Origin of the sequence: Polynucleobacter cosmopolitanus, from assembly GCF_002224225.1 — a bacterium.
GTDB classification, from domain to species: Bacteria; Pseudomonadota; Gammaproteobacteria; order Burkholderiales; family Burkholderiaceae; genus Polynucleobacter; species Polynucleobacter cosmopolitanus.
Map to the genome: position 1 here is coordinate 57,672 of NZ_NJGG01000002.1, position 55,787 is coordinate 113,458.

At 44.6% G+C, this 55,787-nt stretch carries 60 protein-coding genes, 3 tRNA genes and 1 riboswitch (2 of these 64 cut by a window edge); of the genes, 29 read left to right on the plus strand and 34 right to left on the minus strand.

The window, feature by feature from the left end:
- On the minus strand, positions 1-134 hold the beginning of the coding sequence (gene meaB, locus AOC33_RS05730) for a methylmalonyl Co-A mutase-associated GTPase MeaB (protein WP_089516432.1). It extends 808 nt beyond the left edge of the window; the window shows 134 of its 942 coding nt (coding positions 1-134); its start codon is at positions 132-134; the stop codon falls past the left edge of the window.
- A 120-nt stretch (positions 135-254) separates the two neighbouring features.
- Positions 255-2,423 (minus strand): methylmalonyl-CoA mutase, encoded by a 2,169-nt coding sequence (scpA, locus tag AOC33_RS05735; RefSeq protein ID WP_089515707.1) that lies wholly within the window; start codon positions 2,421-2,423, stop codon positions 255-257.
- 93 nt (positions 2,424-2,516) lie between these two features.
- On the opposite strand from scpA, the gene AOC33_RS05740 reads away from it, so the two are divergent.
- A complete protein-coding gene (locus tag AOC33_RS05740; RefSeq protein WP_089515709.1) occupies positions 2,517-3,161 on the plus strand; it encodes a GntR family transcriptional regulator in 645 nt (214 codons plus the stop codon).
- A gap of 115 nt (positions 3,162-3,276) precedes the next feature.
- Here AOC33_RS05740 and AOC33_RS05745 read toward each other — a convergent pair whose 3' ends face one another.
- Positions 3,277-3,627 carry a c-type cytochrome gene (locus AOC33_RS05745; RefSeq protein ID WP_089515711.1) on the minus strand — a complete coding sequence of 117 codons (351 nt, stop codon included), beginning with the start codon at positions 3,625-3,627 and terminating at the stop codon, positions 3,277-3,279.
- 15 nt (positions 3,628-3,642) lie between these two features.
- Complete coding sequence (locus tag AOC33_RS05750; RefSeq protein WP_089515713.1) at positions 3,643-3,993, minus strand: c-type cytochrome; 351 nt, start codon at positions 3,991-3,993, stop codon at positions 3,643-3,645.
- 224 nt (positions 3,994-4,217) lie between these two features.
- Between AOC33_RS05750 and AOC33_RS05755 the strand changes: the two genes are divergently transcribed.
- Entirely contained in the window at positions 4,218-4,676 is a 459-nt protein-coding gene (locus AOC33_RS05755; protein WP_089515715.1) for a RidA family protein, read from the plus strand.
- Positions 4,677-4,694: 18 nt separating this feature from the next.
- Here the strand turns inward: AOC33_RS05755 and AOC33_RS05760 are convergent, their stop codons facing one another.
- On the minus strand, positions 4,695-5,657 hold the full coding sequence (locus tag AOC33_RS05760; protein ID WP_089516433.1) for a sodium-dependent bicarbonate transport family permease: 963 nt from the start codon (positions 5,655-5,657) through the stop codon (positions 4,695-4,697).
- Between the two features lie 109 nt (positions 5,658-5,766).
- On the opposite strand from AOC33_RS05760, the gene AOC33_RS05765 reads away from it, so the two are divergent.
- A complete protein-coding gene (locus AOC33_RS05765) occupies positions 5,767-6,663 on the plus strand; it encodes a LysR family transcriptional regulator (protein WP_089515717.1) in 897 nt (298 codons plus the stop codon).
- Between the two features lie 73 nt (positions 6,664-6,736).
- On the opposite strand, the gene parC is transcribed toward AOC33_RS05765, so the two are convergent.
- Entirely contained in the window at positions 6,737-9,085 is a 2,349-nt protein-coding gene (gene parC / locus AOC33_RS05770; RefSeq protein WP_089516434.1) for a DNA topoisomerase IV subunit A, read from the minus strand.
- Positions 9,086-9,162: 77 nt separating this feature from the next.
- Positions 9,163-11,154, minus strand: coding sequence for a DNA topoisomerase IV subunit B (locus AOC33_RS05775; RefSeq protein ID WP_089516435.1), 1,992 nt, complete (start codon positions 11,152-11,154; stop codon positions 9,163-9,165).
- Between the two features lie 36 nt (positions 11,155-11,190).
- On the opposite strand from AOC33_RS05775, the gene AOC33_RS05780 reads away from it, so the two are divergent.
- From AOC33_RS05780 to AOC33_RS05790, 4 genes are all read left to right on the plus strand, one after another.
- Entirely contained in the window at positions 11,191-12,411 is a 1,221-nt protein-coding gene (locus AOC33_RS05780; protein WP_089516436.1) for a CaiB/BaiF CoA transferase family protein, read from the plus strand.
- Positions 12,408-13,658, plus strand: a complete 1,251-nt coding sequence (locus tag AOC33_RS05785; RefSeq protein ID WP_089515719.1) for an MFS transporter — start codon at positions 12,408-12,410, stop codon at positions 13,656-13,658. The genes AOC33_RS05780 and AOC33_RS05785 overlap by 4 nt, the downstream gene beginning before the upstream one ends.
- A 17-nt stretch (positions 13,659-13,675) precedes the next feature.
- Positions 13,676-13,810: a hypothetical protein gene (locus AOC33_RS09220; protein WP_281252756.1), complete on the plus strand. Its 135-nt coding sequence runs from the start codon at positions 13,676-13,678 to the stop codon at positions 13,808-13,810.
- Positions 13,811-13,831: 21 nt separating this feature from the next.
- Positions 13,832-13,906: transfer RNA gene (locus tag AOC33_RS05790), tRNA-Arg, on the plus strand.
- Position 13,907: 1 nt separating this feature from the next.
- Here the strand turns inward: AOC33_RS05790 and AOC33_RS05795 are convergent.
- The 4 genes from AOC33_RS05795 to AOC33_RS05810 form a co-directional block, all read right to left on the minus strand.
- Positions 13,908-15,221 (minus strand): TAXI family TRAP transporter solute-binding subunit, encoded by a 1,314-nt coding sequence (locus tag AOC33_RS05795; protein WP_089515721.1) that lies wholly within the window; start codon positions 15,219-15,221, stop codon positions 13,908-13,910.
- Positions 15,222-15,243: 22 nt separating this feature from the next.
- Positions 15,244-17,649, minus strand: coding sequence for a DUF748 domain-containing protein (locus AOC33_RS05800; protein ID WP_089515723.1), 2,406 nt, complete (start codon positions 17,647-17,649; stop codon positions 15,244-15,246).
- 56 nt (positions 17,650-17,705) lie between these two features.
- Complete coding sequence (locus AOC33_RS05805; protein WP_089515725.1) at positions 17,706-18,146, minus strand: hypothetical protein; 441 nt, start codon at positions 18,144-18,146, stop codon at positions 17,706-17,708.
- 432 nt (positions 18,147-18,578) lie between these two features.
- Positions 18,579-19,019 (minus strand): Rieske (2Fe-2S) protein, encoded by a 441-nt coding sequence (locus AOC33_RS05810; protein WP_089515727.1) that lies wholly within the window; start codon positions 19,017-19,019, stop codon positions 18,579-18,581.
- Positions 19,020-19,117: 98 nt separating this feature from the next.
- On the opposite strand from AOC33_RS05810, the gene AOC33_RS05815 reads away from it, so the two are divergent.
- The 4 genes from AOC33_RS05815 (at position 19,118) to AOC33_RS05830 (ending at position 23,438) form a co-directional block, all read left to right on the plus strand.
- Complete coding sequence (locus AOC33_RS05815) at positions 19,118-19,933, plus strand: NUDIX hydrolase (RefSeq protein ID WP_089515728.1); 816 nt, start codon at positions 19,118-19,120, stop codon at positions 19,931-19,933.
- 14 nt (positions 19,934-19,947) lie between these two features.
- Complete coding sequence (pnuC, locus tag AOC33_RS05820; protein ID WP_089515729.1) at positions 19,948-20,526, plus strand: nicotinamide riboside transporter PnuC; 579 nt, start codon at positions 19,948-19,950, stop codon at positions 20,524-20,526.
- A complete protein-coding gene (locus AOC33_RS05825) occupies positions 20,523-21,107 on the plus strand; it encodes an AAA family ATPase (RefSeq protein ID WP_089515731.1) in 585 nt (194 codons plus the stop codon). The genes pnuC and AOC33_RS05825 overlap by 4 nt, the downstream gene beginning before the upstream one ends.
- A gap of 22 nt (positions 21,108-21,129) precedes the next feature.
- Positions 21,130-21,227: riboswitch (TPP riboswitch) on the plus strand.
- 36 nt (positions 21,228-21,263) lie between these two features.
- Positions 21,264-23,438, plus strand: a complete 2,175-nt coding sequence (locus AOC33_RS05830; RefSeq protein ID WP_089515732.1) for a TonB-dependent siderophore receptor — start codon at positions 21,264-21,266, stop codon at positions 23,436-23,438.
- 12 nt (positions 23,439-23,450) lie between these two features.
- Here AOC33_RS05830 and AOC33_RS05835 read toward each other — a convergent pair whose 3' ends face one another.
- Positions 23,451-23,876, minus strand: coding sequence for a GNAT family N-acetyltransferase (locus AOC33_RS05835; protein ID WP_089515734.1), 426 nt, complete (start codon positions 23,874-23,876; stop codon positions 23,451-23,453).
- Positions 23,877-24,008: 132 nt separating this feature from the next.
- Here AOC33_RS05835 and AOC33_RS05840 point away from each other — a divergent pair.
- A tRNA-Asn gene (locus AOC33_RS05840) sits at positions 24,009-24,084 on the plus strand.
- A gap of 143 nt (positions 24,085-24,227) precedes the next feature.
- Positions 24,228-24,821 carry a hypothetical protein gene (locus AOC33_RS05845; protein WP_089515736.1) on the plus strand — a complete coding sequence of 198 codons (594 nt, stop codon included), beginning with the start codon at positions 24,228-24,230 and terminating at the stop codon, positions 24,819-24,821.
- Between the two features lie 123 nt (positions 24,822-24,944).
- Here AOC33_RS05845 and AOC33_RS05850 read toward each other — a convergent pair whose 3' ends face one another.
- The 4 genes from AOC33_RS05850 to AOC33_RS05865 are packed head-to-tail and all read right to left on the minus strand — an operon-like array spanning position 24,945 to position 28,278.
- The gene (locus AOC33_RS05850; protein ID WP_143744021.1) at positions 24,945-25,484 is read right to left on the minus strand and encodes a hypothetical protein; all 540 of its coding nucleotides are present in this window, start codon (positions 25,482-25,484) and stop codon (positions 24,945-24,947) included.
- A gap of 36 nt (positions 25,485-25,520) precedes the next feature.
- Entirely contained in the window at positions 25,521-26,924 is a 1,404-nt protein-coding gene (locus tag AOC33_RS05855; RefSeq protein WP_089515740.1) for a TolC family protein, read from the minus strand.
- Complete coding sequence (locus tag AOC33_RS05860) at positions 26,924-27,880, minus strand: HlyD family secretion protein (RefSeq protein WP_089515742.1); 957 nt, start codon at positions 27,878-27,880, stop codon at positions 26,924-26,926. Before AOC33_RS05860 ends, AOC33_RS05855 begins: the two co-directional genes overlap by 1 nt.
- A 2-nt stretch (positions 27,881-27,882) precedes the next feature.
- Entirely contained in the window at positions 27,883-28,278 is a 396-nt protein-coding gene (locus AOC33_RS05865) for a DUF3302 domain-containing protein (protein ID WP_089515744.1), read from the minus strand.
- Between the two features lie 250 nt (positions 28,279-28,528).
- On the opposite strand from AOC33_RS05865, the gene AOC33_RS05870 reads away from it, so the two are divergent.
- Positions 28,529-28,612: transfer RNA gene (locus AOC33_RS05870), tRNA-Leu, on the plus strand.
- A 58-nt stretch (positions 28,613-28,670) separates the two neighbouring features.
- Here the strand turns inward: AOC33_RS05870 and AOC33_RS05875 are convergent.
- Positions 28,671-29,606: a 3-hydroxyacyl-CoA dehydrogenase family protein gene (locus tag AOC33_RS05875; RefSeq protein ID WP_089515746.1), complete on the minus strand. Its 936-nt coding sequence runs from the start codon at positions 29,604-29,606 to the stop codon at positions 28,671-28,673.
- 265 nt (positions 29,607-29,871) lie between these two features.
- On the opposite strand from AOC33_RS05875, the gene AOC33_RS05880 reads away from it, so the two are divergent.
- The 5 genes from AOC33_RS05880 (at position 29,872) to AOC33_RS05900 (ending at position 35,360) form a co-directional block, all read left to right on the plus strand.
- A complete protein-coding gene (locus tag AOC33_RS05880) occupies positions 29,872-30,819 on the plus strand; it encodes a TAXI family TRAP transporter solute-binding subunit (RefSeq protein WP_089515748.1) in 948 nt (315 codons plus the stop codon).
- Positions 30,820-30,889: 70 nt separating this feature from the next.
- Complete coding sequence (locus tag AOC33_RS05885; protein ID WP_089515750.1) at positions 30,890-32,911, plus strand: TRAP transporter permease; 2,022 nt, start codon at positions 30,890-30,892, stop codon at positions 32,909-32,911.
- Positions 32,908-33,843 (plus strand): dihydrodipicolinate synthase family protein, encoded by a 936-nt coding sequence (locus tag AOC33_RS05890; RefSeq protein WP_089515752.1) that lies wholly within the window; start codon positions 32,908-32,910, stop codon positions 33,841-33,843. Before AOC33_RS05885 ends, AOC33_RS05890 begins: the two co-directional genes overlap by 4 nt.
- Positions 33,843-34,628: an SDR family oxidoreductase gene (locus AOC33_RS05895; protein WP_089515754.1), complete on the plus strand. Its 786-nt coding sequence runs from the start codon at positions 33,843-33,845 to the stop codon at positions 34,626-34,628. Before AOC33_RS05890 ends, AOC33_RS05895 begins: the two co-directional genes overlap by 1 nt.
- A 9-nt stretch (positions 34,629-34,637) precedes the next feature.
- Positions 34,638-35,360, plus strand: coding sequence for a ribonuclease activity regulator RraA (locus tag AOC33_RS05900; protein ID WP_089515756.1), 723 nt, complete (start codon positions 34,638-34,640; stop codon positions 35,358-35,360).
- Between the two features lie 63 nt (positions 35,361-35,423).
- Here AOC33_RS05900 and AOC33_RS05905 read toward each other — a convergent pair whose 3' ends face one another.
- Together AOC33_RS05905 and AOC33_RS05910 are read right to left on the minus strand one after the other, a co-directional pair.
- Positions 35,424-36,476 carry an Ldh family oxidoreductase gene (locus AOC33_RS05905; protein ID WP_089515759.1) on the minus strand — a complete coding sequence of 351 codons (1,053 nt, stop codon included), beginning with the start codon at positions 36,474-36,476 and terminating at the stop codon, positions 35,424-35,426.
- The gene (locus tag AOC33_RS05910) at positions 36,458-37,594 is read right to left on the minus strand and encodes a mandelate racemase/muconate lactonizing enzyme family protein (protein ID WP_089515761.1); all 1,137 of its coding nucleotides are present in this window, start codon (positions 37,592-37,594) and stop codon (positions 36,458-36,460) included. Before AOC33_RS05910 ends, AOC33_RS05905 begins: the two co-directional genes overlap by 19 nt.
- Before the next feature lie 270 nt (positions 37,595-37,864).
- Between AOC33_RS05910 and AOC33_RS05915 the strand changes: the two genes are divergently transcribed.
- Entirely contained in the window at positions 37,865-38,782 is a 918-nt protein-coding gene (locus AOC33_RS05915) for a 3-hydroxyacyl-CoA dehydrogenase family protein (protein WP_089515763.1), read from the plus strand.
- On the opposite strand, the gene AOC33_RS05920 is transcribed toward AOC33_RS05915, so the two are convergent.
- Entirely contained in the window at positions 38,779-39,588 is an 810-nt protein-coding gene (locus tag AOC33_RS05920) for a ferritin-like domain-containing protein (RefSeq protein ID WP_089515765.1), read from the minus strand. The two genes, AOC33_RS05915 and AOC33_RS05920, sit on opposite strands and share 4 nt — an antisense overlap.
- 92 nt (positions 39,589-39,680) lie before the next feature.
- Between AOC33_RS05920 and AOC33_RS05925 the strand changes: the two genes are divergently transcribed.
- Both AOC33_RS05925 and AOC33_RS05930 read left to right on the plus strand, forming a co-directional pair.
- Positions 39,681-40,904, plus strand: a complete 1,224-nt coding sequence (locus AOC33_RS05925) for an MFS transporter (RefSeq protein WP_245835623.1) — start codon at positions 39,681-39,683, stop codon at positions 40,902-40,904.
- A complete protein-coding gene (locus AOC33_RS05930) occupies positions 40,901-41,107 on the plus strand; it encodes a hypothetical protein (protein ID WP_089515769.1) in 207 nt (68 codons plus the stop codon). The genes AOC33_RS05925 and AOC33_RS05930 overlap by 4 nt, the downstream gene beginning before the upstream one ends.
- Here AOC33_RS05930 and AOC33_RS05935 read toward each other — a convergent pair whose 3' ends face one another.
- Positions 41,108-42,007, minus strand: a complete 900-nt coding sequence (locus tag AOC33_RS05935; RefSeq protein ID WP_089515771.1) for a DMT family transporter — start codon at positions 42,005-42,007, stop codon at positions 41,108-41,110. It lies immediately after the preceding gene.
- Positions 42,008-42,124: 117 nt separating this feature from the next.
- Between AOC33_RS05935 and AOC33_RS05940 the strand changes: the two genes are divergently transcribed.
- Positions 42,125-42,331, plus strand: a complete 207-nt coding sequence (locus AOC33_RS05940; RefSeq protein WP_089515773.1) for a SlyX family protein — start codon at positions 42,125-42,127, stop codon at positions 42,329-42,331.
- A 24-nt stretch (positions 42,332-42,355) separates the two neighbouring features.
- On the opposite strand, the gene aroQ is transcribed toward AOC33_RS05940, so the two are convergent.
- Together aroQ and AOC33_RS05950 are read right to left on the minus strand one after the other, a co-directional pair.
- On the minus strand, positions 42,356-42,805 hold the full coding sequence (aroQ, locus tag AOC33_RS05945) for a type II 3-dehydroquinate dehydratase (protein ID WP_089515776.1): 450 nt from the start codon (positions 42,803-42,805) through the stop codon (positions 42,356-42,358).
- A gap of 84 nt (positions 42,806-42,889) precedes the next feature.
- The gene (locus tag AOC33_RS05950) at positions 42,890-43,450 is read right to left on the minus strand and encodes a YaeQ family protein (protein ID WP_089515778.1); all 561 of its coding nucleotides are present in this window, start codon (positions 43,448-43,450) and stop codon (positions 42,890-42,892) included.
- A gap of 51 nt (positions 43,451-43,501) precedes the next feature.
- Here AOC33_RS05950 and AOC33_RS05955 point away from each other — a divergent pair, with 51 nt between their 5' ends.
- Positions 43,502-43,825, plus strand: a complete 324-nt coding sequence (locus AOC33_RS05955; RefSeq protein ID WP_089515780.1) for a dual-action ribosomal maturation protein DarP — start codon at positions 43,502-43,504, stop codon at positions 43,823-43,825.
- Between the two features lie 26 nt (positions 43,826-43,851).
- Complete coding sequence (locus AOC33_RS05960; protein WP_089515782.1) at positions 43,852-44,478, plus strand: YbhB/YbcL family Raf kinase inhibitor-like protein; 627 nt, start codon at positions 43,852-43,854, stop codon at positions 44,476-44,478.
- 17 nt (positions 44,479-44,495) lie between these two features.
- Here AOC33_RS05960 and AOC33_RS05965 read toward each other — a convergent pair whose 3' ends face one another.
- On the minus strand, positions 44,496-45,428 hold the full coding sequence (locus tag AOC33_RS05965) for a DMT family transporter (RefSeq protein WP_089515784.1): 933 nt from the start codon (positions 45,426-45,428) through the stop codon (positions 44,496-44,498).
- A 161-nt stretch (positions 45,429-45,589) separates the two neighbouring features.
- Between AOC33_RS05965 and AOC33_RS05970 the strand changes: the two genes are divergently transcribed.
- Complete coding sequence (locus AOC33_RS05970; RefSeq protein ID WP_089515786.1) at positions 45,590-47,986, plus strand: YgiQ family radical SAM protein; 2,397 nt, start codon at positions 45,590-45,592, stop codon at positions 47,984-47,986.
- Between the two features lie 22 nt (positions 47,987-48,008).
- On the opposite strand, the gene AOC33_RS09225 is transcribed toward AOC33_RS05970, so the two are convergent.
- Positions 48,009-48,131: a hypothetical protein gene (locus AOC33_RS09225; RefSeq protein ID WP_281252758.1), complete on the minus strand. Its 123-nt coding sequence runs from the start codon at positions 48,129-48,131 to the stop codon at positions 48,009-48,011.
- Positions 48,124-48,339, minus strand: coding sequence for a hypothetical protein (locus tag AOC33_RS05975; RefSeq protein ID WP_143744022.1), 216 nt, complete (start codon positions 48,337-48,339; stop codon positions 48,124-48,126). Before AOC33_RS05975 ends, AOC33_RS09225 begins: the two co-directional genes overlap by 8 nt.
- Positions 48,340-48,501: 162 nt before the next feature.
- Here AOC33_RS05975 and AOC33_RS05980 point away from each other — a divergent pair, with 162 nt between their 5' ends.
- On the plus strand, positions 48,502-49,788 hold the full coding sequence (locus tag AOC33_RS05980; protein ID WP_089515789.1) for an amidase: 1,287 nt from the start codon (positions 48,502-48,504) through the stop codon (positions 49,786-49,788).
- On the opposite strand, the gene AOC33_RS05985 is transcribed toward AOC33_RS05980, so the two are convergent.
- The 5 genes from AOC33_RS05985 to AOC33_RS06005 form a co-directional block, all read right to left on the minus strand.
- Positions 49,779-50,504 (minus strand): LrgB family protein, encoded by a 726-nt coding sequence (locus tag AOC33_RS05985; RefSeq protein ID WP_089515791.1) that lies wholly within the window; start codon positions 50,502-50,504, stop codon positions 49,779-49,781. The two genes, AOC33_RS05980 and AOC33_RS05985, sit on opposite strands and share 10 nt — an antisense overlap.
- Positions 50,491-50,844: a CidA/LrgA family protein gene (locus tag AOC33_RS05990; protein WP_089515793.1), complete on the minus strand. Its 354-nt coding sequence runs from the start codon at positions 50,842-50,844 to the stop codon at positions 50,491-50,493. Before AOC33_RS05990 ends, AOC33_RS05985 begins: the two co-directional genes overlap by 14 nt.
- Before the next feature lie 9 nt (positions 50,845-50,853).
- A complete protein-coding gene (locus AOC33_RS05995) occupies positions 50,854-51,387 on the minus strand; it encodes a gamma carbonic anhydrase family protein (protein WP_089515795.1) in 534 nt (177 codons plus the stop codon).
- Positions 51,388-51,476: 89 nt separating this feature from the next.
- Positions 51,477-51,905, minus strand: coding sequence for a DUF2721 domain-containing protein (locus AOC33_RS06000; protein WP_180738110.1), 429 nt, complete (start codon positions 51,903-51,905; stop codon positions 51,477-51,479).
- A gap of 137 nt (positions 51,906-52,042) precedes the next feature.
- Positions 52,043-53,194 (minus strand): alpha-hydroxy acid oxidase, encoded by a 1,152-nt coding sequence (locus AOC33_RS06005; protein ID WP_425439822.1) that lies wholly within the window; start codon positions 53,192-53,194, stop codon positions 52,043-52,045.
- A 79-nt stretch (positions 53,195-53,273) separates the two neighbouring features.
- On the opposite strand from AOC33_RS06005, the gene AOC33_RS06010 reads away from it, so the two are divergent.
- On the plus strand, positions 53,274-54,002 hold the full coding sequence (locus AOC33_RS06010) for a pseudouridine synthase (protein WP_089515799.1): 729 nt from the start codon (positions 53,274-53,276) through the stop codon (positions 54,000-54,002).
- 7 nt (positions 54,003-54,009) lie between these two features.
- Here AOC33_RS06010 and AOC33_RS06015 read toward each other — a convergent pair whose 3' ends face one another.
- Complete coding sequence (locus tag AOC33_RS06015) at positions 54,010-54,609, minus strand: isochorismatase family protein (RefSeq protein WP_089516438.1); 600 nt, start codon at positions 54,607-54,609, stop codon at positions 54,010-54,012.
- 74 nt (positions 54,610-54,683) lie between these two features.
- Here AOC33_RS06015 and AOC33_RS06020 point away from each other — a divergent pair, with 74 nt between their 5' ends.
- Positions 54,684-55,082 carry a hypothetical protein gene (locus AOC33_RS06020; protein WP_089515801.1) on the plus strand — a complete coding sequence of 133 codons (399 nt, stop codon included), beginning with the start codon at positions 54,684-54,686 and terminating at the stop codon, positions 55,080-55,082.
- A 36-nt stretch (positions 55,083-55,118) separates the two neighbouring features.
- Here AOC33_RS06020 and AOC33_RS06025 read toward each other — a convergent pair whose 3' ends face one another.
- Complete coding sequence (locus AOC33_RS06025) at positions 55,119-55,754, minus strand: hypothetical protein (protein ID WP_143744023.1); 636 nt, start codon at positions 55,752-55,754, stop codon at positions 55,119-55,121.
- A protein-coding gene (locus AOC33_RS06030) for a hypothetical protein (protein ID WP_089515805.1) crosses the window boundary here: on the minus strand, positions 55,751-55,787 show its 3' end. Its footprint extends 242 nt past the window's final position; 37 of the gene's 279 nt are visible here — the last part of the coding sequence; the start codon falls outside the window, past its right edge — the gene reads right to left on this strand; it ends in the stop codon at positions 55,751-55,753. Before AOC33_RS06030 ends, AOC33_RS06025 begins: the two co-directional genes overlap by 4 nt.

Consider the following 55,787-nt stretch of genomic DNA (forward strand, 5'->3'; position numbering starts at 1 on the left):
CCAACACCCGGAACACCAGAAATACCTAATCTGAAAGATTGTCCACTCTTAGGCAGAATCGCATTGAGCACTTCATCTGCTCTTAAACGATGATCAGGCCTGGTTGACTCCAACAAGGTGATGGCTTTCGCCATGGCTCGGCGCTGGGCCGATCCAGGTTTGGCATCAGCACCACAGATGGCATCAACGAGTATTTGATCTTCTGTTTGCACGCGGGTCTTTGTTAGCTATTTATTCGCTGATCAATGATTGGCTTATTTTTGAGCCAAACGAATTTGCTCTAGAACATCCTTGGCTGATGCTGGAATTGGTGTACCAGGCCCATAGATGCCTTTCACGCCAGCTTCGTACAAGAACTCATAATCTTGACGTGGAATCACACCACCCACAAAGACGATGATGTCATCAGCGCCCTGCTTTTTAAGTTCCTGAATGATGGCCGGTACCAAGGTTTTATGACCTGCAGCCAAAGTAGAAATACCCACCGCATGCACATCGTTCTCGATGGCTTGGCGCGCACACTCTTCTGGCGTTTGGAACAAAGGCCCCATATCAACGTCAAAGCCTAAATCTGCAAAAGCTGTGGCCACCACTTTCGCACCGCGGTCGTGACCGTCTTGACCTAATTTGGCAATCATCACACGTGGGTGACGGCCTTGATCTTTAGCAAATTCAGCGATTTCTGTTTTTAATTTTTCCCAGCCTTCTGCTGAGTCATAAGCAGCTGCATACACACCAGTCACCTTTTGAGTATCGGCGCGATGGCGCCCGTAAACTTTTTCCAATGCATCAGAAACCTCACCCACTGTTGCGCGCAAACGAATGGCATCGATTGCAAGAGCCAATAAGTTACCAGTGTTGTTTTCTGCTGCGGCTGTCAGCGCATCCAAGGCTGCCTGAACTTTTTGACTGTCACGCTTTGCTCTGACATCTTTTAAACGAGCAATTTGTGAATCACGAACCTTGTTGTTATCAATATCCAAGATATCAATTGGATCTTCTTTGCCGAGCTTGTATTTGTTAACGCCAACAATCACATCTTTGCCAGAATCGATACAAGCTTGCTTTTCAGCAGCGGCGGCTTCAATTTTGAGTTTGGCCCAACCACTTTCAACCGCTTTGGTCATGCCACCCATGCCTTCAACTTCTTGAATGATGTCCCATGCTTTATCAGCCATGTCTTGCGTGAGCTTTTCCATCATGTAAGAACCAGCCCAAGGATCGATCACATTGGTGATGTGAGTTTCTTCTTGAATGATCAACTGGGTATTACGCGCAATGCGTGATGAGAACTCCGTTGGCAAAGCAATCGCTTCATCAAATGAATTGGTGTGCAATGACTGTGTGCCACCGAATACAGCTGCCATCGCTTCAATCGTGGTTCTAACAACGTTGTTGTAGGGATCTTGCTCTGTGAGTGACCAGCCTGAAGTTTGGCAATGCGTTCTCAACATCAATGACTTAGGATTCTTTGGATTGAATTCCTTCATCACACGCCACCACAACAAGCGAGCAGCTCTTAATTTAGCGACTTCTAGATAGAAGTTCATACCAATGGCAAAGAAGAAAGATAGACGACCAGCAAAGCCATCCACATCCAAACCTTTGCTCAAGGCAGTTTTTACGTACTCTTTACCATCAGCGATGGTGAAAGCCAATTCCAAGGCTTGGTTCGCACCCGCTTCTTGAATGTGATAACCAGAAATAGAAATTGAATTGAACTTGGGCATCTTTTGAGAGGTGTACTCAATGATGTCGCCAATGATGCGCATCGATGGCTCTGGTGGGTAGATGTAAGTATTACGCACCATGAACTCTTTCAAAATATCATTTTGAATAGTTCCTGATAACTGATCCTGACTCACGCCTTGCTCTTCAGCTGCAACCACATAGCCAGCCAAAATTGGTAATACGGCACCGTTCATGGTCATTGATACAGATACTTTGTCCAATGGGATTTGATTGAACAAAATCTTCATGTCTTCTACTGAATCAATCGCCACACCCGCTTTACCTACATCGCCGGTCACACGAGGATGGTCAGAGTCGTAGCCACGATGAGTGGCCAAGTCAAAAGCAACTGAAACACCTTGACCACCTGCAGCCAAAGCTTTGCGATAAAACGCATTGGATTCTTCTGCGGTTGAGAAACCAGCATATTGGCGAATCGTCCAAGGACGAACGGAGTACATCGTTGCCTGAGGACCGCGCACAAATGGCTCAAATCCAGGCAAGGTGTTAGCAAAGGGCAAACCTTCGGTATCAGCTGCTGTGTAAAGCGCCTTTAATTTAATGTCATCGGGAGTATCCCAGCCTAAAGCATCAACATTGCCATTGGGAGCAGATTTGGCAGCAGACTTTTCCCAGGCTTCAAGACTTGGGTTAGAAAACTCGGGCCATGGGCTCTTTGTGGTTTTACTCATTATTTCTCCACCGATATATTTAATAAATTAACAATATTGAATCTCTTGGGCTTGACATATACCTGACAAAAATGATTAAATGTATTCATAATTATGAATACAAAAATATCATTAGCGCCTAGGCCATTATACGAGGAAGTAGCCGAAAGGTTAAGAAATAGTATTTTCTCGCACGAATATGCCCCAGGAGCCTGGATCGATGAACAAGCGATTGCAGCTGAATATGGCATCAGCCGCACACCTATGCGTGAAGCTATCAAGGTTTTGGCCGCCGAAGGCTTGATAACAATGAAAATGCGCCGCGGCGCCTACGTGACTGAGGTCAGCAAGTCTGATTTAAACCAAATTTTCACGATTCTCGCCCTTCTCGAAGGTCAAGCTTGCCGTGAAGCAGCCACCAAGGCAACTGAACGCCAGCTAGAAGACCTCGACTCAATACACTTAAAACTAGAAAGAGCCGCTGCCGACCGAGATTTAGATGAGTTTTTCGTGATTAATCAGTCTTTTCACGAGAAAATTCAAGAAATCTCGAGTAATCCATGGATGAAACGCACGATCGATGACCTTAAAAAAGTTCTGAAACTGCAACGCAGAGATTCTTTAAGTAAACGCGGCAGGATGGAAAGCTCATTGTTAGAGCACCGCAAGATACTCTCCGCCCTTTTGGCCAGAGATCCTGATTTATCAGAAAAGTTGATGAAAGAGCATTTCTTACAGGGTCAGCTAGCAGCCAAGTGAAATTGTTTCTGTTGGTGAGTTTTACTTAGTTAGTTTTACTTAGTTAGTTTTTTATCCATAAAAAAAGCCGCTTAAAGCGGCTTTTTTGTTTGAGCTGATTAGGTCAGCAGTTTTCTTACTTCTTAACCACCAAATTACCAGGCAAGCTAGCGATGTAAGCAGCCATGTCTTTTAGATCTCTGTCTGAGAACTGAGCCACTTGGCCAGCCATGATCGCATTGCTACGACCAATGTTTGGATTGTTAGTAACCTTGTAGGCTTTCAAAGCAGCATAAAGATAATCGGCGTGCTGACCAGCCAACTTAGGGTACTCAGCAACGACTGGTTTGTTCATGCCTTCACCGTGACAAGCTGCACAGTTACCTTTGACCAAAAGCTCTTGACCTTTTTTAAGGTCAGCCGCTTGGGCAGTTACTGCAGTCATTGCGATAGAGGCCGTTGCGATAGCAATCAAAATATGTTTCATGTCGACTTCTCCCGCTTATTTCAATTTATTGATGGTTGTTGCTGATGTCTGAGCAGAGTAGTAAACCGCTAGGTCAGCCATGTCTTGATCTGTTAGTGAACCAGCAATACCACGCATGGTTGGGTGCTTACGCTCACCTTTTTTGTAAGCTTGCAAAGCAGCCACGATGTACTCAGCGTTCTGACCACCAATCATAGGCACGGTGTAAATCTCAGGGAAACTTGAGCGGTAGCCAGGAATTGCATGGCAACCAATACACATCGCCACTTTTGATTCAGCAGCTTTAACATCGCCCTTAACACCTTGGGCATTCACAGTACCGGCCAAAGTCATGGCGGCAACAGCAACAAATAGTAGTTTTTTCATAGTGACCAAATATTGAGTTAGATCAAAAAATTCTTCGATGCGAGTATAGCGGATGAGAGGGAAAAATGGGTTCAGAAATTAGAATTTTTAGAGTTTTTTCCCAACAAAACCTGCTAAAAAGCTCAAAATACTTTAAATCAACTACAAACTTCATGAAATATTAGTTTTACTAAGTCATGGTCTTGGCATCGCAATACAATGACGCATTATTTAGGAGAACCTTGATGTCGACAATCGCACAACGCTTAAAAGAACTTCAAATTGAGTTACCGACTGCTGGTGCTCCAGCGGCCGCTTATGTGATGTCAGCTCAAACTGGCAACACCCTATTTTTATCTGGTCACATCGCTAAAAAAGATGGTAAGCCTTTGGTGGGTAAATTGGGTTTGACCATGAACACTGAAGAAGGCAAATTGGCTGCACGCAGCATTGCGATTGATTTGATGGCCACCATGCAAGCTCATCTTGGCAATTTGGATCGTGTGAAGCGCATCGTTAAAGTGATGAGCTTGGTCAACTCTACAGAAACATACACAGAGCATCATTTGGTGACGAATGGTTGCTCTGAATTATTGTTTGAAGTTTTTGGTGAAGCTGGCAAACATGCACGCAGCGCCTTTGGTGTGGCACAGATTCCTTTGGGCGCTTGCGTTGAAATTGAATTGATTGCTGAAGTTGAGTAAACCTGATCACTTAATTTTTTACTTCACAAAGTAACTGGCCAGCCAAATATAAACCGGTATCCCCACGATGATGTTTAAGGGGAATGTGATGCCCAATGAGGTACCCATGTACAACGCGGGATTAACTTCGGGCATCGCGTGACGCAAGACCGCTGGCACAGCAATGTATGAGGCACTCGCTGCGAGAATCATCAACAAGACTGTATCGCCCAAAGCCACGCCAAACATCAAACACAAAGCCAAGGCTGCCATTGCGTGAACCGGTGGCGCGATGAAGCCATACAAAAAGGTGATGGGCGGCTTACCTTTCAGCTCGCCAATACTTCTGGCAGCAACCAAGCCCATGTCGAGCAAGAAAAATGCCAACAGTCCTTTGAACAAGTCGATTGAGAATGGCGCCATGACTTTGAGTCCAGCCTCACCAGAAATGATGCCAACCATCAAAGATCCTAAAAGTAATAGCTGGCCACCATCTGTGAATGATTCATGAAGAATTTTCCCAATCGGCGTGTGCCCTGTTTTATCACCAGAGCGCTGCAGTCGAATTCTGTTGGCGAGCACAATCGCAATGATGATCGCTGGTGACTCCATCAAGGCCATCGCAGCAGCCATGTGACCACCGTAGGCAATGCCATTTTGATCGAGTACTTGAGTCGCTGTGATGAAAGTCACCGCACTCACAGAACCGTAGGCAGCAGCGATCGCTGCCGCATCTAATTTATCTAACTTTTGCTTAAGTAAGTTATATCCAACCAAGGGCACTGCAATTGCAAGTGCAATGGCCAAGCCAAGACTGATCGCAATTTCTGGGGTAAAGCCTGATTTATTGAGGGCAAAACCGCCCTTCAATCCCAAGGCCATCAGTAAATAAAGGGACAAGAAACGTGATATTTGCTGAGGAATCTCTAAATTAGAGCGCACCAATCCTGCAAAGATGCCGAAGATGAAAAACAGAATGGATGGGTCAAGAAGATTGGTCATGATTTTTCCTTTGGCGCCATGATAAAAATACTCATACATAAAGTAAAATCGTATTTATGATATAAATACATAGATAAAAGTCTATGACCACATTGATGAGCGAATACCCATGAACATCACCTTCAGACAATTGCGCCTTTTCTTAGCGCTTGCAGACACAGGCAGTGTCAGCTCTGCCGCCAGGGTTCTTCATGTGACCCAACCCACTGCCTCGATGCAGTTAAAGGAAATCACGGAAGCCGTGGGCCTGCCTTTGTATGAAGTTGTCTCTAGAAAGGTCTATTTGACCGAAATGGGCCATGAATTGGCCAGATGTGCCAGAGCCATTGTGGGTGAATGGGAAAACTTTGAACAACAAGCAGATGGCTTAAAGGGTTTCACCAGAGGAAAACTCAAAGTGGCGGTGGTCAGCACTGCCAAATATTTCATCCCAAGATTATTGGGAACGTTTTGTGCCAAATACCCAGACCTGGATATTTCTTTAGAGGTCTTGAATCGTGATGGCGTGGTGAAGCGCTTAGAAGAAAACTTAGATGATCTTTACATCATGTCTCAACCACCGCTGAACTTGGATATTGAAGATGAAATCTTCATGCCCAATCCCTTGGTCTTAGTCGCGCCAAAAAATTCTCCAATGGCTAAGAAAAAGATGATCGATATTGCCAGCTTAAAAGACGAGCAATTTATTTTTCGAGAAAAAGGTTCTGGCACCAGAATGGCCATTGATGCTCACTTCAAGAAGTTGAAGTTCAAACCAGATGTGAGACTAGAGCTTGGCAGCAATGAAGCGATCAAAGAAGCTGTGATTGGTGGCTTGGGATTGGCAGTTTTATCAAAGTATTCACTGAGTGAAGCAAGTACTCAAAAGGAAGTTGCCATTTTGCGTTGCGCAGACTTTCCGATTGAAACCAGTTGGCACATCGTGAGACCCAAAGGCAAAAAATTGTCACCGATTGCCAGCATCTTCAAAAAACATTTATCAGATCAAGCCAAGGCTTGGAGATAGTGAGAGCTTTAGAGTTCGAACTTACTAAGACTCTCACTAAAACTCTCACCTACCAAATTTGAAACTGGCTTGTTTATTGCGCAGTCAACTTTGCATCTTTGAGTTTAGGCTCTAATGCATGACCCTTTCGAGCACGATTGGCTGTGAAGGACTTCAAAGTCTTCGCATCCAATGCAGCTTCTGTTGGCTTACCTGCTCTACCAAGACCGGAAATAACAGCACCTGATGAGCCTACTGCAATCGCAGACTGAAGACGCTCAGCTTTATCCAGATCCATCAAGATCACACCCTTGCCACCTGTTGGCAAACGCTTCAAATCATCCAATGAGAAGACCAAGAGTCGTCCGTTTTCAGACAAGCAAGCCACTTGCTTCATGCCTTCTTGAACTTTGGCTGGGGCCAATGGCGCATCACCTGGTGCGAATTTAGCATCGACACCCACAAATGATTTACCCGCCTTGTTACGCGTTGTCATATCAGCCACGTTCGCCAAGAAACCATTGCCTGATTTCATCGACAACAAGAGCAAGTCGTCATTGTGTCCTGCGTAGTAAGCCACCATCTGAGTGCCGGCTGCCAAGTTCACAAAACCGGTTAATGGAGAGCCATCACCTCTGGCTCCAGGCAAATCGGAAACTGGCACGGTGTAAACGCGACCATTGCTGCCAAAACCAAGAACCACGTCGGTAGTACGACATTCAAAGGTGGCATACATACCATCGCCCGCTTTGAAGCTGAATTGCTGTGGATCATGCTCATGCCCTTGACGAGCTCTGACCCATCCACGCTGAGAAACAATCACAGTGACTGGCTCATCGATGACCTTGGTTTCAGCAATTGCTTTCTTCTCTTCCTGGATCATGGTGCGACGCTCATCACCGAAGGTTTTCATATCAGCTTCGATTTCTTTGACAATGCGCTTGCGCATATTGCTATCGCTGCCCAAGATGCTTTCTAAGTCTTCTTTTTCAGTATTGAGTTCTTTGAGCTCTTGTTCAATCTTGATGGCTTCTAGTCTTGCTAACTGACGCAAGCGAATTTCTAAGATATCTTCGGCTTGACGCTCAGAGAGTTTGAACGCTGTCATCAAATCAGCTTTAGGCTCATCACTGCCACGAATGATTTTGATGACTTTATCAATGTTGAGAAGAACTAATTGACGTCCTTCTAGGATATGAATGCGGTCATTGACCTTGGTCAAGCGATGCTGAGTTCTGCGGGTTACTGTTGCAACACGGAACTCGATCCATTCACTCAGAATCTCGCCAAGTCCTTTTTGACGTGGGCGACCATCATTGCCAATCATCACCAAGTTGATCGGTGCATTGGACTCAAGTGAGGTATGAGCCAACAAGGTTGTGACGAATTCATTCACATCGATGTTTTTGGTTTTTGGCTCAAACACCAAACGAACCGCAGCGTCTTTGCTTGATTCATCACGCACAGAATCTAATAAACTCAAGATGGTTTGTTTGAGATTATTTTGTTCAGGCGTTAAGGTTTTCTTACCAACTTTAACTTTCGGGTTGGTGAGCTCTTCAATTTCTTGAAGAACTTTTTGTGTTGAAGTGCCCGGTGGCATTTCTGTCACAACCAATTTCCATTGGCCACGAGCCATGTCTTCAATCACCCAACGGGCTCTGACTTTTAAGCTACCACGACCTGTTTGATAGATTTGTGAAATTTCTGCATGAGAAGAAATGATCTGCGCACCACCCGGGAAATCTGGGCCTGGTACGTATGACATCAATTCTTCATGAGAGATTTTTGGATTCTTCATGAGTGCAATGGCTGCACTAGCGACTTCTTTTAAGTTGTGCGATGGCACTTCTGTGGCCATACCCACAGCAATACCTGAAGCACCATTCAAAAGAACAAAAGGCAATCTTGCTGGCAACAAACGAGGTTCTTGCATCGAACCATCGTAGTTCGGAATGAAATCAACCGTGCCCTCATCGATCTCATCTAAAAGCAAACTAGCAATCTTAGTTAAGCGAGCTTCGGTATATCGCATCGCCGCAGCACCATCGCCGTCTCGTGAACCAAAGTTACCTTGGCCATCGATCAATGGATAGCGCAATGAGAAATCTTGTGCCAAACGCACCAAGGCGTCATAGGCAGATTGGTCACCGTGCGGATGGAATTTACCCAATACGTCACCAACCACACGGGCGCTCTTCACTGGTTTTGCATCAGCGCGCAGATTCATTTCATTCATTGCGAACAAAATACGGCGCTGAACAGGTTTTTGACCATCGGCCACTTCTGGCAAAGCACGGCCCTTCACCACACTGATAGCGTAGTCAAGATAAGCACGCTCGGCGTAGGTTGCCAGTGTCAATGAATCAACATCAGCCGTGTTCGGCACCACTCTTGGAGCAGTCGCTACAGCCTTAGCATCGGTATCAGATTCATCGCCCATGTCAGCGAATAAATCTGGTTCTTGATTCGGATTGTTTTTCTTTTTACTCATTCGGTATTTTTCTTAATTCTTAAGACTTAAATGTCTGCTTCAACTTCATTGCCGCGTTCTTCAAGCCATGTTTTGCGAGCACCTGATTCAGATTTGCCCATCAACATGTCCATGGTTTTAACTGTTTCAACTTCACCCAAGGCACCTTCAGTGACTGGCAATAAACGACGGGTATCAGGATTGAGTGTTGTATCCCAAAGCTGTTCAGCGTTCATCTCACCCAAACCTTTGAAGCGGCTGATCTGCCAACTGCCCTCACGCAAACCTTCTTTGCGCAATTTATCTTCAATCGCTTTTAATTCACCTTCATCCAAGGCATATAGTTTTTGCGCTGGCTTTTTGCCGCGTGCCGGAGCATCCACACGGAATAAAGGTGGGCGTGCAATGTACACATGGCCACGTTCCATGAGTTTCGGGAAGTGTTTGTAGAACAAGGTGAGCAACAAGACCTGAATATGTGCGCCGTCTACGTCCGCATCTGACAAGATACAAATCTTGCCGTAACGTAAATTGCTCATATCTGGGTCATCATTGTTGCCGTGAGGATCCACCCCAATCGCAACAGCAATGTCATGAACTTCGTTGTTGGCAAACAAGCGATCGCGCTCTGCTTCCCACGTGTTCAAAACTTTACCGCGTAACGGCAAAATCGCTTGGTATTCTTTATTGCGGCCCATTTTCGCTGAACCACCAGCAGAATCACCCTCAACCAAGAAGATTTCATTCATCGCGATGTCTTCGCTCTCGCAGTCAGTCAACTTACCTGGCAGAACTGCAACACCTGATGATTTTTTCTTTTCAACTTTTTGACCAGCACGCGTTCTTGCTTGAGCTTGTTTGATCACGAGCTCAGCTAATTTTCTGCCGTAATCAACGTGTTGGTTCAACCACAGATCTAAAGCAGATTTAACAAATCCAGAAACCAAACGCACGGCATCACGAGAATTCAAACGTTCTTTGATCTGCCCTTGGAACTGCGGATCCAATACTTTGGCAGATAAAACAAAAGAAGCTCGTGCAAAGACGTCTTCAGGCATCAATTTGACGCCTTTCGGTTGCAAAGCATGAATATCAATGAAGCTTTTCACAGCATTGAATAAGCCATCGCGCAAACCACTTTCGTGCGTTCCGCCAGCAGGAGTTGGAATCAAGTTCACATAGCTTTCGCGAACTGGAGCACCTTCTTCGGTCCAGGCCACCACCCAACTTGCGCCTTCACCTTCAGCAAATGAATCTTCACCCGCACGATTAGGATCAGCGAAGTGTTCGCCATCAAATGCTGGAATAACCACTGGACTGTGGCCACTTTGTGCCATGGCTTCATCCAAGTAGCCTTTTAATCCTTGGGTGTACAACCAAGTTTGTGGCTCGCCACCCTTCTCTTGAATGAGAGTGACTTTAACGCCAGGCAATAAAACAGCCTTTGAGCGCAGCAATCGTTGCAACTCAGCCATCGGGATCTGCGCGCTGTCAAAGTATTTACCATCTGGCCATGCTCTGACACGGGTACCGTTGGGGCGATCGCCCATCGGTGCAATTTTTGTTTTAAGCGCCTCAACCACAAAGCCATGTTCAAAAGCCAAGGTTGAAATTTGTTTGTCGCGCCAAACCGTCACTTCCATGCGCTTTGATAATGCATTGGTGACAGAAACACCCACACCGTGCAAGCCGCCTGAGAAAGCGTAGGCTCCGCCAGAGCCTTTTTCAAACTTACCGCCAGCGTGAAGCTGTGTGAACACCAATTCAACGACGGGACGTTTTTCTTCTGGGTGCATGCCCACCGGAATGCCTCGACCATCATCTTCAACACTCACGCTGCCATCGGTGTGCATGGTGACCACGATGTGATGACCATGACCGCCCAGGGCTTCATCCGAGGCGTTATCAATCACCTCTTGGATCATGTGCAATGGATTATCAGTCCGGGTATACATACCTGGACGCTGTTTGACCGGTTCAAGTCCTTTAAGAACTTTGATCGACGATTCGCTGTATTGATCTGTTTTTTTAGTTGCCATGGCGAAGAATTGTATCCACATGCGAAAATGACTTCCATGGGAGCACTTAATCACCTTCGCGTTTTAGACCTCAGTCGAGTCCTGGCAGGCCCCTGGTGTGGGCAGAACCTGGCAGACCTGGGAGCTGATGTAATCAAGGTTGAGAGGCCAAAAGCAGGGGATGATACCCGTCAATGGGGCCCTCCTTTTTTGAAAGATTCTGATGGTCAAGATACTTCAGAAGCAGCCTATTATTTGGCCATTAATCGCAATAAAAGATCGATTACTTTGGATATTTCGACCCCAGAAGGTCAAGAAATCATCAAAAAACTGGTTTTAGAGACCGATGTGGTGATTGAGAACTACAAAGTGGGCCAATTAAAGAAATATGGCCTGGATTATGAAAGTCTCAAAAGCCTTAAAAAAGATCTAATATATTGTTCTATAACGGGTTTTGGTCAAACAGGGCCTTATGCCCACCGCGCTGGTTATGACTTCATCGTGCAAGGCATGGGTGGTTTTATGAGTGTCACCGGTGAAAAAGAAGATTTACCCGGTGGCGGCCCTCAAAAGGCCGGCGTGGCCATCACAGATATTTTTACTGGGATGTATGCCACTTCTGCCATTTTGGCGGCTGTGGTGCACCGAGATCGCACGGGCGTGGGTCAATACATTGATTTGGCCTTACTGGATGTTCAAGTGGCAACCATGGCCAATGTGGCGAGTAATTATTTGGCCAGCGGTGTGGCTCCCAAGAGCTGGGGTAATGCCAGCCCGAATATCGTGCCCTATCAAACCTTCAAATCATCTGATGGTTGGATCATTGTGGCTTGTGGGAATGATGGTCAGTACCGTCATTTTGTAAAAGCCGGTGGTCAAGAAGAGTTGGCTGATGATCCGCGTTTTGCGACCAATCCAGAACGCGTGCGACATCGCGATACTTTGGTGCCGATCTTGAGTGCGATGGTAGCAAAGAAAACCAAAAAAGATTGGATTGATGCATTAGAACAAGCTGGCGTACCCTGTGGTCCGATCAATAACTTCCAAGAAGTGTTTGAGAACGAGCAAGTGATTGCAAGAGGCATCAAGATGGAAATGCCACACCCCAAAGCTGGCAAAGTTAATTTAGTGCGCAGCCCCATGCACATGAGTGAAACACCTGTGGTTGAAAAACGACCGCCACCTCTGTTGGGTGAACACACTGACGAGATTCTGAAAGAACGTCTACAAATGAGTGATGCAGATATACAAGCGCTGAAAAATAAAGGTGTTGTGTGAGCATCGCAACAACTAAGACCGCAGACCTGAGCCTCACCAAAGTAATACTTGTGGGAGGCTTGGTTGTGTCGCTGGCCGTAGGTATCCGCCATGGCTTTGGTTTATTCAATTTACCAATCACTCAAGCCAATGGTTGGGGCAGAGAAATTTTTGCTCTTGCCATTGCACTCCAAAACCTGGTCTGGGGTATGTCCCAACCTGTCTTTGGAGGTTTAGCTGATCGCTTTGGTGGCTATAAGGTGATGATCTTAGGCGGTGTTTTATTCACACTGGGGCTGGTTGGATCAGGCTTATCAACCAGCAGCTTTGGTTTTGTGATGAGCACTGGCGTGGTCATAGGTTTGGCTTTGGCCTGCACCACCTACAGCGTTGTGTATGGCGTGATTGGCCGTAACTGTTCACCTGAAAAACGGGTCTGGGCCATGGGTATGGCAGCAGCAATGGGTTCTTTTGGTCAATTCTTCATGATTCCAGTTGAGCAAGAATTACTCACTCATTTTGGCATTCAAAACGCTTTGTTTATTTTGGCTATCATCACCAGCTTCATGGTGCCCTTGAGCTTGATTCTGCGAGAAAAGAATTACCAGCCAGCACAAACTAGCAGTGACCAAACCATCATTCATGCCATCAAGGAAGCCTTTGGTCAACGCAGCTTTCAATTATTGATCTTTGGTTTTTTTGTTTGTGGCTTTCAAGTTGTTTTTATTGGAGCGCACTTGGCCCCTTACCTCAAAGATATGTCTGTGACTTATCCCAATGTAGGCCATCCTGAAGTAGCTACGATTGCTTTAGCACTTGTGGGCTTATTCAATATTTTTGGGACTTACTACGCAGGCAAGTTGGGCCAAAAATTGCCTAAACATCTTTTATTGGCTTTTATATATGGGGCAAGAGCCATTGTGATCGCAGGATTTATTCTTTTGCCCCTAACCCCATTCACTGTCTATCTATTTGCTGCCTTTATGGGCTTCTTGTGGCTCTCAACTGTACCGCTCACCAATGGCATCGTGGCTCATATTTTTGGCGTGAAGTATTTATCCATGCTGTCTGGCTTCGCATTTTTCTCACATCAAATTGGTAGCTTTTTGGGTGCTTATTTAGGTGGCTATTTATTTGACATCACGGGCTCTTACAACATTGTTTGGATCATTGCGATTGGTTTGAGTGTTCTTGCTGCTCTTGTGAACCTTCCCATCAAAGAAAAAGAATTGCTGAGAGCTCCACAGGGCTCTGCCGCCGCTATCTGATGAGCAAGATTGAGATGATGTCATTTTTTCAACGACCCATTGTGATCAAAGTATTGGTCTTGGCATTATTGGCTTTGGTATTTGCTACCTACTTAAGACCTGAGATGATGGTCGACGTCGCAAATACCTTACTCACCCTCTGCGGGTGGTAAGCTAGCGCCCTGTTTTTAGTTCTCGCCATAGTACAGTGGATAGTACAACTGCCTCCTAAGCGGTAGACACAGGTTCGATTCCTGTTGGCGGGACCAATCAAGTTGTTTGTGTCAATCTATCCTTGACCATCTGCAAATACATCCGCAATTCATAAACCTTTACAGCATATTTTTTAGGCACTCTCATGGCCAACGCTTGCGTTTGAAGCGTCTGCCATTCCTCTTGCCATGGTTTTTTAGGGTTGGCCGCTACCGCCAATTCAAGGACTCGCAATTTTTTATAAACCGCAGAAGTCTTCGCGTCGACACCCATTGCAATCAGCTTGGGTAAAAAATTAAATAAAGGGATCAAGATTGCTAATAAGGGCAAGATGATGCGAATCGCTCTCTCAACCCAAACCACACTCCAAAACGGTAAGTGACGGTGCAAGAAAGAGGCTCCGTTTTTTAGGAAATGCTTGGCATCATCGTTGTGAGGCCAAGCAAAGCCATTTTCTGAGGGATAGTCATTTTCTTTTTGCAAAAGACCCAATTGACTGATGGTTGAATCCATGGCTCTCATCAAAGGCGTGATCAAGGCGGGATGAATGTCTTCACTGACAGCCAAAGCTGCTGGTGCAGCCAGAATCGAGATGTCTTTTCTGGGAAGATCCTCAGCCAAGTTGATCACACCTCGTGGCACCGTGACTTTTTTCAAGAATGGTAGACGCACGGTATAAGCATCGGCTTGCTCAAAACTCATCACAGCCAAATTTGGGTTGCGCAGATATTCCAAAATAATCGGTGCCTGTGGGCCACTGACCAACATCACTGCATCTAGCTCATTGGCATTCAATGCTTTGAGACTTTGTGAGGCCATGAACTCTTTGAGCTTAATGGTTGGTTTTTCTGACTTCACATCCATTTGATTGAGCTCTAGCAGCTTCAACCCTAAGTCGCGTGTGCCACTACCCGGCATGCCAATAGACAGTGATTTATTTTCTAGTTGCGTTATTTTTGTCAGAGGGTCTTTAAAAGCAGTCTTGCGATAAAAGAACCAAACTTGCTCATCAAAGACAGATGCTAGAGCTGAGATGTTGGGATTTTCAGATACTTGACCAACGCCACCTTGCAAGATTCCGACATGAATCTTTGTATTAGGCTGATTCAAGCGCTCAATGTTTTCTAAACTGCCGGCGGAGGGTAAAACTTCTAAAGTAATTCTTTCTTTAGCAAGCTCTTTGGCTAACTGTTGTCCAAAACGGTAATACAGACCGTTTTCAGCGCCAGTGGTCATCACGATTTTTTTAGGTGGGGTTGGCACTAAAAACCAAATCAACAAACCCAAGAAGAGAATAATCAAAACCGGGAGCAGATAAAGCATCGGTGGCTCAATCATGCGCTGGGTGATTTGTTGGAATTGTTTTTTCATGATGTTTAAGATTTAAATCGAATTATTTACTGATCAATGAAATACCCAAAGGAATACCCGCATCTTCAGCCTTAACTTCTTGTGCTTTACCCACTCTGACTCGATCTTTCATTTCAGGTGAGCTCTTTAAGAAAGCATCTCGCGCATTATTTGCACGGGCATTGGCTAAAGCAATCAAGCGAGCTTCATTGATGTTTTGGGCTTGAATCAATTCTTTGCGCAGGGTTTCCCAGCGTTCTGGTGTATTTGGCAATCTAATTAATTGTTGAGCTAATTTAATGCGCCCCACTTGAGACCCATACGCAGACTTGAGACCACTTTGAACGCGCGGATCAGACAAACTTGGATTGGGCAAAGGTTCAGTGTCTTTTAACTTGAACCCAGCCGCCAATAGAATGGCGCGATCCGCATTGACTCGGGCCAATTCTTGGCGATCGATTTGCGGATCGTAAGTGCCATAAAACTCAACAACTGCATTGGCTTTTTTCTCAAGCAGTTTGGCCACTTTTTCTAATTTTTCTTGCTCCGGAGGAGTGATCACGCTTTCACCAGGGGCGGTGTAAATACCATCCAAGCCCTCTTCACCAAATAAAGATGCCAAGGCCCTGAACGGTGCTGTGACGATACTCGATAAGACATTGCGCAAGGCTTGCCAGAAAAGATGCCCGACACTAAATTCTGGTGAATCAACATTGCCTTTAATCGGAATGTTGACATCAATCATGCCATCTGAGTCCTCTAGCACAGCAATGGCCAAACCAATGGGCAACCTCACGCCTTTAAAGTCAGGGACCTCTTCACCCAATTTAATTTTACGGATCACAAAACGATTTTTACCCAGCAGTTGACCATCTTTAGCTGTGTAGCGCAGATCCACATCGATGCGACCATCGTCGATTTGATAACCAGCAAAGGTCATCGCATATGGATTGATGCTATGAAGTGGCAAGTTCTTAAAGCTCAAAGAGACGTCTGAGTTTCTTCTTGGATCTTCAAAAGCAGCTTGACCCCTGGCACGCAAACTACCGCTTTTATCAACCGCGCCATCCAAAGCGATGGTAGCGTATTGCCCAGGCACATTGCTGACACCCAATAATGAGCCATTGAGATTGTTGATATTGGTTTTAAAGCCAGGCCTGATGGATGCGTCTGAGAAATACATCCTGCCTTGATTGACTTTGATGGCCTTGATGTCTACCTCAAAAGCTGGTTTGCCTGCAACCTTGAGGACTGCTGGTGTACTTGGAGTTTTTGTTGCAGGTGCTGGGGATGTCACTGCTTGATTTTTCATGAACAAGCGGCGGAAGTTACTGAATTTATCCTCGCCAATCGAGAACCTGGCCAACGGCTGAGTTAAGACCAATTCTTGGATGCTGAATCTTTTTTGCTCTTTTTCTAAAAAATCGAGTTCAAATTTCGAGAAATAGGCTTTTTTCCAGCTGAGCAATGGGTCTTTTTCTTTAGGCTCATAAATGGCCAATTCAGCAAAATCCAGGTCACCTAAGATAGCCCAACCACGGGGGTTGGTTTTAAGTTTTAGTTCTGCACTGACCGAGCCTTTTTCTGTGACCAGCTTTTCATTGGCTGGCAATAAAGCAACGAAAGGGGCCAACGGAAGATCTTTGAATGAAACACTGCCATCAAGATCTGCTTTTTTTAAGTCATAGCTGAGCGTACTGGTCAGTTTTGAATCTTCGACACTCAAATTGATTTTTAGATCAATTTTTTCTTGAGCAATCATGTCTAAATGCCCTCCCACCCCCAGACTTGAAAGTTTGAGGCGGTTGGCTGAACCTGGTATGGCCAAATCCACATTCTTTAAGTTCAAGAGGTAGTCACTTTGAACTCCCTGCACACCGGTTGGCGCATAGTTGGCAAATTCTTTGGCTTGGAATTCAACATCCTTGAACACGTAATCTGTTTTTTTGATGCTGTCTTTGATGGAAATTTGACTATTTTTCAATTGAAACTGGTCAATCTCAATTTTTAGGTTCGATGGCTTGGCATCGGATTTCTTTAAAGCCTGAATAGACTTGATCAGCTCAAGAAAGTTCCATTGAGCAACACCCTGTTTATTGGATGTGCGCAGCAAGAAAATTTGAGCTTGGTCAATCGTCACTTCTGATAGGTGCACACGAGCAATCAAGAGATGAATCAGCTCAGCATTAACGCTCAAATGCTGAATATGGAGGAGTGGATTTTTATCTTCTGACTCTTTAGAGAGCTTTAGACCATGAATATCAACTTTGAGATTCCATGGAGAAACATCGATGCTTTCGTAGCTGATGTGATGACCAATGCTTTGACCATAGTGATGAACAGATTTTTTTACCATTCCAGGTAAAAAAACTACCAAGCCGATCCAAAAAGCCAAAATCGAGGCAATGAAAATTGCCCCAATCTGAAGAAGTAACTTTTGATGTTTCATGCCCCAATCATAAATTGACTTGACGTCTTTGGGATGAATGTTTTGATACTTAGTTCTTATTTATTGACTGGAGGAATCACCGTACTCCTTGGCGCCACCGTCAACATCACATTGGCTTTTCCACCAAATCCACCTTCATCAATTTCAATGGTCGCAGTTCTATCTTTTTTAATGAAAACCAAGATACTGTTTTTTGATTTGGTTGAGGAAACCAAGGTCCAGCCTGCTTTTTGGAATTGATCCCTAAAAAATGTGAAAGTTTCGTTCGCATTTTGCGCTGAAGTGATCGCCACACGACCAGCCCAACCGTCGCCACTGCCCAAAATCAAGGAATTTTCATTATTGATGCGTGCGCCGCCAGGCATTGGCATCTCTCCCAACAATTTTGACTGGATATCCTGAACTGTTTCACCATCAGCATTGGATAATTGAGTTGTGCCACATGCACTTAATCCTAAAGTGATGGTAATGATAGAGCTGATGAGTAATTTATTCATGGCAAGCCTTCCTCAATGACATATTTTTTCAATAAAGATAAGAATACACCCAGTCACTGGAATCATTGCTTGATTTGATTATGAAAATTCATATCAGGACTTCTTTCGGATTGAATTTATGAAATATTTGAAAGAATTTTAAAGTGTGCTAGCTAAATTTTCCTCCATCAGATTAAAACCAGCTTCACAATTTTTTACTTCAAATTTCTACTCAAAAATAATTTTGGCGATCAATGTCAATAGGTGAAAAAATTTATTTTTCAAATAAAATTTCCATGACTTATCCACAGTTTATGTGGACTACTTGATCGCAAATTTGAAAAAGTCCTTATTTGATAATGGTGGAGCTGGCTTGCTTAAAAATTAGGCAGCAATGGATCATGTACTTGATGAGTGAACTATTTTTGTCCGTTGTTTACAAAAAAAGTTTTATTAATTTGCTTGACAAAGAAAAATCTCGCCAGACTTTTCTTCAATTTTTAATTTAATCAAGCGTGATCCATGTGGGCATGGCCCAGAAATGCATTCACCTGTGTCAGGTAAATATTGAGCATCATGTGATGCACAAATGATGGCTGTTTTGTCATTTGTGAAGAATTGTCCTGGTTGCCAATCAAGTTCCATCGCCACATGTGCGCACCGATTCAGATAAGCGTGTGCCTGACCATCAAAACGAATCACAAAAGCGGGCAATGTTTCATCAACGCGGTGGTCAATCGATCCAACCATGCTGGCAATCTCTGAAGTACGGACCATGAAACGAAATCCCTCTTCTTGGTCTTGGATGCGATCACTGGAACAGATGCGATGACCTGCCTGAATCAGCGGCTCAAAGTCATCGTTAGGGGTGTTGGTCTGTTCAGAAGAGGACATGTAAGGGCTTTCAGAAAATAGTGGTTAATTAGTGCTTAATTTCAGCTGGATTGCTTGCTTTAGCAGATAATCTAATAATATTAAGAAATATTGTAGACATGTCATCAATTTCAGCAACTACCAAGGCAGCTTTAGAAGAGCTTTTAGAGACTGCGCTAAGACCAGCGCCAGCTGATTGGCTTGGCATTCGTTTCCGTGGCCAAATGATTGGCTATATCCAGCCTGACTATATCGCCAGCATCAAGTCTTATATCGACAGTACCGAGACCCCTGCTTTAGCCCTTTTTGGCGAGCATTTGCATTTAGAGAATCTGGCTCCTTATTTATTGAGTCAAGAACTGCAAGATTTGGCGGAGTTTTTAAAGAAACAAGGCTTGGCACCTGGGTGGCGCAATGAATCCTTCTCTTGGCTAGATGATCATGGCCATGAGCGTTTCAGAATGGAACGTGCCATCTTTAGATCGCTGGGTTTTCATAGTCGGGCATGCCATATCAATGGTTACACCGCTCATCAAGAGATGTTTTTAGGCATGCGCAGCAGCAGTAAAGCGACTGATCCCAATATGTTGGATAACTTAGCAGCTGGGGGCATCAGTGCCGATGAAACCTTGCAGCAATGCGTGACCCGTGAGTTGTGGGAAGAAGCCGGTGTTCCAACTGAGATAGCTCGCCTGGCTGAACCAGTAGGCCACATCCATGTGCGCCGCGTGGTAGAACCCAAAGGCTTGCATGATGAAAGCTTGTATACCTATGACTTGTTATTGCCTGATGATTTTTCACCGAAGAACAATGATGGTGAAGTGTCAGGTTTTATGAGAGTTCCATACGCACAAGCAGCTGATCTGATTTTAGAAGGTGCTTTAACGCCCGATGCAGCCGCAGTGGCTGCTGATTTTCTTTTAAGAAAATCTTAAGTTTCCAAGAAACCATGGAGATCATCGCTTTTACGCTGTCTCTAATATGTGTGGCTCTCAATGCCTATGGTCATATTTTGACCTGGCCTTTGATGATTGCCAGTTCTGCCGCCTACGCCTGGGTTTTTCAAGATGCCAAATTGTTTGGTGATGCATGGCTACAGGGTGTTTTTATTCTTTTGGCCATTTATGCCTGGAAGACTTGGTCAAAAAGTACTCAGACTGAGGGAGCGAGCAACAGCTCAAGCAGTTCATTTAAGAAAATGCCCCGCAGTTGGCCTTTGATTGGCAGTCTTTGCTGGTCAGGTTTGTTTTTGATCATTCATTATCTGTTGGTGAACCACACCAGCTCAGATGTACCACTCATCGATGCATTTTTAACGGCGGGTAGCTTATTGGCCACCTATATGAGTGCGCAAAAGTGGTTGGAGAATTGGTTGGTATGGATTTTTGTGAATAGTCTTTATATTGTTTTATACATTTATAAAGATTTACATTTGACCGCCCTCCTGTATGGTCTTTTGATTGTCCTAGCAGGGCTTGGCTGGTTGCAGTGGTCCAAAAAGATCAAGCAACTTGAGCAAGGTATATGAGTGATATTTTAAGAATCGCCATCGTCGGCGCTGAGTGCAGTGGCAAAACAAGCTTGGCACAAAGTTTGGCTGATGCTTTTTCCAAAGAGTATCCCAGCGCCTATGTTCCAGAATACTTAAGATTATTTGTCGATCAAGAAAATAGAACCCCAAGACCAGATGAGCAAGTAGGTATTGCACAGCAGCAGCAATCTTTAGAGCGCACCCTTGCCAATGACCTGATCAAGCAGCACAGCAACCCAGAGTTTGTGTTACTTTTTTGCGACACCACCCCCCTAATGACTTGTATCTATAGTGAGGTAGTTTTTGGGGGCACGAATCCTGAGCTAATTAAGCTGGCTCAAGCCCATGACTATGATTTGACGATCTTTACCCAAATAGATTTTCCATGGCAAGAAGACGGTCTGCAACGCGATGGCCCTGTAGCACAGACAAAAGTTCATTTCAGGGTCAAGGCCCGCTTAGAAGAGCTTCAAATACCCTACCAATCAGCCTTTGGAGATCCAGGTCTGAGGTTACAAAAGACCCAAGACATTGTCAGGGCTTTATTAGAGAAGCGCAAAGCTCAAAAATCCATATAATTACAGACATCTAGTTGTTTTAGATATTAGCTCGGGGTCCTGCATCTTTGATGTGGGTGAGAAATACCCGTTGAACCTGATCTCGATAATGCGAGCGCAGGGAAGCGTCCAAATCGCATCCCCAACTCGCCATCGTTTATATAAGGAGTACTGACGATGGCTTATACGCCAAAACTGAACCACATTGCAGGCGCATGCGCCCTGCTCTTTTGTATCAACTCACAAACATTTGCACAATCTGAGACGCTGTTGTCACCGGTGGTGGTGACTGGTGAAAAAGGCACTGGTTATGTTGCAAAAGGTGCCATGATTGGTGGACCTGGTGGTACTGAAGAAGTTGAATTGAAAGATGCGCCTGCGTCTATTTCAGTGATCAGCAGAGATTTATTGGATGACCGACAAGTCAAACTTATTTCTGAAGCTGTAAGAACTGATGCCTCGGTGGGCGATTATTACGCCACCTTGGGTTATTACGAAAACTTATCCATCAGAGGCTTCTCTCTAGATCCAGCAACCAGCTACCGCATGAACGGTATGTCACTGACTGGTGAACAAAACTTTGCTTTTGAAAATAAAGAACGTGTTGAAATCCTCAAAGGTGTGAGTGCCATGCAGGCTGGAGCTTCATCACCAGGCGGCATCGTTAACTTCGTGACAAAAAGACCCAAAGATGTGATGTCTGCCACAGTTGGAACCGGTGAGCGTGGCACAGAATATATGGCCGCTGACTTTGGTACCTTTTTGAACAAAGAAAAATCATTGGGTATACGCATCAATGCCGCCCATGAAAATATGAAGCCATTTGTTAAGAATGCAAAAGGCACCAGAAATTTCGTGAGCTTGGCTGCAGATGCCAAGTTAAGCAACAAAACTCTGGCTCAATTTGATATTGAATATCAAGATAGAAGCCAAATTGGTGTTTCTGGTTTGATGTTGCTGGGAGATGCGGCAGATGGTAACGATAGAAGAGTTCCAACTGGCATACCTGCTGATATTCAATTAAATCGATACAGCTGGGTTTTACCCACTGAAATTAAGTCACTCAATACCGGCTTAAAGATTGATCATGAGTTAAATGACAATAATAGGATCTTCTTTCACTTGAGTCGCAGTGAAGTCAAAATCAATGATAGACAAGCCTACCCCTATGGCACTAGCGGTACAGGCACCTTCAGTTCAGAAGGAAACTTCTCAGTGATGGATTTTAGAAGTGAAAATGAACTACGCAGAAATGACCAAGTACAAGCAGGGTTAAGCAGTAAATTTAATGTTGGTTCAGTTGAACATAATTTAAAGTACGGCGCCTCAATACTTAAAAGAAATATTTTTCAGGGGCAAGCAGCCTACTATACGGCCGATCTTCCAGACAATATTTATAGCCTGAATTCGCAAGTTCTTCCGAATACTGGACCTATTGGGCCACAAACAAAAACATTAGATCATCAGCAAAATAGCCTCTTCATCCAAGACAATATGAAGCTGAATGACAAGCTAAACCTCTACTTGAGTACGAGATTTATTGAACTAAGTGATAAATCATACTCAACCTCCGGAAATGCCCTTGGCGAGCTAAAGAAAAACTATTTGCTACCAAGCATTGGGGCCACCTATAAGTTAAACAATAAAACCACGAACTACATCAGTTATAGCGAGGGAGTTGAGTCCGGAACAAGGCCAATCGAAACTAGCTTTAGAAATGCAAAACCGCTTAAGCCTCGAAAAACAGAACAAATTGAAATTGGCACGAGGTATACCCCAACGATTGACTCTATGATTTCCGCAACACTATTTAGAGCAACTCGAGCAAATGAGTATGCAATCGGAGACTTCGATAATTTTGGCGCTCGAGAAGAAATCAAACAAGACGGTAAAGTAGTTCATACTGGCGTCGAGTTAGCCTACGCTCAAAAAGTAACTAAACGCCTCAGCGTAACTTCTAGTGCGATGTATTTAGAGGCCAAGCAAGAAGGTGCCAGCATTGCCGCCATGAATGGCTCACAAGCGATTGGTATTCCAAACTGGCGAGCTGTGATGTTTGCTGATTACCAACTACCGCAAGTTGAAAAAATGAGCGTTCAAGGTGGCTGGACCTATGTTTCAAGCAAACCCGTGACTCTCGATGAGTCATTGAGTGTCCCTGGATATCATAAATTTGATGCAGGTCTGAGATACGTCGATAAGGTGGGTACATCTAAAGCAACTTACAGACTCTTTGTTGAAAACCTTTTTGATAAGTTCTACTGGCGTGATGTGAGCCAGACCTATGGCTCAAATACTCTTTATCCAGGAACTCCTAGAATCTTTAGGGCAACAGCCACCTTTGACTTTTAATCTCTAGCAGCTTTAGAGGATGAGCCGCATCTCTACATGAGGGATGCCGGCCTCATCGAAGATGGGGCCATGAGGCTCAAAGTCTTCTTTGGCATAGAAAGCAATCGCATGAGTTTGGGCGTGCAAGATACATTCTTGAGCGCCCTTTTCTTTTGCAGCTTGGATTAATGCATTCAAGATACTTTTACCTATACCCTGGTTTCTTCTGGAAGATTGAACAGCCATACGCCCTATTTTGGCAATGTGCCCAGTAACGATTAATCGCCCTGTTCCAACGGTTTGATTATCTGCAGTGGCAATAGCGTGCCAAGCAACCTCATCAAACTCATCCCACTCGATCTCTTCAGGGACTTTTTGCTCGACCACAAAGACTTCATAACGCAAAGGTTTAACCAAACTTTGCGCCTCAGCCCAACTTGTTATCGATAATTTAATCATCAGAGTAAAAAATAAATAGGTTAATCATATAGATAGGATAAAGCCCTGGAAGCAATATGTTTCAAGGCATATTAGAGCAAACTCAGGGCGAATTTGGCATCTAATAAAAATCAGGCTATAATCTTCGTCTATTCCTCGATAGCTCAGTCGGTAGAGCGCCGGACTGTTAATCCGTAGGTCCCTGGTTCGAGCCCAGGTCGAGGAGCCAAATAAGAAAGCCTCTGAATGAAAGTTCAGAGGCTTTTTTCTTGCCCTAATCCCTGATAATCAATAGCCATAGAGCCCATTCATAAAGCGGGTTGAAGGTGTTACATTTAGAGAATATTTCAACTAAATCACCTAGGAAACTCCATGACCGTACAAAAAATCAGCATAAGCTTATTAACAGCCTCTATTCTTGGCCTATCTTCAGTGGCCATAGCTCAATATGACTATCCTGTTGATAAACCAGTTGCAGGAGCAGCTGCGGGTGAACTTGGTCAAATTTATAGCGGCATCGTGACAAAGATTGATGGCAAAAACCGTGTCGTGACATTCAAAAGTAAAGAAGGTGAATTAGATATCGTTGCAGGTCCAGAGGTGAAGAACTTTGCCCAGATCAAGGTTGGCGATCGTTTAGATGTTCAATATGCATTGGCTGTGGCCATTGAATTAGTTAAAACGAAGAACAATGATGTGCGCGGTCGTGAAGTGACATCAGATACTCAAACAGCTCCAGCAGGCAAAAAGCCTGGTATGGTTAAAACCAATATTGTCAAAACAACAGCCAGCGTTGTGGCGATTGACCAAAAGAAGCAAATTGTGTCGCTCAAAGGTCCTAAAGGCCATGTGGTGGATGTGAAGGTTGAGAACCCAGCCCTCTTAAAAGGCATCACTACCAAGGACCAAGTATTTGTGACTTATGCTGAAGCAGTTGCTGCCGTGGTGAGCACGCCTAAGAAGTAACTCGTTGAGTTCTAGAAAGTTCTCCTGAGCTTTCTTCTGTTGAAATGAAAAATGCCTCTGAATCTCAGAGGCATTTTTTGTTTTTATTGATTGTTCTTGTTAACTTCTTTTTTACCGACCTAATTACTTACCCAAAAAGATGTCTTTAAACTCTTTTTCACCCACGGCTTTTTGAACCGTGAAGTAGGTCAAGTAATGAACGATGATGAGCCAGTAGATGAAAGCAATCATGATCAAGTTTTTAGGTTTCGCATGACCAAACTCTAACAAGCCTTCTAAGAATGGCTTGCTATGCAGCAAGTAACCCTCAATACCTAGGGCATTGGCATGTAGGATCATGACCAAAACCACATAGATCAATGAATGACCAATCAAAGGCCAGAAAATAGGTTTGCCTTTATTGACCTTGATCGGCATGAGTAGCTCTACCGTGATCAAGAATTTACCCACAAAAGCGGCTTTAATGAGAGCCACGGTAATCGAGAACATGCTATCCGCGCCATCAACCCCAAAGTGCAACATTTGCGATTGGTTATACAAGCCAATGGCATAAAACCAAATCGTGAAGTAGCTTGTGGCAATCAGAAACTTTTTAGTTTCATGAAGAAAGCCATGCTTCATTTTTTCCCAACGGGACATTGATTCTGTTGATTGTGCGCTCACGTTTGACTCCTGACTTCTGATAATGATTGGTGGCTTTTAAATGGCTGGGCCACCTAAAGATAAATACAAATTAATTCGTTGCATCAAAACTTCTAACTGACCTTGCTGCTCATTTGATTGAGCAGTATTGGTTCTTATTTTTTGTTGTAAAACTTGGCGCTGATCAATACGACCAATGACAAATTCAGCATCTGTGCTTTTTTGAATATTTTGTTGCGATTGATAGATTTGATTGAGTTCCGCATAGCGCGCACGCCAAGATTGCTCTCCTGATAAAGCAGATTCCACTTCTCTGAAGGCGTTTAATCCAACTTTGGCATACACGGCAAAAGCTTGCTCAAGCTCAGCTTGCCTTGACTCAACTCTTGCCTCCAAGGAGCCGCCAGTGAATATGGGCAAAGTAACCCCAACGCCAGCACTAGGATTGGACGAGTCGGTTTTAAGCACAAATACTTCACTGCTGATTCTGCCAAAGCCCGCAGTCAAGCTGAGTTTAGGTAAGCGTGTTGCTTCTGCTTCTTTTACATTAAATCTAGCTGCATCAACTCTGGCAGTCGCAGCCACAATATCAGGACGTCTCTCAAGCAAATCAGATGGCACCCCTGGGGTGATAACTGATGGAGCTTTAGGCAAGCTTTGATTTTTTAGCGGTGTTCCGATGGGGTATCGACCCACTAAAACATCCAAGGTTTTTAGATTTTGTTGACTGGCGTTCTTAAGATTAAAAGCCAGCTCTTTGGCTTGTGCAAAATTGATTTCTGCACTGAGGATGTCTTGCTTGGAAGCTGCGCCAATTTTTTCGCGTTGCTTCACGTGCTCCAAGATTTTTTCTTGATGCTGAGCTGATTCATTAGCAATTTGGGCTTGCCTGTGAAGTACTCGAGCAGACCACAATGTTTTAGCTAAATTAGCCATGAACGATAGCTTGGCTGATTCTTGATCAGCCGCAATCGCTCGGGCGTTTTGCTCAGCATTTGCATAGCTTGCTCGCACACGCCCCCAAAGATCAATTTCCCAGTTGGCTCCAACGTAATAACCAGACGTGCCAGATCCCTCAAGACCCAATTTAGAACCGGTTTTACCCTGGATACCCACATTAGGATAAAAAGAACCCCCAACAGCCTTCATCATCGCTTCTGCTTGGTCTAGTCGTGCTGCATAAATTCTGAAATCAGGTGCTGATTGAATCGCCAGCTTAGCCAATTCGATTAACTCAGGATCGTTGAATGACTCTACCCAAGCAATGCTTTGAAATGCTGCTTGCTGATTCGTTGCTTGATGATTGCTGGCTTTGTATTCCGCAGGCAACTGTTGCTCAGGCAATGAACGATCAAGCAGCTCAGATCTTTTGATCGGCTCACCAATGGAACAAGCGCTCAGAGCCAACAGCAGGCTGAGGAACAAATACTTGCTCATGGCGACTTTATCGATCGATCTCATCAATGCAATTTCGGAACAATGTAGTTAAGTTTGCTGTAAACGCGCAACATGACTTTTCTAACAAAATGTAAAAAGCTCATGTTATCTGTGTAGATAGCGCCATGGCCAATCGCACCAGCAGCAATTAATTCTGTGTGACTGCCCTCTTCAAGAATCAACTTCACCGGGAAGCGATTCGGAACAGCTGGCCTAACACCCGTTTGAGGTAAATCGCCATTGGCATTCACTTGACCCTGACGTTGAGCCCAAATCACATTCTCAACCTTGGCTTTATAAATTTGGCCAGGATTGGTTGGAACATAAAACTCTGCTTCATGCCCCGGCTTGATTTGATGAAGTTCATTTTGATGGAACAACATGAATACTTGTGGGTCATCTTCAAGAAAACTCATCGCAGCACGCAATGGTGTTGGCACCAAGAAAACGCCTGGGCGCAGTTGTGCATTAATAACGGTGCCATTGTTCGGTGCACGGACAATGGTTTGCTCAAGCTCCCAATAGGAGTTGTCAGCCTTTTCTTTCAACTCATCGTAATCAGCTTCTGCCTTTTCAAGATCAAAGCGATTACCTGATCCTGTTTTGACCAAAGCGCGGTTTTCTTCTACCCGTTGTTTAGCCAGTTTGAGTTTGGCATTCAAAGCATTGACTGAAGCTTGATAAGGTTCAGGGTCGATCTTGAATAGAACATCGCCCTTCTTAACACGTTGATTGTCAGTCACGCCGACTTCAATCACACGACCTTTGACTTGAGGAATGATGGGGATTTCATGGCGGGTGACCCTGACATCAGAGCTACTTGGAGCAAAGATGTTCATGAGCAAAATCATGATCAACACAAATACAACTGGTGTTACAAACACAATGATTTTGGAGCGTTTGTTCCATGGATAAAGTTTGCGTTTGAAAAATACCCACCAAACAACCAAAGCGTAAAGAACGATGATGATTTCTAACATGTCTAGTCCTTAGCGCTGTTTGAGAGAGATTTCTTTTCAGCTTCCGCAAGAGACTGAACTTGATCTTTTGATAAAGGCACGATGGTTGGCTTTAAATGAGCCCAGACAAATGCAATCGGCCAAAACAAGCCTCCTGAAAAACGTGAAACCATGCACATCGCATGAATGGCTTCCTTCTGTGGATGCTGACGTTTTTCAGCAATCTTGCTGGGTAAATAATGAATTTGCCAATAAGCGATTCCAAGAACAATTGGAATGATGATGATTGCTATCCAGGAGAACACATCCGCCAAAGTATCGACAAAGCCAGCGGCTAAAACTTGTCCAGAAATGACACACATCACTCCAAACAGAGCGATTTGTGAGGCATTTTTAATTGGTGCTGACGGTGTAGGCATACAAAACTCTCGGACTCAATGAACAGTCAATAATTCTAAAAATATCAGAATTAACAGATAGTTATCTAAATTCGTATGATAGAAATATATCAGCCAATCGCACATTAGCCCTATAGCTAATGCTGTAATTATGTGGCCTAGCAGGAAATCGCCACTCAGGCTTTAAATTTACGAAAATTTCAAGTAGAATGATGGGCTTAGCTGAAGTGTGATGAGAGTTTTCGACAGTTTTCTCATGCGCCTAAGCCATGCCCTGGTGGTGGAATGGTAGACACGCCGGTCTTAGAAGCCGGTGCCGAGAGGCGTGAGAGTTCGAGTCTCTCCTGGGGCACCAAATCAAAAAGCTTGTTTCTTTGCAAAGAGAAACAAGCTTTTTTTATTTAGAGATACTTTTATCGGCAGATATTTTCAATGTCCTGTTGGATGATTTTCAGGCCCGCTTTGAGAATCGTGTCATAGCGATTGCGCTCAACTTTGATTGTTTCCGGGGTCCAAGAGTAAAAACCTTGAGAGGTCTTCATACCGTAATGATTATTTTTAACTTTCTCGGTCAAACATTTGGCTGGCGTTGCATCATTGCACAAGGATGGGTAAATGCTCGCACCTGCAGCCGTGTGAATCTCAATCCCAGCATGATCGCGCTGCATCACAGGGCCGGCCGCCAAATACCTAAATCCAAATCCAAACCTAACAGCGTTATCAATGTCTTCTGGGGTGGCAATGCCTTGATCAATCATTGAGAAAGCTTCGCGAGACATGGCATGCTGCAATCGATTGGCCAAGAAGCCAGGTAAGTCTTTGTTGACCCTGACCGGCACCATCAAGCAACGCGTCATGATTTGGAATAAATCATCCATCACTGCCTGACTGGTCTTTTCACCTTTAATCACTTCCACACAAGGTACTAAATGGGCTGGCATGAAGAAATGCAAACCAATCATGCGACTGGTGGTCTTTAAGCCCTCAGCAATCTGGCTAATTGGAAAACTCGAACTATTGCTTGCCAGAATGGTGTGAGCTGGTGCCAGTTCATCTAAATGCTTGAACAGCTCTTGCTTGAGCGGTAATTTTTCTGGAATACATTCCACCACCAAATCAACGCTTGACCATGCAACATCTTTGAGATCTGCATGAATTGTGATGGGTTTATTTGGCTTGGCATATCCGAGTTCTTTGATTTGAAATTCAAAATACTGAGGTAAAAAAGTTCGGCGCTCTGTACCTGCCTCAATGATTTCTACGGCGTAACCACCTCTTAAAAATACCAATGCCACATCAGCACCCATGGTGCCACCACCCACGATCACTACTTTTTTACTTCCTGTCATTTCTGCCTCGATTGATTTTTTATTTAATTATTTTTAGATGACTACTTATGAATTTTGCATCTGAAATGTAAACCAGTTTTAATCATATTTCAGAGATATTTTTGACCGAGAACTTGCTCTTAAATAGTGCATTTTTTTATTTAAAAGCAATTGACTAGTGATAACCCTAGGTAATCCCAAAAACATGGAGCAAAAAGAAAAAAATAGTGCTAAATTTTGAGGACGGTATTAAATACTTTTTGAATAACAAACCGGAGACAAAAGAATGAAAATTGCAAAACTTTTAGCTGTACTTCTGTTCAGCTCAGCTGGTATTGCGAGCGCACAAAATATTTCTGTAGGTACTGGTGGTACAGGTGGTGTTTACTACCCAATGGGTGGCGGTTTAGCTTCTGTACTTTCGAAACATGTACCTGGCATGCAAGCAACTGCAGAAGTGACTGGTGGTTCAGTTGATAACATCAATTTGATTGGCACAGGTAAGCCATATATTGGCTTCTCCATGGCAGATGCTGCAAAGGATGCCCTCGAGGGTAAAGACAAATTCACCAACAAAAAGGTCGAACTTCGCACTTTATTGGTTCTCTACCCTAACCGCATGCACGTCGTGACAACTGAAGCTACTGGCATCAAGTCAATGAAAGATCTTAAAGGTAAGCGTGTCAGCACAGGTTCACCTGGTAGCGCCACTGAAGTGATGGCTTTTCGCTTGATCGAAGCTACTGGTATGGATAAAGACAAAGATGTGAAGCGTGAGCGTTTAAGTGCTGCTGAATCAGTGAATGCCATGAAAGACCGCAAGATCGATGCATTCTTCTGGGTTGGTGGTCTACCAACTGCGGCTGTGACTGACTTGGCTAATACTCCAGGCACAAAAATTGTGATGATCGATAACGCTGCTGAAGTAGCCGCCATGAATAAAAAATATGGCAATCTTTACTATGCAGACACCATTGCGAAGAGCGTTTATGCAGGTATGACGAAAGACAATCAAGTATCAGCCGTGGCTAATATTTTGGTTGCTAGCGCATCAATGCCTGATGACCAAGCTTACAAGATTGTGAAAGCTGTATTTGATCATCAAAAAGAGTTGATCGCTACGCACACTGAATATTCAAGCATCAGCGTTGGTATTCAGAAGCCAGGTAATAGCTCAGTGCCATTTCACCCAGGTGCTATTAAATACTTGAAAGAACGCGGCGCCAAGTTCTAAAAAAATATTAGAAAAATAATACAAACTACCCAAGCACTCCTTGGGTAGTTTTCCATTGAACGAGACAACCATGATCCAAGATCAAACCCCTGCATTGGATGAAAAAACCCAACAGGAAGTAGAGTCATTGATTCGTCAAGAAGAAGGCGACTCACATCAGTACAAAGGCTTTTTAGCCGTTTTCTTGACATTAGCTGCAGTGGCCATGTCACTGTTTCATTTGTATGCAGCTTATTCAATTGTGCCGACGCTACAACTCCGAGTGGTCCACGTTGGTTTTGTTTTAGCTATTTTGTTTTTGTCTTTTCCGATAGCGGCCAAATTTAAAAATAGGCTCATGCTTTGGGACATCGTTTTAGCAGGCCTAGCGGTTGCCACGGCTTTTTATATCTTGCAAGGCGGCGATGATTTGGCGGATAGAAATACTGCCCCACTGCAACTCGACATTATTTTTGGCGTAATTTTTATCATTTTGATTCTTGAAGGTGTCCGTCGCACCAATGGCTTGATTTTACTGACAGTCACTTTGTTATTTTTATCCTATGCATTATTTGGAAATTACTTACCAGCTCCTTGGACTCACAAAGGTTATGAGGTCTCTCGTTTGGTAGGTTATATGTATATGACCTTGGAGGGCGTGTTTGGAACAGCCGTAGACGTTTCAGCAACATTGATCATTCTCTTCACCATCTTTGGCGCCTTCTTGCAGTTCACCAATGCTGGTAAATTTTTCATTGATTTTGCTTTCAGCACCATGGGCGGTAAATCCTCAGGTGTGGGTAAAACAATTGTGCTTTCATCATTCTTATTAGGCGGTCCATCAGGCTCTGGCGTTGCCACAACGGTGACAGTTGGTACGGTAGCAGCTCCAATGTTGGACAAGGTTGGTTACGACAAAAATGCGGCCGGTGGTCTTTTGGCAGCGGGCGGCTTAGGCGCCATCATCTCCCCTCCAGTGTTGGGTGCTGCGGCTTTCTTGATTGCTGACTTTTTAAAGATTTCTTATTTAGATGTTTTGTTGATGGCTTGTATTCCAACCATCCTTTTCTATCTTGGCTTATTTGTCATGGTTGAAATTGATGTCAAAAAATACAATATGTCTGCCATCAAAATTGACAAAGTAGACACCGCTTGGAATTTGGCCAAGAAGTATTGGTTCCACTTCTTCTCTTTGATTTCAATCGTGGTCTTCATGATGATGGGCTTCTCACCTGTGATGTCGGTGTTTTGGGCCACGGTGCTTTCTGCAGCAACCAGTATGTTAAGAGCTGATACGGCCATCTTGCCTTGGGACATGTTCAGCGGAAAACAATCCGTCATCAAGTCTTTTTACGAGTCTAACTTGATCAAAGCTTTGGCCAATGGTTCATCTGGTGTGATCAGCATTGCTGCAACTTGTATCGGTGCTGGTTTGATTGTTGGTACAGTGACCTTGACTGGCCTAGGGCTTAAATTCAGCTCCATCATCATCCAATTAGCTGATGGTTCATTATTGTTGACGGCTATTTATACAGCGATGATTGTTTGGGTCGTGGGATTGGCTGTACCAGTTACTGCGTCTTACATCATTTGCGCTGTGATCACCGCCCCTGCTTTGATTAATTTGGGCGTGCCTGCTTTTGCGGCGCACATGTTTATTTTCTACTACGCTGTTTTGTCTGAAGTATCTCCTCCAACAGCACTCTCGCCATTTGCTGCCGCTGCAATTTGTAAAGGTAATCCTTATAAGACCACCTTGCAGAGCTGGAAATACGTAGCTCCTGCGATTTTGGTGCCTTTCATGTTTGTATTGGATAAGTCTGGCAGTGCTCTTTTATTGATGGGCTCAACCAAAGCATTGGCTAATGCAGATTGGCTACAAATTGCTTGGGTGAGTTTCACCGCTGTGGCAGGCGTGATTGCTTTAGCAGGCGGTCTACAAGGCTGGTTCTTGGCCAAGACCAATTTGTTTGAGCGTTGGATTTTAATTTTGTCTGGTGTTGCATTGGCGTATCCATCTAATTACTCAGACATTGCTGGCTTTATGGGCTTTGCTTTGGTCGTGGTGATGCAGATCATCAGAAATAAAAAATCTGCAGGAGCACCCGCATGAGCCAATTCAATCGCAACAGCCGCGGTGTTTATTTGATTGCCGTGACCCCATTCAAAGAGAATGGTGCTCTTGATTTAGAGAGCACCGATTCCATGGTCGATTTTTATTTGGACTGTGGTGTTACTGGTCTGACGATTCTTGGCATCATGGGTGAAGCCACTAAGTTAACGGCTGAAGAATCAAAGACTTTTGTGGCGCGTGTTTTAAAGCGTGTGAATGATAGAGTTCCCGTGGTGGTGGGTGCATCTGCCCCTGGATTTGCCCCCATGAAAGAATTGACCACTTCAGTGATGGACATGGGTGCTGCAGGTGTGATGGTGGCACCCCCTTCAACGCTTCGTACCGATGATCAAATCACAGCTTACTTTGACATGGTCAATGAAACATTGGGACCTGATGTGCCATGGTGCCTGCAAGATCATCCGGTTTCAACTGGCGTACAGATGTCAACAGCTGTGATTCTCAAGATCTTAAAGAACTCCCCTAATTGCGTGATGCTCAAGCATGAGGATTCTCCAGGACTGAACAAGTTATCCGGAATCATTGCTTCAATTGCCAAAAAAGAGATTGAGCGAGTCTCAATTCTGACTGGCAATGGTGGTGGCCTCTTCTTAACAGAAGAAATGATTCGCGGTGCTGATGGTGCGATGACAGGTTTTGCTTACCCAGAAATGATGGTGAGTGTTTGTGAGTTGTTTGCAAAAGGCGATATAGAAAAAGCTTGTGATGTCTATGATGCTTATCTTCCTTTGGCCAAATATGAACAGCAAGCGAATATCGGTCTAGCCGTTCGCAAACACATCTTGGCTGAACGCGGCGTGATTGCATCAGCCGCGGTTCGTAAGCCAGGGCCAAAACTATCACCAGCAGATATTAAAGACATTGAACGATTAACGATTAGACAAACAAAACGATTAAAGGAAATTGAATAATGGATTTAGGCATTAAAAATAAAACTGCCTTGGTATTTGGCGCTGGCAGCGGCTTAGGTCGTGCCATAGCCCTATCTCTTGGTAAAGAGGGTGCCAAAGTAGCTTTAGCTGGCAGAACAATGGCGAACTTAGAGACGACTGCGCAAGCGATCAAAGCAGCAGGTGGTCAGGCTTACTGCATCGCTTGGGATTTAGGCAATCTAGCAGCCATCGATGAATTATTCACACAAATTGAAAAAAATCTTGGTCCCGTTGATATCTTGGTGAACAACACCGGTGGACCTCCTCCAGCAACTGCCGCAGGACAATCAACCGCACTTTGGATTGAAAAGTTTCAAGAGATGGTTCTCTCAGTCATTGCCATCACTGATCGCGCCATACCAGGTATGAAGCAACGAGGATGGGGACGAATCATCACTAGCACATCATCAGGCGCCATCATCCCCATCGCTAACTTGGGCATTTCAAACACTTTGAGAGCCTCTTTGCACGCTTGGTCTAAAACTTTATCTCGCGAACTTGCTCCACACGGCATCACTGCAAACGTCATTGTTCCAGGAAGAATTGCGACGGATCGCATTCGTTTTCTGGATGAATCTCGTGCAAAGCGTGAGAATATTTCTCTTGAGGATGTTGAGGCTGACAGCTTAAAGTCTATTCCTGTGGGCCGCTTGGGTCGACCTGAAGAATACGGTGACACAGTGGCATTTTTAGCCAGTCAAGTCGCTTCATACATCACTGGTTCTGTTATCCGTGTGGATGGCGGCAATATTCCTAATATTTAAGAGTCTTTTATGAAAACACCCGTTCAAGCATTAGATCAAAAAGTGATCGACGTACTTTCAAAGGTAACCACAGCGACGCTGACCACCCTATTAATCAAAAAAGGGTTGCGTAATGTGTGGTTGCGCGGCAGCATGCCATTGAAATCAGGCCAAGGGAGAATTGTTGGCCGTGCATTTACTTTGCGTTTTGTGCCAGCCCGAGAAGACTTGGCCACGCCAGCTTCTTGGTCATCACCAATTTCAACCAGAGCAGCGATTGAAGATATGCCAGCTGGTTGCATTGCAGTGGTTGATGCCATGGGTGTAACCAACGCTGGTATTTTTGGCGATATTTTGTGTCAACGGATGAAGCAACGTCAGGTAGCAGCTTTGGTCACCGATGGCGTGATTCGAGACGTGGCTGGCGTCTTAGAAACAGAATTGCCGATCTGGTGCAGTGGTATTGCAGCACCACCGTCTGTGACAGGTTTGACATTTGTTGCTTGGCAAGAACCGATTGCTTGTGGCGGTGTGGCTATTTTCCCAAATGATGTGATTGTGATTGATGATGACGGTGCGGTTTTGATACCGGCTGATCTTGTTGATGAAATGGTTGCAACAGCACCTGAGCAAGAGAATCTGGAATCTTGGATCATGGAACAAGTCAAGGGTGGTGCAGCCCTTCCTGGTTTATATCCACCCAACGAAGAAAACAAAGCGCGCTACGAACAATCTAAAAAGAAAACAAACTAAGAAGAAAGCTTGATGCTTCTTAGTTTATCATGATGTAGATCGCAGAATTTATATCAGAAAAGTTTAGATAGTAGAAACACCCAAACTCAGCGCACATTCATTCAATGCTGCGCGTAATTCAGGAGCCAAAGGAATCCCCTCTTGGCTCCTTTTTTCTTCTGTGGCTTTCGCACCTTCGCCCGGCACTCGAATACGATCGACACCAGGCAAAGTTTTAGATGCATGCAACTCATCGATCACACGACCAACTTCACTTAAGAAGTAATCTTGTCCCATGAAGAAGTCAGGGTTGATCGCTATCATGGTTTGACCAGTGTTGGTCACGGTGCTACTGTCTTTGTTGAAATCCACCACATTGCTACCCATGCCACCACCGTTCATACATCCAGCTAACATACCAATCATCAGAGCCAAACCATAGCCTTTATGATCTCCAATGGGTAAGAGTGTGCCTTCGGTGGCTTTTTTTGGATCAGTGATGGGTTGACCTTTTTCGTCAATCATCCAACCAACCGGCATGGCTTCATTTTTTTGGGCTTTGACTTTGATTTTTCCAAATGCTGTGACCGTGGTTGCCATATCTAAAATCATATGTGGTTTGCCTGGACCTGCAGGCACACCAAAAGCGATTGGGTTGGTTGATATCAAGCGGCTTGAACCGCCTGTGGGTGCCATGTGGTTAGCGCTACCAACCGCTAGATAGATGCCCACCAAGCCTTCATCCGCAATTTTGTTCACGTAATGTGCACCCGCACCTGAATGATTACCGTTGTTTGATCCAACCCAGCCAATCCCAAACTCTTTGGCTTTCTTGATGGCCAATTCGGTTGATCGAAACATCACCAAGTGACCCAAGCCATTATCACCATCAAGCAAGGCCATTGGGCCAGTATCTTTGATGGATTTGATTTTGGGGTGGATGTTCATACCACCTTGTAAAAAGCGCTGAACATACTGAGGCATTCGGAATATTCCATGAGCATCTGCCCCTACCAAATCCGATCTAACAATGTATTCAGCAGCGATCAGGGTGTCTTCATGAGGCATCCCCAATTTGGCAAATACCTCTTGAACGTATTGCTTTGCTCTGGCAGGACTTATTTGATTTTGGTCCATGTGTTTTTCCCAATCGCATATTTTTTAACAGCAGCTTCATCGAAACCAAAACCAAGACCTGGGGTGGTGTGCAAGATCAAGTCGCCGTCCTTGAATTTCAATTGCTTGTTGATCAAACGTCTGAAATTCAAGACCTGATCATCAACAAAGAACTCAACAAAACGTGCATTAGGAGTTGCAGCCACCAATGGGGCATGCAAATCATGGAACCAGTGTGGGCTCAAAGTGATGCCCTTGACATCAGCATAGGCAGCAATCTTGCGCCACTCAGAAATACCTCCGCACACAGCGGCATCAGTTTGCAATATCTCTGCTCCACCTTGCTCGACCAAGTCACGGTGACGCCAACGCCCCACTTCAATCTCACCCGTAGCAATCGTTATGGTGGTGAGTTTTGCTAAACGTGCATGAAGATCAATGGCATCGGGAGAAAAAGGTTCTTCCATCCAGCATGGGTTGTATTGCTCAAAGCGCTTCATGTATTCCATGGCCGTTGGGATATCACGCCAAGCATTGTTCGCATCCATGGTCACGATGATGTCTGGTCCAACGGCTGATCGAACAGCCTTCAAGCGAGCCTCTTCTTCTTTAGGGCTTAAGCGACCGGTTTTCATTTTGACAGCCTTGAATCCTAACTTCACATAGCCTTCCATTTCTTTACCTAGCTTGGCAGGTGTTTTGCCATCCAAGTAATAGCCACCACTGGCATAGGCCGGAACGCGATTATTCACAAATGAGCCCATGTAACGATGCAAAGGTAAATTGACTGAATGCGCATTCAAATCCCAAAGTGCAATATCCAGGATTGAGATGGCGCGCATCACACTGCCAGATCGACCTTGCAAGATCGACTCGGTGTACATTTCTTGCCAGATGCCTTCCGTACGATGACTGTCTTGACCAATCAATTTTGGCGCAAAGAGTTGCTCAACAGCCAGTTTGACTAATTCTCCTGCAGCACTACCAACGTAGCAAAAGCCGATACCTTCATGACCATCTTTGCTGCGCACTTTAACCAAACAGTAATGTCTTTCAGAAACTGTTCTAGTAGAAAAAGATGTCACATGATCCAGTGGAACACTAACGGCTGTGACTTCAACGGATTGAATGATGGGCATGTCTGTCTCTCTATATTTTTTATATTTAATGGTGTTACTTGTTCTTCACATAGCACTTCAAATACTTAGAAAAAACTTATTAAATATAAAGACTTCCTGATTTGAAATGCAAGCTATATCCTAGACCGATTAGGTCGTAAAACAAAGCAGTTTTTGACCTCAAAGACTCAGTTAAAACCCTAATAAAACATACTCCATGAGCCTTTTGGCTAACAACACCATTTTGCTGACTTAGGTATGATGGAAGACATAAAAATGATGGAGACAAGCATGAAAAAAGTGGTTGTTTTAGGCACAGGAACGATGGCTCTTGGCATTGCTGCAGGCTTTATCAGCAGAGGCTATGGCGTGATTCTTTTAGGCAGAAATGTTGAGCGCGCCAAATCCACCATTCCTGAAATCATAGCCTTGGCCAAGGGCTTGAGTTCAGGTTTAATTTCAACTGATCAGATTCAAACTGGTGCCATTGAAGATTGGTCTGACTGGTCAGATGTGGCATTGGTGCTTGAAACAGTAACAGAGAATTTAGCCCTTAAACAAACCATCTTTGCTTCATTAGATAAAAGAGTTCCGACTCATATTCCGATAGGCAGCAATAGCTCAGGCTTCCCCATTAGTCAGATCAGCCAAAGTTTAAAAACAGCCCAGCGCATGTTCAACATGCACTACTTCATGCCAGCACACATCGTGCCATTGGTTGAAGTGGTTTTAGGAAAAGTATCAGATCCATCGTTGGCAAAGAAGGTTTGCGAATTATTTGAAGAAACAGGCAAGAAACCAGTGTTGGTCAATCAAGATATTCCAGGATTTTTAGCCAACCGCATACAGCATGCTCTGATGCGTGAAGCTCTTGCTCTGGTCAATGATGGCATTGCAACACCCGAGGATGTTGATACAGCTGTGCGCTACAGTTTTGGCTTCCGTTATGCAGCAGTTGGCCCTATGACACAAAAAGAAATTTCTGGATGGGAAGGCATGGCGATTGCTGCGAAAGAAATTTATCCAAGCTTGTCCAACAACACAGAGATATCACCTTGTTTGAACAAGATCTTGAAAGAGAAAAAATTCGGGATCAAATCAAAAGAAGGTTTTAGAACTTGGTCAGAAGAAGAAGCTGCTGAGATGAAGCGCAAATATGAAAAACGCTTGAAAGCTGCTTTTGATGTGTTGCAAATTGAACTGGATTAATTTGTTTCCGTGATTTGCAGAGCTGCCAATTCCGCATCTGTGAAACCAGCTGCTTTTCTAGCGGCGTAATTGAACGGGCCTCTGAGTTTAGGGGCTTCGTATTTTTCAACCAATTCTGCATACGCCACAATAGGATCCAAGCTTTGCTTTTGACATAGGTAATTGAACCAACGATTACCAATTTCAACGTGCCCGATTTCGTCATTCAAAATGATCTGCAGCAAGGCAACGGCCTCTTGATCATGGGCTTGCGAGAGCTTCTCTTGTATCGGTGGCAAGGCATCTAAGCCACGGCTTTCCATAGTTCTTGGCACTAAAGCCATTCTGGCCAGAATTGATTCAGTGGTTTTCCCGACCATTTCCCATAAGCTATTGTGTGCCGGAAAGTCTCCGTACTTAAAACCACTCTTTTGTAGATGGCGATTGAGTAAATCAAAGTGATATGCCTCTTCTGCAGCTACCTTTAACCAATCTTCATAATATTCTTTGGGCATATTGGGGAAACGCCATACGGCATCTAAAGCTAAATTGATAGCATTGAACTCAATATGGGCCAAAGCATGAATCAATACTGAACGACCCTCTTCAGTCACCATCGAGCGACGCTTGACCAAGCCAGGATTGACCAAAATGGGCGAAGCAGGTCTACCAGGAATATCAAAGCCTGCTTCAGTCAAATGTTCCTCGGCATTGATGGTGATGCAACCTTGCAAATATTGCTCGCGCAAAGCAATCACAGCCGAACCCTTTTCAGATGGGTTGCAAAGGCTCAGCAGTTGAAGGGCTTGGGAGCGAAGTTCAGGCATGGGCGAGATTCAAATAAATAGAATTCAATTATCCATGAATACCTATCTAGGGATAAAATCATTTCGACCATAACAATTAATCAACTGCCATTTTGACCACCTACTTAATGCTCTTAACTCAAGCACTGTCCCTTCTTGGATTTGCTTGTTATCCATCAGCCTTGACCATCATTCAGGCAGAGTGGAACTTGAGTAATTTTGAGTCTGGGTTTTTAGCCAGCAGTTTTTTTCTTGGTTATGTGCTGGTAGTTCCCATTGCCACAACCCTCACTGATCGCATCGATACCCGTCAAGTTTATTTGGCTGGTGGTCTTGCCGCTGGATTAGGCTTGCTGGGTGTCGGATTTTTTGCGAATGGGTTTTACTCAGCCCTATTCTTTTTGATGATTCATGGCGCAGGTGTATCCGCCATGTACATGCCTGGTCTAAAAATTATTTCTGATCGCGTGACCTCTGGTGAAATCACTCGTCACATTTCTTTTTACACAGCATTTTTTGGGCTTGGCACAGGTGCGTCGTATTACCTCTCTGGGGTTTTAATTCGAGAGTTTTCTTGGTCATTAGCGTTCATCTTGATTGCCATCGGTCCAATCTGTGCTGGTATCTTGACTTGGATTGGTACAAAAGCACTTCCTGGTGAAAAAGGAATTTTTGATATTCAAATGAAGTTGAGTGATGCTTTTCCTGTGGCGCGCTGGGAAAAGGTATTGGCGCTTAAAGAGGCGGTTGGTTATATGCTGGGCTACAGCGCGCACACACTGGAGCTATTTGCGACACGTGCTTGGTTGGTGGCATTTTTTACGTATTGCGCATCGATTGCCGCCCCTGAGCAACCCTTTTTGATCAGCGCTACGCTGATCGTGGCTTTCTTGAACATCATCAGCATACCGGCCTCAATCCTCGGTAATGAAATGGCTCTAAGAGTGGGTCGTCATCGCTGGGTGTATTGGGTCATGATTGGTAGTGCGATCAGTGGTATTTCATTGGGCTTGTCCGTTGATTCTCATTGGACTGTCATCGTTGCTCTTGCTTTCATTCACTCAATGTTTGTTATGGCGGACTCGGCCACCTTGACGGCCGGCTTGGTCATCAGCGTTCCACAAGAAATCAAAGGAACTGCGATGGGTTTGCATTCTTTGATGGGCTTTGGTGCAGGATTGGTGGGCCCTGCTCTATTCGGAGCAACTCTGGATATCAGTCGTTACTTTGGTTATGGCGGTTGGACAGCAGCTTATGCATCAATTGTTGTTTGGGGATTGATGTTTATTTTTTATACGCAGTTTTCACTTTGGAAAATTAAAAGAGTCACGCCATGATGAGAAAAACACAACCAAGCTTATTCCCCATCGGCAGTCAGTTACGCCATAAGAAAACGGGTGGATTTTATTTGGTGATTGGTTTAGCCAAGATTGAAGCCACTCTTGAGATGGCCTATGTCTATGAATCACTGCAGACCCATGATTATTGGGTTCGACCTCAAGTAGAAATGGAAGATGGTCGTTTTGAATTAGTTAGCTGATCATTTTTTTAAAGAAGAAAACACAATACCCGTAACAATCAATACAAATGCTAAGCCATGAAATAACTCAGGCGGCTCGCCCAGCAGAGCTGCTGACATCAAGGCAGTGAACAAAGGAATCAGGTTGGCAAAAAATGCTGCCATTGCAGGACCTGCTGCCGTCACACCCAAACCCCAACAACGATAAGCAATCAGTGATGGCGCAATTGCCACGAAAATCAATAATGCGATGGTTGATTCTGTGAATTCAAACACCACAGCATCAGCAGCCCACTCAAATCCTAAAAAGGTAGTAGACCAAAACACGCCAAAGAGGACTTGCGCCAACAGGAATTCAGCCCAAGGCCATTGGCGTTCAGTACTCTTACCCGGGCGACTCAACATCCAACTGTAAAAACCCCACAAGATGGTGGCCAAGAGAATATATAAATCACCAATCACCAGCTGAATATCCAAGATGCTGGATAGATCACCACGGGTCAGAACAATCACAACCCCCAATAGAGAAATCAAGGCGCCCATCATTTGCTTGATTTGCACTGCTTGCTGATAGAACAATGCGCCGATGATGATCATCCACATCGGCATGCTGCCACCAATCAAGGTCACATTGATGGGCGTTGATGTTTCTAAGGAAAGGTACAAAAGTGCGTTGTAAGAGCCAACGCCCAGTAAACCCAGCCAAAGAAAGCGGATCTTGTTTTGCCAAATAGCGCTATCTGATTTGAGCAATCTCCAACCGATGGGCAATAAAATGATTGCTGCCAATGCCCAACGCAAGGTATTGAGCATGATGGGGGATATCTCACCGACTGCCAAACGTCCCACAATGGCATTACCTGCCCAGAGGATCGTTGGTAATACCAAGTAAAAGATAACGCGAGGCGTTAATGGATTCATTGAGTAACTGTGACCATTGTCATGATGACTAAAGATGGCGATGCTAGCATGTCTTATCTAGCAGATTGCTCATTTTGCCGCTCTTGGGTATCCTCACCTTATTAGAAGAAGGTCATCATGAATCAAGACGAACGCATCACCAACCTAGAAATCAAGCTGAGCTTTTCTGAAGACTTGCTAGAAGAGTTAAATCAAACCGTCTTCAAGCAACAGCAACGCATTGAATTATTGGTGAAAGAAATACAGTCGCTCAAATTGCAAATGGCCAGCAATATGCCGTCTGATGGGAACAGTCCTCGCGACGAGATACCGCCCCACTATTGATTGCTGATCAAGGCTTGCGCCTGATCAAGACTTTTGCGCCAAACCTTCCATGGCCAAAGCATAACCTTGGATACCAAAGCCAATCACAATCCCGGCAGCCACTGGTGATATGTAGGAATGATGTCTAAACGCTTCGCGCGCATGCACATTAGAGATGTGCACCTCGATCACAGGTAAACCACTCATGGCAGCAATGGCGTCATGCAACGCCACTGACGTATGGGTGTAAGCACCAGGATTAAACACAATGCCCTGAACCGTGCCTGCGCGATGCGCCAAGCCAGCCTCTTGAATCTTGTCAATCAACGGACCTTCATGATTGCTCTGTAAAAACTCAACGTCAAAACCCAAGCGTTTCGCTGTGTCTATGCAAAGTGTTTCCACATCCGCTAAGGTACTTGAACCATACTTTTCTGGCTCACGCGTACCCAAGAGGTTCAAATTAGGACCGTTAAGAACAATGATTTTTTTCATGATGATTGAAGTATAGCTCTGATAAATTGCTTATTCCAAGCACTTCTGATGGATTTTTTGAGTCTGCTTTAAGACTATTCGGGCCTATTTCCAACGCTCGCAGGTCACTTCGATGGTGCCTTGATGACTGCTTAGCATCAAATGGCCATCTTGAATGGTGGCCTGTATTTGCATACTTCGCTCAGCCCAACGCGCCAACTCTTGAGAAATATCTGAGGAGACACGGTAAACCGATAACTTATCCATGCGGGTGAGTTTGTTCTGAATACCCTTCCACCAAACTTCAGCAGCATGATGGTAGGCATAGACCACAACCTTGTCTGATTTTGAGCAAGCGCGGCTCAAGGGCTTTTCTTCTGGCTGGCCCACTTCTACCCATAAACGAGTTTGACCTGTGAAATCCTTCAACCAAACATCCGGCTCATCAGGGTCTGATAAGCCCGCCCCAAAAACCAATTGACCATCACCTTGGCAAAGGTCATTCAAAAGATGGGCATTGAATGACAAAGCCAACAATCGCATCATCATGCGCTCATCAGTTTCGCTGGGATGTCTGGCCAAAGTTAAGCTGTGGTCAGCGTAATAGGCGTGGTCAATATCAGCAACTGAGAGAGTGACTTTGAAAATGGTGGATTTAATGGCCATGAATGTTTAGGTTTTCTGTGCAATTTCACAGGAGTCTGCGAAAATACCATTATGAAGCAATCAAACACCCCTGAAGAGTATTTGGCGCCCGAAAAGCCGAGTAAATCTGAAATAAAGCGTCGTTTAGAGGCCAGACAGTATCTCGCTGAAGAAATCAGTCAGATGCCTGATAAATGGAAACAAATGCCCATTCCCGAACGCCTATTAGATGCTCTCAAAGAAACTCCCAATGTGAGGAGTCATGGTGGCATCAGACGTCACATTCAATATTTGGGCAAAATCATGGGTGCCATGAGCGAAGAAGAAGTTGATGGCATCAAGCAAGCCTTGATTGGCATTGTGGGTCCCAAAAAAGCCAGCAAGATGAAAATTTAATTCGTTGTAATTGATTGGAGACGTTTATGAAAATCACTAGTTCAAGTTTTCAAGATCAGTCCGTTATTCCGGGTCAGTATGCTTTTGCGATCAAAGATCCAAGCACTCATATCACCTTATCAAGCAATCAAAACCCTCACTTAGCTTGGTCTGACTTCCCTAAAGACACACAATCATTTGCCTTGATTTGTCATGACCCTGATGTTCCAAGCAAAGGTGATGACGTGAACCAAGAGGGCAAAGTGGTACCAGCCAGTTTGCCGCGAGTGGATTTTTATCACTGGGTTTTGGTGAACATTCCAAATTCAGTTCAAACGATTGCTGCTGGTAGTCATAGCAACAGCATCACAGCCAAAGGCAAATCAGCACAGCAGAGTCCGGTAGGTACCCCAGGCATTAATGACTACACCGCTTGGTTCAAAGGTGATGCTTCCATGGAAGGTCATTACTTTGGTTACGATGGCCCCTGCCCGCCATGGAACGATGCAATCAAGCATCACTATATTTTCACAATCTATGCTCTGAATACTCCGAGCATTTCTCTAACTGGTCCATACACAGGTGCAGAGGCATTGATTGCGATCAAACCGCACATCATTGCTCAAGCAAGCATCACGGGTATTTATAGCTTGAACCCAAGTGTCGCGATTTAATTAAATAGTTTTTTTAATTACTCAGCCTCAGCCAATTCAGGTCGAGGCTGATTTTTTTCAGTTTGCATGGTGGCGAGAATCGCCACGCCACAGAGCACCACTGCCATCCCTATGACTTGAATGATGGTGATTTGTTCACCCAAGAAAAACCAACCAAGAAATATCGTGGCGATTGGTCCCAACATACCCGCCTGAGCAGTCAAACCCGATCCAATTCGATTAACTGCAATCATCACCATCAGCATGGGCATGAAAGTACAAAACAAGGCATTGAAGAGGCTCAGCTGATATACCTCAGGCACTTGGGTCCATAAATGTGTGGGGTTCAGAATCAATGCTTGGGCGGTGCTGAAAACTGTTGACGATGCACTGGCATAAGCAACCAAACGAATACTGCCCACCCGCCCCACAATCTCACCGGCAAAGATCAAATAGACTGCATAAGAGATGGCACTCAAAAATACCAACATGCCGCCCCAGGCAATCGACGACCCCATGATGTGAAGGTCGTGTGAAAAAACAATGATCACTCCTGCGTAGGCAAGAAGCAAAGCCAACCACTGCTGAGTGTGAATTTTCTTTTTTAAAAAGAGCATTGAAATCAACAAGACGATTGTCGGGTTGAGATAGAGAATGATTCTCTCAAGTCCAACGGTGATGTATTGCAATCCTAAGAAGTCCAGGTAACTTGAAAGGTAATACCCCACAAAACCCAAAAAGATGATGCTCAAGATGTCACGCTTGGCCATGGGTGATGGTTGGTGATAGCGTGATGACCACCACACAGCCACCCAGAAGAATGGTAAAGAAAAAAGCATCCTCAAAGACAACACAGTGGCGGAATCGACCCCATATTGATAGCAAAGTTTGACCACGATTGCTTTGGCCGAAAACAGAATTGACCCTAATCCAGCAATTAGCAGCGAACTAAGGAGAAAGGATCTTTGCATGCGTTGGACTTTTTAAGGGCTTTATTAGACTTTTTATCGAGGTTTGATTGAGTATGAACGATTGAACAAGATAAAAGTGCCCAAAAGCGTTCAATTGTCATAAACAAACAGCCCTTAGTTTAAACGAGCAGAAAGTGCTTAAAAAGCCTAAAATACAGCCCGTGAACGCACCTTTCAATCCCTCTCTAATACCTAGCTCGCCAAGATTAGATTCTTACCCTAAATACTGGGCTGAATGTTTTGGTACAGCCCCCTTCTTGCCAATGAGTCGAGAAGAGATGGACAAGCTTGGTTGGGATAGCTGCGACATCATCATTGTGACTGGGGATGCTTATGTGGATCACCCAAGTTTTGGTATGGCCATCATCGGTCGCTTGCTTGAAGCACAAGGCTTTCGTGTCGGCATCATTTCTCAACCGGACTGGCAATCAGCCGATCCATTCAAGGCCCTAGGCCAACCGAATTTGTTTTATGGCGTGGCTGCCGGCAACATGGATTCCATGATCAATCGTTACACGGCTGATCGCAAAGTGCGCAGTGATGATGCCTATACAGCTGGTGGCATGGGTGGCAAGAGACCAGATCGTTGTTCATTGGTTTACGCTCAACGTTGTCGTGAAGCCTATGCTGATACCCCCATAGTTATGGGGGGTATTGAAGCCTCATTGCGCCGAATTGCGCATTACGACTACTGGCAAGACAAGGTACGTCGCTCTATTTTGATTGATGCAAAAGCGGATATCTTGCTTTACGGCAATGCTGAAAGAGCTGTGGTTGAAATTGCTCATCGCTTGGCCAAAGGTGAAAAGATCGCTGACATCAATGACATTCGTGGCACGGCGTTTGTTAGACGTCACCCTGCCCCAGGTTTCACAGAAATTGATTCAAGCACAGTAGATGTACCGGGTGTGATTGATGCCCCGATCAATCCTTACTTAACGCCTGATGAGCAAGCCAAAGAACAAGGCACCAGTTGTAAAAAGACCGATGGCACGCTTGATCAAGAGCCAGCGGTTCAAGCCATCACAGTTGTGCCGACTGCCAGAAAACGTTTAGAGCGTGACACAACAGTGATTCGTCTTCCAAGCTATGAAGCTGTGAAGCGTGATCCAGTGCTCTACGCACATGCTAGTCGCGTCCTTCATTTAGAAACTAATCCAGGCAATGCGCGTGCATTGGTGCAGCAACATGGTGAAGGTGCATCTGTCAGAGATGTGTGGCTGAATGCTCCTGCTGTCCCACTGACCACCGAAGAGATGGATTCAGTGTTTGATTTACCTTACGCCAGAGCTCCCCACCCATCGTATGGTGATGCCAAGATTCCGGCGTGGGACATGATTCGTTTCTCCGTGAACATCATGCGCGGCTGTTTTGGTGGCTGTACTTTCTGTTCAATCACTGAGCACGAAGGTCGAATCATTCAGAATCGTTCATCTAATTCAATCATCAAAGAGATTGAAGATATTCGCGACAAGGTTCCAGGCTTCACAGGCATTATTTCTGACTTGGGCGGTCCAACCGCCAACATGTACCGCATCGCTTGTAAATCGAAAGAGATTGAAGCGCACTGCCGTAAACCATCGTGTGTTTATCCGGATATCTGCCCGAACCTCAACACAGATCACACGCCGTTGATTCAGTTGTACCGTCGCGCGCGAGCCTTACCTGGCATCAAGAAGATTTTGATTGGTTCAGGCGTGCGCTATGACCTCGCAGTTAAAGCGCCAGCGTACATCAAAGAGCTTGTGGCTCATCACGTGGGTGGCTATTTAAAGATTGCTCCTGAGCACACCGAGCAAGGCCCTTTATCAAAAATGATGAAGCCAGGCATGGGCGCTTACGATAAGTTCAAAGAGTTATTTGATAAATACTCTAAAGAAGCAGGTAAAGAACAGTATTTGATTCCTTATTTCATTGCAGCCCACCCAGGGACCAGTGATGAAGACATGATGCATTTAGCGATTTGGTTGAAGAAAAATGGTTTTAGAGCTGATCAAGTTCAAACCTTCTACCCTTCTCCAATGGCAACCGCTACAGCCATGTATCACACCAATAAAAATCCATTGCGCAAAGTCACGCGTGACAGTGAAACAGTGGACATTGTCAGAGGCGAAAAGCGCCGTCGTTTACACAAAGCATTCTTGCGTTACCACGATGCCAATAACTGGCCTTTGCTAAGAGAGGCATTGAAAAAAATGGGCCGTGCTGATTTGATTGGTAATGGCAAGCACCATTTGATACCAAACTATCAGCCAACGACTGATGGCAGCTACCAAAGTCCGCGTCGCAAGAACTCTTCAATGGGTCTGGCTGGTGGTAAGCCGTTTGGCAAACCTGCGGCCACAGCCGTTGCTCACAATCCAAGAGATTTCTCTGTTCCTCAAAAACCTGGTCGCGGCAAGATCATGACGCAACACACTGGTTTACCTCCCCGTGCAACAGGTGTTAAGACTGGTGCTAAAACCACAGGCAGCGTTTCTGGTCGCCCAAGCTCAGCCAGAGGATTAAGCACTGGCTCAAAGCCTGGTGTAAGAGCGCCAATCAATAAAAAGAAGTGATCACACTGCTTTGAACTGAAGTTCAAAGATCAATATTTTGAGTGTCTTTTAGGTGTTTGGCTGAACGAGCAGCAAATAAAAAAATTGCCAGGCCATATAAAAATATAACCCCAACCGCAATATAAAAATAAGTATTTTTATCCATTTTTTTGCCCTTTTAGTAGATAAGCACCCAATACGAAAAATCCTATTGCTATGGCCAATAAAATTGATCCTTGTAAAGCATATTCAATGATTTCAGCTTCAGAAAATGGCAATCCCGCCATCAATATCGCTGCAGCCAAAGACAATGAATGTATATATCTTGAACAGGATTCAATTTGATCTCTGTTCAATCCATTCGTGGCGTTCAATAAGTTTTTGAATCTGGCCTCCCTTTCAAGAAGCAAGGATTGTAATTGCTTATGTATTTTATAAATAATAACCCAACGCCTGATAGGGGAAAATAATTAAGTCAAAAGAATGATCATTGGATGGGTGAGGCGAAAAAGATTATTCAGAGGTAAGATTTAGGCATGAAAAAACCATACCAACTTTCAGCCACTGAAGCTGCCAAGAAAATTCAGGCCAATCAATTAAGTTCTGAAGAACTACTTCGCTCTTGCATTGAACGTATCGAAGAAAAAGAATCTTCAACTCAGGCGTGGGTAGAAACCAATTTCAAAGCAGCTATAGATAGAGCCCGTTATCTAGATCGTTCTGCGAATCAAGGCTTATTACACGGTTTGCCATTTGGTGTGAAAGATTTATTTGATACGCACGACTTTCCCACACGCTATGGTTCCCCTATTTACGAGAACAATCGCCCCAACAGTGATGCCGTGCATGTTTCATTGATGCGTCAAGCAGGTGGTATTTTGTTAGGCAAAACAGTTACTACTGAATTTGCTACCTTCAAGGGAGGCAAAACCAGAAATCCGCGCAATCCTGAATACACCCCGGGCGGTTCTTCCAGTGGCTCTGCTGCTGCCGTAGCGGATGAGATGATTCCATTGGCTACTGGCAGTCAAACAGCTGCTTCAGTGATCAGACCGGCTGCTTTTTGTGGCGTGGTTGGATACAAGCCTACCTACGGCAAAATCAGTTTAGGCGGCGCTAAAAGCTTATCTCCTTCTTTAGACACTTTGGGTAGTTTCAGTAGAACTGTTGAAGATGCTGCTTTATGTGTTGCCGTGATGTCTGGTGATACTGCATTGGCCAAGATTGATAAGCTCAACAAAAAACTTCGCATCGGCACTTGCCTGACCTACGATGGTCATTTGGCTTCTGCAGATACTGTGGCTGCCATCGCCCATGCTGCTCTTTTAGCCGAAGATCTATTCAAAGTTTCAGTTCTTGAAATCAAGCTGCCAGCTATCTTTAAAAAGATGTCAGAGCTGCAAGGCAGAATCATGTGGTCAGAGAGTGCTCGTAGTTTTTCTTTTGAGCAAACCAATCATGCAGAAGAGTTGAGCCAACAATTGCGCGGCCTAATCAAGCAAGGTGCAGCCATTTCTTATGAGCAATACAATGCCGACTTAATTGTGGCGGAACAAGCACGCATGTCCATTGATCAATTATTGAGCAATGAGATCGATGTGATCATTGCGCCAAGCGCCATTGGAGAAGCTCCTCATGGACATACTTCAACAGGAGACCCAATCTTCTGTCGAGTTTGGACCTTGATGGGTTTGCCATGCATTACCTTGCCATTGTTCAAGGGACCCAATGGCATGCCTGTGGGCGTTCAATTGGTGGCTCGAAGAGGCAGAGACCGCCTCTTGCTATCAGTGGCGGATGCTTTATTAAAAGCTCAAATGTAATTTTTTAAAAGCGGTATGAGCAAGGCACCCAAGATGCCGTGTAGACCCATTGCCAAACTAGCATAGGTGCCAGCTTCTGGATGAACAGCAAAGGCCCTTGATGTGCCAATGCCATGCGCTGCCACACCAATGGCAAAGCCTCGTTGCCACCACTGCTTCATGCCCAACAGGTTCAGAATATGACTACCCAGAATGGCGCCAATGATGCCTGTGATCACAGCAAATACAGCGGTCAGTGTTGGTGATACTCCTAAGCGCTCAGCCACACCCATCGCAATCGGCGCAGTCACTGATTTAGGATAGAAGGCACCGATGATGGCGCTATCTGCTCCCAAGAATGTGGCAACACCAACCGCACTCACGATTGAAACGACACCACCACAGAGTAAGGCAACCAACAAAGGAAATACTCGAGCCTTGAGAGCTGCAACCCCTCGGTAAATTGGAATGGCCAAAGATACTGTGGCTGTACCTAATAAGAAATGCACAAACTGAGCGCCTTCAAAATACTTCTGATACGGCATATCCACCAAATACAAGGCGATTGCCACCAAGATAACGGCAATCGCTACTGGATTAGCCAAAGGATTGCGCTCAGTCTTTAGATAAAAGAAGCTGCCCACTTGGTAAGCAGTCAAAGTGAGAATCAAAGCAAATAAGGGACTGCCTGAAAGGTAGACCCAAATTTCTGCTATCTGTAGATCATTGGGATTCATGAGAATCCTTTTTTGAAATAAAGCGCAGAACAACCGCGGTCACCACGATGGTAGCCACCACACTCACCAATAGAGCAGAAATGACTGCAACTGCATTGGCTTTTAACTGAGGTAAAAATAAAATCACGCCCACAGCGGCAGGAATGAACAAGACCCCTAAATGCTGACTGAAGGCATCAGAGACTAATGCCAGTGAAGGATTAACATGCCCTTTGATGATCAAGAAAATCAACAAAAATACCAAACCTAAAACCGGGCCGGGAATGATGGGCAAGAAAAAATGAGAGATCAACTCTCCCAAGCCTTGCCACAATAGTATTTGGACTAATCCAGGAATCATCGCGATGACTTAGGATTTACTTGGAAGCTCAACAAGATGGGCTTTGAATAAGTTCTTTTTAGCCACGTAGTTTTCTGCGCTGGCTTTAAGACCAGCGATGGCTTCAGGCGTGAGTTCGCGAACCACTTTGGCAGGTGAACCTAGAATCAAAGAGTTATCCGGGAAGACCTTACCCTCAGTAACCACCGAACCAGCACCGACCAAACAGTTCTTACCAATCACCGCACGATTGAGTACAACCGCTTGAATACCAATCAATGAATTTTCACCAATCGTGCAACCGTGCAACATCGCTTGATGCCCCACTGTCACATTCTCAGCCAAAGTCAAAGGACAACCCATGTCTGTGTGCATCACAGTGCCTTCTTGCACATTGCTGCCCTTGCCTACTGTGATGGGCTCATTGTCACCACGAATCACCACTCCAGGCCAAACACTCACATCTTCATTCAAAATCACATCACCAATCAATGTAGCTTCTTTAGCCACAAAAGCTGACTCATGAATTTGCGGAGCTTTGTCTTTGTATTGGTAGATGGTCATGATGTCTTCTTTCTTTTTTGTCTTTATCTATGTATTGATATTTATATTTATTGTTAATTTCTTATTTCATTTGAATCTAAAAGCATGGATCAATTGTGGGGTTTCCAACGAATTGAGTAAGAAGCGATCAGCACTTCAATCAAGAGAGAAATCAAAGCCAAAATGAATGAGGCGATACCAGCCACAAATGTATAGAGAACAAATGCTGACACCATTAGTTTGCCACCGCTTGTTTCAGCAAAAAATAATTCCAAGATAGTCAGTCCAATCATGATGGCGCACAAGACTAAAAAGATCATAGAGACATTGATGAAGCGTCCACGCGTGGCAATATTCTTTAACTCTTGATTATAGGAATCACGAATAGAGGGCCTTAGGCTCTCATCCATGAGCTCTTTATGAAGCACGCGAGATCGATCAATCACACGAGCCAAGCGGTGAGTCAAGGCACCAATCATGCCAGCCACTGCTGTTAACAAGAAAACTGGCGCCACAGCCAGTTGAATACTATCGCTCAAGGTACTGGGATTCATCATATAAGGAATATACCGCAGGTCGAGCAATCTCACCAAATAGAAAGAAAATAAGCGACCTAGGCCGCTTATTTTCAGTCAATCTCAATGAGATTCAGTAGGTTTTAGTATTGATGGCTTACTTAAAAAGTACCTGGATACAAAATGTCTTTGGTGACATTATGAATATCTCGGTGCCCCGTGAAAGCCATGGTGACATCCAGTTCCTTATGAATGATTTCAAGACACTTGGTCACACCAGCCTCACCCATGGCCCCAAGACCATATAAAAAAGAACGGCCAATCAAAGTGCCTTTGGCACCCAATGCCCAGGCCTTCAGAACATCTTGGCCTGAACGTATACCGCCATCCATCCAAACTTCAATGTCTTTGCCAACCGCATCAACAATGCCCGGCAATGCATGAATAGTTGATACAGCGCCATCTAGCTGGCGACCGCCGTGATTAGAAACAATCAAGGCATCGGCACCAGAGTTAGCTGCCAAACGAGCATCACCTTCATCCAAAATACCCTTGATGATGAGCTTGCCACCCCAACGTTTTTTAATCCACTCAACATCTCCCCAATTCAAAGCTGGATCAAACTGCTCAGCTGTCCAGGATGACAAAGAGGACATATCGCCCACACCCGTAGCATGCCCAACAATGTTTCTAAAAGTTCTGCGTTGTGTGCCCAACATGCCCATGCACCAGCGTGGCTTTGTCATCATGTTGATGATATTTGGAATCGTCAATTTTGGTGGCGCAGTTAAACCGTTCTTAATGTCTTTGTGGCGCTGACCTAAAATTTGTAAATCAAGCGTTAAAACTATCGCAGAGCACTTGGCTGCTTTAGCACGATCAATCAAGCGTTCGATAAAGGCACGATCTTTCATGACGTAGAGCTGAAACCAAAATGGTTGAGTGGTATGTTCAGCCACATCTTCAATGGAGCAAATACTCATGGTTGATAAACAGAACGGCACACCAAATTTTTCGGCGGCCTTCGCAGCCAAGATCTCACCATCAGCGTGTTGCATACCCGTTAAACCAGTTGGAGCCAAGGCCACAGGCATCGCCACTTCTTGACCAATCATTTTAGTTTTGGTCGTTCTGTTTTCCATGTTCACAGCTACTTTTTGGCGCAACTTGATCTTTTGAAAGTCAGATTCATTTGAGCGATAAGTAGACTCAGTCCAAGAACCAGAATCCGCATAGTCATAGAACATTTTCGGTGTTCTTTTTTTATGCAAAATACGCAAATCTTCAATATTGGTAATAACTGGCACTATCATCTCCTCAGGGATTCAGTATTTGAAGCAAGTAAGGCTGTAATATTTGGCTTTTCACCATTATAGGTACTCTTTACTCAGCATGGCAAAACCTCTTTCTTTAGAAAAAATCCTTTTTAGCCAAGGGTTTGGAACGCGTCGCTACTGCAGTGATCTGGTTTACGCTGAGCTCGTGAAAATCAATGGCGTCTTGGCTGAAGACCCTGATGAAAGAATACCCCCTGAAAACCTACAGCTTGAAGTGGATGGCGAAACTTGGGAGTTTCATGAGAAAGCCTATGTGGCCTTCCATAAGCCAGTGGGCTATGAATGCTCCCACAAAACCAGCCATCACCCAAGTATCTACGGCCTACTGCCTCAACCTTTGGTTGAAAGGGGTATTCAATGCGTGGGTCGCTTAGACCATGACACCACGGGCTTGATTTTGATGTCTGATGATGGGCAGTTCATCCACCGCATGACCACCCCCAAAAAGAACATTGGCAAGGTGTATCAAATCACTGCTGCAGAAGATCTCACTGAGGAACAGTTACAGCATCTTTTAAAAGGGGTTGTTTTAGACGACGATCCCAAGCCTTGCTTTGCCAAAGCCTGCGTGCAGCGCTCCAGCAGAGTTCTAGAAATGACCATCGTTGAAGGCCGCTATCACCAAGTCAAACGCATGATGGCAGCCGTGGGCAATCATGTGGCTCAATTGCACCGATTATCAATTGGTGAATACACACTACCCCAAGACCTTCCCGAAGGCGAATGGCGTTGGCTCTACCCTAATGATTTGAAGCAGCTATCTGTCAGTTTGGCTGACAGCTAAGCAAGCACTACTTGATGAGCGCCAAACCTTCTTTGAATTGAGGGTGTTCACAAGACTGCAAGAGCTCAAAGACCACCATTTCAGTTGTCACGAGCTCTGCACCATTTGATGCCAAGCGATCAAATGCAGCATCGCGATTAGCTTCTGTGCGGGAGCTGCAAGCATCAGTCACAACCCACACATCAAACTCTTCATCGAGCAAACCTAAAGCAGTTTGCAATAAACACACATGGGTCTCACACCCGGCAATCAAAATGGTGTTTTTTTCGCCTTGATCTTCTTGTTTGCGCTGGATGTGCTTGGGCAGACTTCTGGCATTACCCATGGGCTTTGGTGGCGCTCTTAACTCATCAACCAAACCATCAGCACAGGCACCGAAATACATCTTGGTCAGTGTCTTCTGACAAAAAGCTTTCAACTGAGCATCATTAGGTCCTAATTTTTCTGGGTTTTGCTCAGTACCAATGATGGGCAACTGTAATAACTTTGCAATTTTTGCCAAGCGCACTGCATTGGCCAATACCTGTTCTGCCTGATGAATCACTGGCATCAATTTGCTTTGATAATCAACCAGAACCAATTGAGTTTCTTGTGCGTTTAAAAGTATGGACATAATGAGTAATGATTCTTTAAGATGAATACATGGTATTTTCTTATAAAAAGAGCCCTAGGAGTAATAATTTGTTCGCAGCCTTATTGATCATCATCCCTTTTGTTACTTTTGTTTTTTATATCAGAGCTATCAGCAAAACCATCAAGGCGATTGATCCTGAATACAGGACTCAAGCTCCTGGTATGGCCTGGTTGCTGCTCATTCCCGTTTTCAATGTGATTTGGTTCTTCTTTTTACTCAAAGCGATCAAGACTGGCTTTCTTCGGATGCATGAAAATAAGAGAATCAGTCAGCCCATCGATACTGGTTATACCTATGGCATTGCGATGGGTTGTTGCTGGGCAGCAATCTTTATTCCTAAATTGATTTTTATTGCTTTGATTCCGATGTTTGTATTTTCAATACTTCATTGGACCAAGCTGAATAATGCCAGGAAGCGCTTGAACGACGAGCTCAACCAAAGTTAATTAGGCGGATTTTTTAAGCCGTCTTTGATGGTTTCGTCACTGAGGCTTTTTTAAATGGATTTGCGCAGTCATCTTGCCGGCAAAGATCATGTCTAGCTGCACGCCGTCAATCCCCTGAGCAATCTTGACACCATCTTGTGCCACAGGGAATGTTTTTTCGAGCGTGAGCATATTTTTAGGCCAATCAACCCGCAAGACTGCACTCATCGGCAAATAGCCATCAAAGTAGCGACGCATCAAAGGACCAGCATTCAAGGTATATTGCTCTGAGGATACTTTATCCAAAGCCCTTGATTCCAAGTCAATGCAAATAGAAGCCCCACGCTCAACATCGGTGAGTGTCACACGATTGTCTTTGACTTCAGCCGAGTTCATTTTTTCTAGCGATTTGACTGTGATCTTTTTAATTCTATTCTCATTAAAAACAATCACCACTTTCCTAATGGGATCCAATTGACGATGGCAAGTGGCAATGGTCACCACGCCAGAATCCAAACTTTGCGGGCTGATCATCACCCTTGATTCATAGCTATAAGCACCGGGATCAGGACGGATTTTTAAATACTTGATTTCGCCTTCATTAGCAATATCAGAAAACTCCAAAGCTGCAATCGGATTAATTGCGAGTAAAGTGACTGCGCAAACAATCGACTGCAGCAGTCGCTTCATCATGGATGTTCCTTAGAGAGATATTGCTGAACTTTT

What these genes read in the sequence shown, in the direction of transcription:
- scpA (WP_089515707.1), bottom strand. Translation starts at nt 2,423, where the DNA reads ATGAGTAAAACCACAAAGAGCCCATGGCCCGAGTTTTCTAACCCAAGT.
- AOC33_RS05740 (WP_089515709.1), top strand. Translation starts at nt 2,517, where the DNA reads ATGAATACAAAAATATCATTAGCGCCTAGGCCATTATACGAGGAAGTA.
- AOC33_RS05745 (WP_089515711.1), bottom strand. Translation starts at nt 3,627, where the DNA reads ATGAAACATATTTTGATTGCTATCGCAACGGCCTCTATCGCAATGACT.
- AOC33_RS05750 (WP_089515713.1), bottom strand. Translation starts at nt 3,993, where the DNA reads ATGAAAAAACTACTATTTGTTGCTGTTGCCGCCATGACTTTGGCCGGT.
- AOC33_RS05755 (WP_089515715.1), top strand. Translation starts at nt 4,218, where the DNA reads ATGTCGACAATCGCACAACGCTTAAAAGAACTTCAAATTGAGTTACCG.
- AOC33_RS05760 (WP_089516433.1), bottom strand. Translation starts at nt 5,657, where the DNA reads ATGACCAATCTTCTTGACCCATCCATTCTGTTTTTCATCTTCGGCATC.
- AOC33_RS05765 (WP_089515717.1), top strand. Translation starts at nt 5,767, where the DNA reads ATGAACATCACCTTCAGACAATTGCGCCTTTTCTTAGCGCTTGCAGAC.
- parC (WP_089516434.1), bottom strand. Translation starts at nt 9,085, where the DNA reads ATGGGCGATGAATCTGATACCGATGCTAAGGCTGTAGCGACTGCTCCA.
- AOC33_RS05775 (WP_089516435.1), bottom strand. Translation starts at nt 11,154, where the DNA reads ATGGCAACTAAAAAAACAGATCAATACAGCGAATCGTCGATCAAAGTT.
- AOC33_RS05780 (WP_089516436.1), top strand. Translation starts at nt 11,191, where the DNA reads ATGGGAGCACTTAATCACCTTCGCGTTTTAGACCTCAGTCGAGTCCTG.
- AOC33_RS09220 (WP_281252756.1), top strand. Translation starts at nt 13,676, where the DNA reads ATGTCATTTTTTCAACGACCCATTGTGATCAAAGTATTGGTCTTGGCA.
- AOC33_RS05795 (WP_089515721.1), bottom strand. Translation starts at nt 15,221, where the DNA reads ATGAAAAAACAATTCCAACAAATCACCCAGCGCATGATTGAGCCACCG.
- AOC33_RS05800 (WP_089515723.1), bottom strand. Translation starts at nt 17,649, where the DNA reads ATGAAACATCAAAAGTTACTTCTTCAGATTGGGGCAATTTTCATTGCC.
- AOC33_RS05805 (WP_089515725.1), bottom strand. Translation starts at nt 18,146, where the DNA reads ATGAATAAATTACTCATCAGCTCTATCATTACCATCACTTTAGGATTA.
- AOC33_RS05810 (WP_089515727.1), bottom strand. Translation starts at nt 19,019, where the DNA reads ATGTCCTCTTCTGAACAGACCAACACCCCTAACGATGACTTTGAGCCG.
- AOC33_RS05815 (WP_089515728.1), top strand. Translation starts at nt 19,118, where the DNA reads ATGTCATCAATTTCAGCAACTACCAAGGCAGCTTTAGAAGAGCTTTTA.
- pnuC (WP_089515729.1), top strand. Translation starts at nt 19,948, where the DNA reads ATGGAGATCATCGCTTTTACGCTGTCTCTAATATGTGTGGCTCTCAAT.
- AOC33_RS05825 (WP_089515731.1), top strand. Translation starts at nt 20,523, where the DNA reads ATGAGTGATATTTTAAGAATCGCCATCGTCGGCGCTGAGTGCAGTGGC.
- AOC33_RS05830 (WP_089515732.1), top strand. Translation starts at nt 21,264, where the DNA reads ATGGCTTATACGCCAAAACTGAACCACATTGCAGGCGCATGCGCCCTG.
- AOC33_RS05835 (WP_089515734.1), bottom strand. Translation starts at nt 23,876, where the DNA reads ATGATTAAATTATCGATAACAAGTTGGGCTGAGGCGCAAAGTTTGGTT.
- AOC33_RS05845 (WP_089515736.1), top strand. Translation starts at nt 24,228, where the DNA reads ATGACCGTACAAAAAATCAGCATAAGCTTATTAACAGCCTCTATTCTT.
- AOC33_RS05855 (WP_089515740.1), bottom strand. Translation starts at nt 26,924, where the DNA reads ATGAGATCGATCGATAAAGTCGCCATGAGCAAGTATTTGTTCCTCAGC.
- AOC33_RS05860 (WP_089515742.1), bottom strand. Translation starts at nt 27,880, where the DNA reads ATGTTAGAAATCATCATCGTTCTTTACGCTTTGGTTGTTTGGTGGGTA.
- AOC33_RS05865 (WP_089515744.1), bottom strand. Translation starts at nt 28,278, where the DNA reads ATGCCTACACCGTCAGCACCAATTAAAAATGCCTCACAAATCGCTCTG.
- AOC33_RS05875 (WP_089515746.1), bottom strand. Translation starts at nt 29,606, where the DNA reads ATGACAGGAAGTAAAAAAGTAGTGATCGTGGGTGGTGGCACCATGGGT.
- AOC33_RS05880 (WP_089515748.1), top strand. Translation starts at nt 29,872, where the DNA reads ATGAAAATTGCAAAACTTTTAGCTGTACTTCTGTTCAGCTCAGCTGGT.
- AOC33_RS05885 (WP_089515750.1), top strand. Translation starts at nt 30,890, where the DNA reads ATGATCCAAGATCAAACCCCTGCATTGGATGAAAAAACCCAACAGGAA.
- AOC33_RS05890 (WP_089515752.1), top strand. Translation starts at nt 32,908, where the DNA reads ATGAGCCAATTCAATCGCAACAGCCGCGGTGTTTATTTGATTGCCGTG.
- AOC33_RS05895 (WP_089515754.1), top strand. Translation starts at nt 33,843, where the DNA reads ATGGATTTAGGCATTAAAAATAAAACTGCCTTGGTATTTGGCGCTGGC.
- AOC33_RS05900 (WP_089515756.1), top strand. Translation starts at nt 34,638, where the DNA reads ATGAAAACACCCGTTCAAGCATTAGATCAAAAAGTGATCGACGTACTT.
- AOC33_RS05905 (WP_089515759.1), bottom strand. Translation starts at nt 36,476, where the DNA reads ATGGACCAAAATCAAATAAGTCCTGCCAGAGCAAAGCAATACGTTCAA.
- AOC33_RS05910 (WP_089515761.1), bottom strand. Translation starts at nt 37,594, where the DNA reads ATGCCCATCATTCAATCCGTTGAAGTCACAGCCGTTAGTGTTCCACTG.
- AOC33_RS05915 (WP_089515763.1), top strand. Translation starts at nt 37,865, where the DNA reads ATGAAAAAAGTGGTTGTTTTAGGCACAGGAACGATGGCTCTTGGCATT.
- AOC33_RS05920 (WP_089515765.1), bottom strand. Translation starts at nt 39,588, where the DNA reads ATGCCTGAACTTCGCTCCCAAGCCCTTCAACTGCTGAGCCTTTGCAAC.
- AOC33_RS05930 (WP_089515769.1), top strand. Translation starts at nt 40,901, where the DNA reads ATGATGAGAAAAACACAACCAAGCTTATTCCCCATCGGCAGTCAGTTA.
- AOC33_RS05935 (WP_089515771.1), bottom strand. Translation starts at nt 42,007, where the DNA reads ATGAATCCATTAACGCCTCGCGTTATCTTTTACTTGGTATTACCAACG.
- AOC33_RS05940 (WP_089515773.1), top strand. Translation starts at nt 42,125, where the DNA reads ATGAATCAAGACGAACGCATCACCAACCTAGAAATCAAGCTGAGCTTT.
- aroQ (WP_089515776.1), bottom strand. Translation starts at nt 42,805, where the DNA reads ATGAAAAAAATCATTGTTCTTAACGGTCCTAATTTGAACCTCTTGGGT.
- AOC33_RS05950 (WP_089515778.1), bottom strand. Translation starts at nt 43,450, where the DNA reads ATGGCCATTAAATCCACCATTTTCAAAGTCACTCTCTCAGTTGCTGAT.
- AOC33_RS05955 (WP_089515780.1), top strand. Translation starts at nt 43,502, where the DNA reads ATGAAGCAATCAAACACCCCTGAAGAGTATTTGGCGCCCGAAAAGCCG.
- AOC33_RS05960 (WP_089515782.1), top strand. Translation starts at nt 43,852, where the DNA reads ATGAAAATCACTAGTTCAAGTTTTCAAGATCAGTCCGTTATTCCGGGT.
- AOC33_RS05965 (WP_089515784.1), bottom strand. Translation starts at nt 45,428, where the DNA reads ATGCAAAGATCCTTTCTCCTTAGTTCGCTGCTAATTGCTGGATTAGGG.
- AOC33_RS09225 (WP_281252758.1), bottom strand. Translation starts at nt 48,131, where the DNA reads ATGGATAAAAATACTTATTTTTATATTGCGGTTGGGGTTATATTTTTA.
- AOC33_RS05980 (WP_089515789.1), top strand. Translation starts at nt 48,502, where the DNA reads ATGAAAAAACCATACCAACTTTCAGCCACTGAAGCTGCCAAGAAAATT.
- AOC33_RS05985 (WP_089515791.1), bottom strand. Translation starts at nt 50,504, where the DNA reads ATGAATCCCAATGATCTACAGATAGCAGAAATTTGGGTCTACCTTTCA.
- AOC33_RS05990 (WP_089515793.1), bottom strand. Translation starts at nt 50,844, where the DNA reads ATGATTCCTGGATTAGTCCAAATACTATTGTGGCAAGGCTTGGGAGAG.
- AOC33_RS05995 (WP_089515795.1), bottom strand. Translation starts at nt 51,387, where the DNA reads ATGACCATCTACCAATACAAAGACAAAGCTCCGCAAATTCATGAGTCA.
- AOC33_RS06005 (WP_425439822.1), bottom strand. Translation starts at nt 53,194, where the DNA reads ATGATAGTGCCAGTTATTACCAATATTGAAGATTTGCGTATTTTGCAT.
- AOC33_RS06010 (WP_089515799.1), top strand. Translation starts at nt 53,274, where the DNA reads ATGGCAAAACCTCTTTCTTTAGAAAAAATCCTTTTTAGCCAAGGGTTT.
- AOC33_RS06025 (WP_143744023.1), bottom strand. Translation starts at nt 55,754, where the DNA reads ATGATGAAGCGACTGCTGCAGTCGATTGTTTGCGCAGTCACTTTACTC.